This is a genomic window from Chryseobacterium sp. FR054 (assembly GCF_056844565.1).
In genome coordinates this window covers 173,015-230,685 of record NZ_JBXDSA010000004.1, presented here as the reverse complement: position 1 = coordinate 230,685, position 57,671 = coordinate 173,015, and the positions used below count along the sequence as shown (strand labels likewise).

39 protein-coding genes and 1 tRNA gene (2 of these 40 running past the window's edge) are annotated in these 57,671 nt (G+C 38.5%); 22 read left to right on the top strand and 18 right to left on the bottom strand.

Going from position 1 to position 57,671, the window contains the following annotated elements; all coding sequences use genetic code 11:
* From AC106S_RS17200 to AC106S_RS17175, 6 genes are all read right to left on the bottom strand, one after another.
* Window positions 1–1,175: the 5' portion of a phosphatase PAP2 family protein gene (locus AC106S_RS17200; RefSeq protein ID WP_482440921.1), read on the bottom strand. Its footprint begins 112 nt before the window's first position; 1,175 of the gene's 1,287 nt are visible here — the first part of the coding sequence; it begins with the start codon at window positions 1,173–1,175; the stop codon falls past the left edge of the window.
* Window positions 1,172–1,927: an SDR family NAD(P)-dependent oxidoreductase gene (locus tag AC106S_RS17195; RefSeq protein WP_482440920.1), complete on the bottom strand. Its 756-nt coding sequence runs from the start codon at window positions 1,925–1,927 to the stop codon at window positions 1,172–1,174. The genes AC106S_RS17200 and AC106S_RS17195 overlap by 4 nt, the downstream gene beginning before the upstream one ends.
* Before the next feature lie 515 nt (window positions 1,928–2,442).
* A complete protein-coding gene (locus AC106S_RS17190; protein WP_482440919.1) occupies window positions 2,443–3,480 on the bottom strand; it encodes a patatin-like phospholipase family protein in 1,038 nt (345 codons plus the stop codon).
* A 3-nt stretch (window positions 3,481–3,483) separates the two neighbouring features.
* Entirely contained in the window at window positions 3,484–4,287 is an 804-nt protein-coding gene (locus AC106S_RS17185; RefSeq protein ID WP_482440918.1) for a phosphatidate cytidylyltransferase, read from the bottom strand.
* Complete coding sequence (locus AC106S_RS17180) at window positions 4,277–4,879, bottom strand: CDP-alcohol phosphatidyltransferase family protein (protein ID WP_482440917.1); 603 nt, start codon at window positions 4,877–4,879, stop codon at window positions 4,277–4,279. The genes AC106S_RS17185 and AC106S_RS17180 overlap by 11 nt, the downstream gene beginning before the upstream one ends.
* A gap of 37 nt (window positions 4,880–4,916) precedes the next feature.
* Window positions 4,917–7,514 carry an NACHT domain-containing protein gene (locus AC106S_RS17175; protein ID WP_482440916.1) on the bottom strand — a complete coding sequence of 866 codons (2,598 nt, stop codon included), beginning with the start codon at window positions 7,512–7,514 and terminating at the stop codon, window positions 4,917–4,919.
* 89 nt (window positions 7,515–7,603) lie between these two features.
* Here AC106S_RS17175 and AC106S_RS17170 point away from each other — a divergent pair, with 89 nt between their 5' ends.
* Both AC106S_RS17170 and yidC read left to right on the top strand, forming a co-directional pair.
* On the top strand, window positions 7,604–9,211 hold the full coding sequence (locus AC106S_RS17170; RefSeq protein ID WP_482440915.1) for a CTP synthase: 1,608 nt from the start codon (window positions 7,604–7,606) through the stop codon (window positions 9,209–9,211).
* 186 nt (window positions 9,212–9,397) lie between these two features.
* A complete protein-coding gene (gene yidC, locus AC106S_RS17165; RefSeq protein WP_482440914.1) occupies window positions 9,398–11,197 on the top strand; it encodes a membrane protein insertase YidC in 1,800 nt (599 codons plus the stop codon).
* 167 nt (window positions 11,198–11,364) lie between these two features.
* Here the strand turns inward: yidC and AC106S_RS17160 are convergent, their stop codons facing one another.
* Entirely contained in the window at window positions 11,365–11,949 is a 585-nt protein-coding gene (locus tag AC106S_RS17160) for a ribonuclease HII (RefSeq protein WP_482440913.1), read from the bottom strand.
* A gap of 310 nt (window positions 11,950–12,259) precedes the next feature.
* Here AC106S_RS17160 and AC106S_RS17155 point away from each other — a divergent pair, with 310 nt between their 5' ends.
* The 8 genes from AC106S_RS17155 to argS all read left to right on the top strand — a co-directional run bounded on the left by AC106S_RS17155 (window position 12,260) and on the right by argS (window position 29,663).
* Window positions 12,260–15,268 (top strand): SusC/RagA family TonB-linked outer membrane protein, encoded by a 3,009-nt coding sequence (locus AC106S_RS17155; RefSeq protein WP_482440912.1) that lies wholly within the window; start codon window positions 12,260–12,262, stop codon window positions 15,266–15,268.
* Between the two features lie 13 nt (window positions 15,269–15,281).
* Entirely contained in the window at window positions 15,282–16,916 is a 1,635-nt protein-coding gene (locus tag AC106S_RS17150; protein WP_482440911.1) for a SusD/RagB family nutrient-binding outer membrane lipoprotein, read from the top strand.
* Window positions 16,917–17,365: 449 nt separating this feature from the next.
* Entirely contained in the window at window positions 17,366–20,326 is a 2,961-nt protein-coding gene (locus AC106S_RS17145; protein WP_482440910.1) for a SusC/RagA family TonB-linked outer membrane protein, read from the top strand.
* Window positions 20,327–20,335: 9 nt separating this feature from the next.
* Window positions 20,336–21,958: a SusD/RagB family nutrient-binding outer membrane lipoprotein gene (locus AC106S_RS17140; RefSeq protein ID WP_482440909.1), complete on the top strand. Its 1,623-nt coding sequence runs from the start codon at window positions 20,336–20,338 to the stop codon at window positions 21,956–21,958.
* Between the two features lie 415 nt (window positions 21,959–22,373).
* A complete protein-coding gene (locus AC106S_RS17135) occupies window positions 22,374–25,325 on the top strand; it encodes a SusC/RagA family TonB-linked outer membrane protein (RefSeq protein WP_482440908.1) in 2,952 nt (983 codons plus the stop codon).
* Between the two features lie 3 nt (window positions 25,326–25,328).
* Window positions 25,329–26,789, top strand: coding sequence for a SusD/RagB family nutrient-binding outer membrane lipoprotein (locus AC106S_RS17130; RefSeq protein ID WP_482440907.1), 1,461 nt, complete (start codon window positions 25,329–25,331; stop codon window positions 26,787–26,789).
* Between the two features lie 78 nt (window positions 26,790–26,867).
* Complete coding sequence (locus tag AC106S_RS17125) at window positions 26,868–27,320, top strand: lipocalin-like domain-containing protein (protein ID WP_482440906.1); 453 nt, start codon at window positions 26,868–26,870, stop codon at window positions 27,318–27,320.
* A 249-nt stretch (window positions 27,321–27,569) separates the two neighbouring features.
* Window positions 27,570–29,663, top strand: coding sequence for an arginine--tRNA ligase (gene argS, locus AC106S_RS17120; RefSeq protein WP_482440905.1), 2,094 nt, complete (start codon window positions 27,570–27,572; stop codon window positions 29,661–29,663).
* A gap of 91 nt (window positions 29,664–29,754) precedes the next feature.
* Here the strand turns inward: argS and AC106S_RS17115 are convergent, their stop codons facing one another.
* The 5 genes from AC106S_RS17115 to ccoN all read right to left on the bottom strand — a co-directional run bounded on the left by AC106S_RS17115 (window position 29,755) and on the right by ccoN (window position 41,517).
* Window positions 29,755–30,684 (bottom strand): YihY/virulence factor BrkB family protein, encoded by a 930-nt coding sequence (locus tag AC106S_RS17115; RefSeq protein ID WP_482440904.1) that lies wholly within the window; start codon window positions 30,682–30,684, stop codon window positions 29,755–29,757.
* Window position 30,685: 1 nt separating this feature from the next.
* Complete coding sequence (gene tamL, locus AC106S_RS17110) at window positions 30,686–33,013, bottom strand: translocation and assembly module lipoprotein TamL (protein WP_482440903.1); 2,328 nt, start codon at window positions 33,011–33,013, stop codon at window positions 30,686–30,688.
* Window positions 33,013–38,040 carry a translocation/assembly module TamB domain-containing protein gene (locus AC106S_RS17105; protein WP_482440902.1) on the bottom strand — a complete coding sequence of 1,676 codons (5,028 nt, stop codon included), beginning with the start codon at window positions 38,038–38,040 and terminating at the stop codon, window positions 33,013–33,015. Before AC106S_RS17105 ends, tamL begins: the two co-directional genes overlap by 1 nt.
* A gap of 291 nt (window positions 38,041–38,331) precedes the next feature.
* Window positions 38,332–39,219 (bottom strand): cbb3-type cytochrome c oxidase N-terminal domain-containing protein, encoded by an 888-nt coding sequence (locus tag AC106S_RS17100; RefSeq protein ID WP_482440901.1) that lies wholly within the window; start codon window positions 39,217–39,219, stop codon window positions 38,332–38,334.
* 18 nt (window positions 39,220–39,237) lie between these two features.
* Window positions 39,238–41,517, bottom strand: a complete 2,280-nt coding sequence (ccoN, locus tag AC106S_RS17095) for a cytochrome-c oxidase, cbb3-type subunit I (RefSeq protein ID WP_482440900.1) — start codon at window positions 41,515–41,517, stop codon at window positions 39,238–39,240.
* 186 nt (window positions 41,518–41,703) lie between these two features.
* On the opposite strand from ccoN, the gene AC106S_RS17090 reads away from it, so the two are divergent.
* The 7 genes from AC106S_RS17090 to AC106S_RS17060 all read left to right on the top strand — a co-directional run bounded on the left by AC106S_RS17090 (window position 41,704) and on the right by AC106S_RS17060 (window position 48,394).
* Entirely contained in the window at window positions 41,704–41,997 is a 294-nt protein-coding gene (locus AC106S_RS17090) for a helix-turn-helix domain-containing protein (RefSeq protein WP_482440899.1), read from the top strand.
* Between the two features lie 118 nt (window positions 41,998–42,115).
* Window positions 42,116–43,540, top strand: coding sequence for an amino acid permease (locus AC106S_RS17085; RefSeq protein WP_482440898.1), 1,425 nt, complete (start codon window positions 42,116–42,118; stop codon window positions 43,538–43,540).
* A 227-nt stretch (window positions 43,541–43,767) separates the two neighbouring features.
* Window positions 43,768–44,568 (top strand): AraC family transcriptional regulator, encoded by an 801-nt coding sequence (locus tag AC106S_RS17080; protein ID WP_482440897.1) that lies wholly within the window; start codon window positions 43,768–43,770, stop codon window positions 44,566–44,568.
* A gap of 70 nt (window positions 44,569–44,638) precedes the next feature.
* Window positions 44,639–45,736 carry an agmatine deiminase family protein gene (locus AC106S_RS17075; protein ID WP_482440896.1) on the top strand — a complete coding sequence of 366 codons (1,098 nt, stop codon included), beginning with the start codon at window positions 44,639–44,641 and terminating at the stop codon, window positions 45,734–45,736.
* 148 nt (window positions 45,737–45,884) lie between these two features.
* Complete coding sequence (locus tag AC106S_RS17070) at window positions 45,885–46,523, top strand: HdeD family acid-resistance protein (RefSeq protein WP_482440895.1); 639 nt, start codon at window positions 45,885–45,887, stop codon at window positions 46,521–46,523.
* A 175-nt stretch (window positions 46,524–46,698) separates the two neighbouring features.
* Complete coding sequence (locus AC106S_RS17065) at window positions 46,699–47,142, top strand: hypothetical protein (RefSeq protein WP_482440894.1); 444 nt, start codon at window positions 46,699–46,701, stop codon at window positions 47,140–47,142.
* Between the two features lie 19 nt (window positions 47,143–47,161).
* Window positions 47,162–48,394 (top strand): MutS-related protein, encoded by a 1,233-nt coding sequence (locus tag AC106S_RS17060; protein ID WP_482440893.1) that lies wholly within the window; start codon window positions 47,162–47,164, stop codon window positions 48,392–48,394.
* A gap of 510 nt (window positions 48,395–48,904) precedes the next feature.
* Here the strand turns inward: AC106S_RS17060 and AC106S_RS17055 are convergent.
* A tRNA-Gln gene (locus tag AC106S_RS17055) sits at window positions 48,905–48,975 on the bottom strand.
* A gap of 100 nt (window positions 48,976–49,075) precedes the next feature.
* Here AC106S_RS17055 and AC106S_RS17050 point away from each other — a divergent pair.
* The 4 genes from AC106S_RS17050 (at window position 49,076) to AC106S_RS17035 (ending at window position 51,898) form a co-directional block, all read left to right on the top strand.
* Window positions 49,076–50,098: an AMP-binding protein gene (locus tag AC106S_RS17050; RefSeq protein ID WP_482440891.1), complete on the top strand. Its 1,023-nt coding sequence runs from the start codon at window positions 49,076–49,078 to the stop codon at window positions 50,096–50,098.
* A 28-nt stretch (window positions 50,099–50,126) separates the two neighbouring features.
* On the top strand, window positions 50,127–50,519 hold the full coding sequence (gene arfB / locus AC106S_RS17045; RefSeq protein ID WP_482440889.1) for an alternative ribosome rescue aminoacyl-tRNA hydrolase ArfB: 393 nt from the start codon (window positions 50,127–50,129) through the stop codon (window positions 50,517–50,519).
* Between the two features lie 46 nt (window positions 50,520–50,565).
* Window positions 50,566–51,210, top strand: coding sequence for a hypothetical protein (locus tag AC106S_RS17040; RefSeq protein ID WP_482440887.1), 645 nt, complete (start codon window positions 50,566–50,568; stop codon window positions 51,208–51,210).
* Window positions 51,211–51,517: 307 nt separating this feature from the next.
* Window positions 51,518–51,898, top strand: coding sequence for a GreA/GreB family elongation factor (locus AC106S_RS17035; RefSeq protein ID WP_482440885.1), 381 nt, complete (start codon window positions 51,518–51,520; stop codon window positions 51,896–51,898).
* Window positions 51,899–52,077: 179 nt separating this feature from the next.
* On the opposite strand, the gene AC106S_RS17030 is transcribed toward AC106S_RS17035, so the two are convergent.
* The 5 genes from AC106S_RS17030 to htpG all read right to left on the bottom strand — a co-directional run bounded on the left by AC106S_RS17030 (window position 52,078) and on the right by htpG (window position 57,046).
* The gene (locus tag AC106S_RS17030) at window positions 52,078–52,866 is read right to left on the bottom strand and encodes a hypothetical protein (protein WP_482440883.1); all 789 of its coding nucleotides are present in this window, start codon (window positions 52,864–52,866) and stop codon (window positions 52,078–52,080) included.
* 9 nt (window positions 52,867–52,875) lie between these two features.
* On the bottom strand, window positions 52,876–53,232 hold the full coding sequence (locus AC106S_RS17025) for a hypothetical protein (RefSeq protein ID WP_482440881.1): 357 nt from the start codon (window positions 53,230–53,232) through the stop codon (window positions 52,876–52,878).
* Window positions 53,233–53,234: 2 nt separating this feature from the next.
* Entirely contained in the window at window positions 53,235–53,795 is a 561-nt protein-coding gene (locus AC106S_RS17020) for a LemA family protein (protein ID WP_482440879.1), read from the bottom strand.
* A gap of 12 nt (window positions 53,796–53,807) precedes the next feature.
* On the bottom strand, window positions 53,808–54,893 hold the full coding sequence (locus AC106S_RS17015; RefSeq protein WP_482440878.1) for a hypothetical protein: 1,086 nt from the start codon (window positions 54,891–54,893) through the stop codon (window positions 53,808–53,810).
* Window positions 54,894–55,153: 260 nt separating this feature from the next.
* Entirely contained in the window at window positions 55,154–57,046 is a 1,893-nt protein-coding gene (gene htpG / locus AC106S_RS17010; RefSeq protein ID WP_482441248.1) for a molecular chaperone HtpG, read from the bottom strand.
* A gap of 155 nt (window positions 57,047–57,201) precedes the next feature.
* On the opposite strand from htpG, the gene AC106S_RS17005 reads away from it, so the two are divergent.
* Window positions 57,202–57,671, top strand: partial view of an alpha/beta hydrolase family protein gene (locus AC106S_RS17005; protein WP_482440876.1) — the 5' portion only. It continues 2,425 nt past the right edge of the window; only the first 470 of its 2,895 coding nucleotides appear in the window; its start codon is at window positions 57,202–57,204; the stop codon falls past the right edge of the window.

The window sequence follows — 57,671 nt, the reverse complement described above, 5'->3', positions numbered from 1 at the left end:
ACCGGAATTCCTGTGACGGAACTTCTTGTAAATCCCATTGTACAGTGGATGAGGATTTGTCCGTCTTCGGGAAGTTTATTATAACGTTCTGTGATCTCTGCAATTAATATTCTGATCTGTTCAATGTCGGGAGTTCCGATGTCCAGAAAAGGGACAGAATGATAGTCTGTTTTTGTTTTTAGTTCGGATATTTCTTCCATTTCGGCAGACAGATCGTAAATTATGGTAGAACGGTTGAGTTTAAAATATTTCAGATCTGCATGCCCCGGCCTTGATGCAATATAAATATGAGGAGCAATCATCAGCGGTTTTTTATTTTTCCGGAAAAACCTCCATAATAGCCGGTATATTATAAGATACGGAGCGTAAAAAACTTTCTTTCCAAAAGGGATGTTTCCGTTTTTATCCTTTAAGAAGTGAGTGTGATTCTTTTGGTAATGATAGCCAATGAGGATTGCCATGAGAGCTGGCCAGAGCATCAGCAGCCCCGAAGTACCGACGTTTTTATCAAATATAAACGCGGCGAAAGCCATGATCCATCCTGACAGGAAATAAAAATTAGCGACCTGGCAATTCCGGTACCGGAAATCATTTTTACGGTAAGGAAACAGGATAAAACTGATGTAGGCAAGAACAGAACCGGATAACAGATCAATACAATGGTGCTGATAGGTTGTCAGGGTTGAAATTCCGAGGAGCAGGAGCCATAACATGAAAAAGTTCCGGAACCTTTTTAAATTTCTGAAAACCGACCAGAAAATAAACGCGTAGGCAATATGCAGTGAAGGAGCCTGATTAAAAGGAGAATCAAAAACGGTTAAAAACCGGAAGCAATAACTGAATAAAAAATGATCCGTCTCAGGCTTTGCCAATGAGAATTTCAATGGAAAAAGCAGGAAGCAGATGCCTGCTGTAATGGTAACAAAAAGCATTCGGCAGGTCAGAACTTTAAGCTGCTCCTTATTTTTACAGAGAAAGAATACCAGCACGAAAAATAATCCGCTGGTCATGTAAGGAATGATGGTCCACGGCAGGAATGGAATGTATTTTTCAAAATCAAAAACAAATGACGGAACGGCTTCCAGTCCTGAAAGATACCAGGCTGCATAATTGTAAACCGCTGTAAAGACAACTGCACAAAGAATAAAAGCAAAAAATTTCTGCTGTGTTTTCAATCGTTTTTCATCCATCTGGCTTTCCTGAACATAATTAAATTAAGCAATGAAGAAGGAAGGATGGACAGCGATTTCATCATCCATTTCATTTTTGAAGGAAAAATAATGAAGGTTTTCCTGTTTTCTATGGCCTGTGAAATTTCGGAGACGGCAGTGTCAACATCTGTGAGAAAAGGTTTTTTGCTTAAATCATACTGGTTGAGCTGTCTCAATTTTTCGGTATCTACATAGCCGGGAGCAATAGTGGTTACAGAAATTCCAAAAGGCTTCAGGGCTCTCCGGTAGGCATCAGCCATCTGAATTACGGAACGCTTTGTTTTGGTATAAAGACTTGAATTTTCATAGTTCAGTATCCCTGAAACAGAAGCGATCACGGCAATGCTCCCTATATTTTGCCCTTTCATGACTCTTCTCGCTGCTTCAAAGCAGTTCACGGTTCCCAGGATATTGGTCTGCAGCATTTCTTCCGCTTCTTCATAAGAGATTTTTCCGGCAACATCTTCAGCATAGCTTCCGGCACAGTTGATAAAAATATCAAGATCACGTTTATCCGCAAGAAAGAGTTCCAATGCGGATAAAACTGAATTCAGATCACGGACATCTGCCTGAAACGATTTTAATTTCTCAAAATTATTCTCAGGTATTTTAGTAAGATCTCTTCCGCAAACCCCTACATAGTGGCCTTTTGAAAGATAATAGCTGGCGAGTGCGTAGCCTATTCCGGATGTTCCGCCTGCAATAAAAATATTCATACGTCTATTGTGATATTCAATATTACGTAAAAATAAATTTTATCTGCCAAACCAACGAATTTAAATTAATCCTGGAAATATAAAGGTGCAGAAAAACAGTGTTTTTTAATCTTTAGTTATTTTTTTTAAGTATAAATACTTTGAATATAGAGGTTCACTTAAGTTTAAAAATCTATGATTTTTATGTATTTGCCGGTGTAAAATTTATCGGAGATAAAGCCTTTTATGTAGTCCGCAGAATGCATTCAATAGGGCAGATCTTAGTATAACTGTTTAAACCTGCCATTTAATAGGATGTCTGCCTGACACGGCTGATTATTTCTTGTAATCTTTTGTACGGCTGTCTAAACCTAACAGGTCTCCAAGACCTGTTAGGTTTTTATTAAGCACACCTATATATGTTCTGTTATTATATTTGAAAAAAATCTGCATAATCTGCTGGAGATAAAAACAGTTAAATCAATAAAAAATAAACAAAATTTAACAGCCTTAGCCAAAACCTGAAGAAGCTGTCTTTACTTTCTGATGCTCTTCATTGTCTGATCATAACCGTACTGCCACTGTTTTTCCATATCTTCTTTAAACTGCCGATACGTTTGAGGAAAAGAAAATCCGATCTCAAATGTATTCCAGTGGATGTTTTTTTTCAGGTAATGTCCTTTTAGATCTTCTTTTATAGAAACTGTGTCGATCTGAAGATCAGGGAGCAAATTCTGAACTTCAGTAAGCCTTTCATTTCCGCTGAATCCAAGTACGGAACGTACCAAAGCTTCCTCGGCAGGAGAATACATCTGTTTTTTTTCGATGATGACAGTATCAGCAATATGCCTTGCGAGTTCAACCGGGATAAGATCAACGGCTCCACCGGCAAAATATTTTCCCTGAAGAAAAACAGGGGCTACATAAAACATATCGGAAATAGAAATTCTGGTACTTTCAAGAAGAGATAGATCTGTTTTTACGGATGGAAGTTCTGCAATCGCACTGTTTTTTAAATGGGAAGACTGTATGATAATATTTTCAGGAACTATTTTCTCGGCAGTTTCCGGATCGGTGACAATTACTTTACGGTACAGTTTCCTGTCATTCCGTGGATGCCCGGCTTCTTCAGGGGTAAAAAGAATCTCTGAGCCAATGATTAACGTAGGGAATTCTTTAGAAAATGAAACGTTTTTTAAGGCAGGAAAAACTGTGGACAGATCCCGGGGCATTTCTACCAGATACCGGCTGAAAACATCTTCAATATAAGGTGCATTTCTTTTGTCAAGCATCTTTTTCAGAGTAAAAAGCCCGATTTTTGAAAGTTTTTTGTGCTGTGTTAAAACCGTGCTGGATACAAACCGGAAATAATCCTCCGATGTCAGGTAGTCTTTCCGGGAAAGATGGTCCGGGAAAGCATTAATCACTGTTGCTGCAAAAGCTCCTCCGCATGAAGCGATCAGAACATCAGGCTTCATATCCAGTTCTTCCAGGGCTGCGTACATTCCGAGGTAGATCATCATTCTTGTTCCGCCTCCGGATAACAGTAAAGCTCTTTTAAATTTTCCCTCCATATTTTAATTTTTTAAAAGGATGGGCAGGATCCAGAAGAACAGGGGAGCATTGAAGATCAGGCTGTCCATTCTGTCCAGAAGTCCGCCGTGGCCGGGGAGAAGGGTTCCGGTATCTTTTACGGCAGCCTTTCTTTTCAGATAAGACATAAAGACATCCCCAAAGAATCCGGAGATTCCAAGAAGGAGCCCCAGAACGGTATTGGTGAAAAAATCTGTTTTCAGGAGAAAGAATCCGAGGATATTGCTCAGCAGGACCGTAAGGCATACACCTCCCAGAAATCCCTCCAATGTTTTATTGGGGCTGATGTGGGGAGTGATTTTATGTTTTCCGAAGAATTTTCCCATCAGGTACTGAAAAACATCATTCAGCTCTGTAACCACCACCAGAAAGATGACGGCGCTGAGGCCGGAAGTCATTTTCCGGATCAGTAACAAATGAGGAAAAGCAAAAAGGCAGATCAGAAGAGCAATGAATATTCCTGAAATCCGGACAGCGGTCTTTTTTAACAGAATAAAATACAGTACAATGCTAAACGCCAACATCGAACTGTACAGAAAATAGTCGTTGATATTAAAAAAATAAAGCAGGATAAATTGGGAAATTCCCAGAAATACTGCTGTTGGCAGACGCTGTGAATCAATTTTAAAAAGTCTCAGAAATTCAAAAAAACACTGAAAGCCAATCCACGAAACGAAAATTTTCATGGCGACAGGATGAGATATCCCGAGTGCAAAAACAGCGATGATATACCCCCATGTCTTTACTCTCAGAGGAACGTCTGTAAATTTATTCTCTTCAGGCTTCATGCAGTGATTTCTTTAAACGGATATAAGTGCTGATGAGAAGAAGGCCAATAAGCAGTGCGAAAATATAAACAGATATCCCGGAAATGGCAACACCCAAAAACATTAAAAGCCCGTACAGTCCTATAATAAGAGCACGGTCGCTTTTCCCCATCGGGCCGTCATAGCGGCGTTCTTTTCCGGTTACTTTTCCCATCAGTCCTGCAAATTCATTGATGACGCTTAAAACGATAAAAATAACGATTAAATAAAGGCTTTCCGGCTGGAATTTAATCAGCGGAAAAAATATAATAACGTCCGAGACAATATCGCCCACTTCATTCAGAACCTCCCCCAGTTTACTGGTCTGGTTGAATTTTCTGGCCATCATTCCGTCTAATGCATTCAATGCCATTCTTACTAAAAGTCCGATAGGAAGACTCAGGAAAAACCATTTTGAAATGTCTGCATTCCAGAACAGTATTCCGATGATTACAGATAACAGGATGGAGCTGATGGTGATCTGGTTGGCTGTAATCTTGTTTTTATGTAAAAATAAAAGAACCGGAGTGAGCAGCTGCTGGAATTTTGGTTTGAGTTTATATACCGAAATCATGGTTGTTATGGTTTTGAAATTTATTAAGAATGATTTTCTAAAATCGGATATCCTCTATATTATCATAATTATCATTTTTTACTCCTCCAGTTTCAATAAGTTGATATTTTTCAACAAGATCAGAAGTCAAATATTCAATAGGGCCCTTAATCGAATTGAAAACGAAATTTATTATGGGGGAATTTATTAAACCTTTATCTCCTAATGTTTTAATGAAAAATTCGAAATCATTACTAATATGAAGGTACAATAGGATAGGACCATACCACCACTCTGTTTTGATATATTGAAAATAATCTATTTTTCTATTGGAAGCAATTTCTTTAGCTACTAAGTGTTCTTGAAATCTTAAATGACCAAAACCGTAATTTTTATTTCCAGTCATGGGAACAAGAATTTCACAGGGCGAAATTAGTTCTTCAATCCCTTTTTCTATCTCAATTTTAGTGTATTTGTACTTTAATGTTTTTAAAATATTCTTCGTAATATTTTCTAGATCCATTTCTCTTGCATTACAAGAATGTAAATGGAATGCTATTTTTTGAGAAATACTTTCAAGTAAAGAAGGTAAGGAGGATATCCTTGTTGAAATATGTTTTACATTGTCATAATATCCACAGAATAATTTTAATCTTTCTTCATATAATCTTATCTCTGTTGTAGGTAAACTTAGACCATTCTCAGCTAAAACACATAATGTTGTAGTTAACAAAGGATTTCTAATAATTTTATCCATCTCTTCATTTTGATTGATATGATTTAAAACTTTTTTTTGTATTGAAATATTTCCATCCATAAACCATTTATTTATAAATTCTATTCTTTGATTATCAGTAAATGGAAGGAGGGTTACTGAAAAAAAAGGAATTTTATTAATATATTCTCCATAGTATCTAGAGGATATAATAACTTGGATTTTAGTATAAATTTCTGAAAAATGCTTAATTAAATCCGGTAAGTTAGGTTGGAGTTTTATTGCTTCATCAAGTCCATCAAATATAATTATGGTTTTTTTATCTGTTAGATGTTTTTTTAATTCATTTAAGTTTATTAAAATTTCCATCTTCTTTAAATAGAACATAACTAATTTTTCAATGTATTCTGACCCATCAATTTTATCCTTAGAAAAGTTGATTTTGAAGTCCTTTATAATATAACCTAGTGGTAAGAAGAATATTTTCTTTTCTGATTCTTTCTTTTTATGTGCAAAAATTTCAAGACTTGTCGATTTTCCTGCGCCAGCTTCTCCTAGAACTGAAATATTTAAACCGGTTTCAAAAATTTCATTTATTGGAAGTCTAAATCTTATATTGTTAAGATGTTCTCCATAAACATAATTTGACTTTGTTCCTAAGGTTTCTTTAAAATCATGGTTTTGAAATTCAAAAAATTTTGAACACTGATTAATAATTTTATCACATTTACTAATAAAGTTTTTTAATTCTTTTTGATTATATTTTTTATTATTAATCCGTTCTATGCCACTTTCAATATATTTTCTTTTGTTTAATATTTGTTCACATAAATTTTTTCCAATAATTTTTATTCTAACTTTAAAATTATCATTTTTTACTTTTAGTAATTGTTGTTTTTTAGATTGAGTTTGAATAGAATTCTGATTTATTGCTATTTTACTCCTGTGATGCTTTATAATGGAATCAATGTTGTCAATTTCAAGTCGCTCATCCATACTTATGGTTGGATTTGAACTGTTCTTTATATCATTGATTTTTATGACTTCTCGATTAATATTTTCTGTAATTGAATTGTTCTCATTATTTAAGTAATCGATTTGTTTCTGAAGTAGTTGTATTTCAGTTGTATTTTCATTATAGGCTTGATATTTTTTTAAATATTTTTCTTTTATGATATGAATGTCTTGTTCAAGAAAAGATAAATTAAAGTCGTTTTTAATTTCAAAACAGATATTTTGAAACTTTTCCCATTCTTCAAAGTTTAATGTAATAGTTTTGGTTTTAGGTTCGAAACTGTTGTTGAAAAATAATTCAGTTGTTTGTTTTCCGATTGAGAAATCAACATCTGTATAGATCATTTTGATGTCTTTAACTCTATCTTTACCAAGCGCCTTTAGAAGAATATCATTACTGAATTTTGGCGTAAGTTTAGTTTTTATTTCAAAATCAAGTCCTAATAGGTCTTTAATTAGTTCTGGAGTTTTGTTTATAATTAAATCAGCAAGTTTTGCTCCATCTACTATTCTTATTTTATCTTGTTGTATGGTTGGAGAATCGTCATAAAAAGTCAACAGAGTTTTAGAGTCAATTTCATAAGTTGTTATAAGCCAGACTTTGGAAGGTTTGTGTGTAAAACCATCTGAATGAGGTATTCTCTTATTAAAGCATACTGATAACTGATTAGCGACTGTTTGAAAGCTGTTAGAGCTATTAGATGAATTAGTGAATTTGAAATGTTTTACTTGTGCAACATTTAAAAAGGGATCACCCATTGGGTCTTGCTCCCAAAAGATAATATCTTTTCCTTCTTCTGAAGTTCCTCCGAAAAATTCTACCTTATTGTATCCTAGCGTTTCCAGTAATGGTATAATAATATTTTTTGTAAGATTGTTTTCAGGATAATTTTTTATTGCCTCTATTAGTTTTTCTTTATCATACATATCATAGATATAAACATCTAAAATACAAAAAATCATTACAAAATTGCTTTGTATTTCTTTTTCCCCTAACTTTGCACAAACCTAATCTAATGAGTAAAAAGAATACAAAATACATCTTTGTGACAGGAGGTGTAACTTCATCTTTGGGAAAAGGAATCGTGTCTGCTTCTCTGGGACTTCTGCTAAAATCACGCGGTTTTAATGTAACGATCCAGAAACTTGATCCTTATATCAATATCGACCCGGGAACACTGAATCCTTATGAACACGGAGAATGCTATGTAACCGAAGATGGTGCGGAGACGGATCTGGATTTAGGTCACTACGAGCGTTATCTTGATGCTCCTACTTCCCAAAACAACAACGTTACCACAGGAAAAATCTATCAGACTGTAATTGAAAAAGAAAGAAAAGGAGACTTCCTCGGAAAAACAGTTCAGGTAATTCCTCATATTACGAACGAAATCAAACGCAGAATCAAAATCCTTTCAAAACAGAACTACGATATTATCATTACGGAGATCGGAGGAACTGTGGGGGATATTGAGTCTCTTCCTTACATTGAAACCGTCCGCCAGCTGAAATGGGAACTGGGCGAGAGCAATTCTATGGTTATCCACCTGACACTTCTTCCTTACCTGGCTTCAAGCGGCGAACTGAAAACAAAACCTTCACAGCATTCTGTCCGTCAGCTGATGGAAAGCGGAATTATGGCCGATGTACTGGTTTGCAGAACAGAACATAAAATCCCTAAAGATCAGAGATCAAAACTGGCGCAGTTCTGTAACGTTCCGTTGGAGAATGTGATTGAATGTAAAGATATGGAAACCATTTATGAGGTTCCTATGTATCTTCAGAAGCAGAACTTTGATGATGTGGTGCTGAAAGAACTGGATCTGAAAAGTGATAAGGACGCAGATCTTAAAGACTGGAAAAATTTCCTTAAAAAATTCCAGAATCCTAAGAAAACCGTGGAAATTGCCCTGGTAGGAAAATACGTTTCCCTTCAGGATTCCTATATTTCTATCGCTGAAGCATTTAAACATGCCGGCGCAGACCTTGAAACTGAAGTAAAAGTAAGATGGGTGTACAGCGGCGATATTACAGAAGATAATATTAAAGAAACGCTGAAAGGAGTGAATGGTATCCTTGTCGCCCCGGGATTCGGAGACAGAGGAATTGAAGGAAAAGTTCTTACCGCCAAATATGCAAGGGAAAATAAAATCCCGATGCTGGGAATCTGCCTGGGTATGCAGATCATGACCGTTGAATTTGCAAGAAATGTTCTTGGACATACCAAAGCAAACTCCGTGGAATTTGATACCGCAACTCCGGATCCTGTAATTTCATTAATGGAAGAACAGAAAAATGTAATTGATAAAGGAGGAACAATGCGTCTTGGAGCATGGAAATGTGCCCTGAAAAACGGTTCGAAACTGTCTGAAATTTACGGCAGTAAAAATATTTCCGAAAGACACCGTCACCGTTATGAATTCAACAGTGATTATCTTCAGGAATTTGAAAAGAACGGCTTCCTGGCAACAGGGACGAATCCTGAAACCGGACTGGTAGAAGCTCTTGAACTTCCTGACCACCCATTCTATGTAGGCGTGCAGTATCATCCGGAATACAAAAGTACGGTAGCCACACCGCATCCTTTATTCAGAGCTTTCATCAAAGCTTGTGAGAAAAAATAAAGAAATAAGGTAATTTTTTATCATAAACGTCTAAACATAAACTCAGGCTGATTATTCTCAGCTTGAGTTTATTATATAGTAACGTAGTAAAGCATAGAGTTTTGATAAAAAAACAGTATTTTTGTCAGCTCAAAAAAGTAATATCACTATTACTGATTAAAGTTTAAAATTTTTAATAAAAATAAAATGCAACAAAACAACGGAATCGATAAAAGTCAAATGATTAGTTTCGCGGTTTTATGCCTGATTCTTTTCGGTGCGATGTTCTATTTCCAGAATAAGCAATCGAAAGAAGAGCAGTTGAAAGCCCAGCAGCAGAAAACTGAACAGGTGAAAAATGCCGTAAAACAGACTCAGGCCAGCAATATCAATCCAAATGTCACTCCGAATGCAATTCAGACAGCCACCCTGTCCAACAAAGAATTGAACGTTGAATTCTCAAGTCTGGGAGGGCAGGTTTCTAAAGTACAGCTTTCGGAATATAAAGCATACGATCATAAAACAGATAAGGCAGATCTTCCGCTTTATCTGATCAATAAAAACAATTCAAACTACGGCTTCCAGTTTAAAGATAAAACAGGGAAAATTATTAATACTAAAGATTTAGTTTTCTCACCGGCAGTAAACGGAAACGCAGTAACAATGACTGCTAACTATAACGGTGCTGTTATTCAGTTTGTTTACACTTTATTAGATAAATACAGATTGGATTTTAAAGTAAGAACGCAGGGACTTGCCAATGTTACTGCGGACAACAAAGCCGATTTTATCTGGGATTACAGTGTGAGAAATGTGGAAAAGGGTAGAGCCCAGGAACAGTCTCACTCAGAATTCTCCTATGCTTTCAATAATTATAAAGACTATGATTATGACGGGAGAACAACTATGGAGGAAGAAAAAGAAACTCTTAACTGGATTGGAGTAAAACAGCAGTTCTTCTCTTCCGTGATTGAAGCGAGAAACGGTTTTACACACAGTAAAGGAAATCAGGAAAATATTGAAGAAGGAGAATACCTGAAGAAATTAAATTTTGAAGGTTTTGTACAGATGACCGGGAGCGAGCTGAACCAGGATTTTACCTGGTACTTTATGCCGCTTGACCTGAAACTTCTGAAATCTTACGATAAGAATTTCGATGAGATCCTTCCTTTAGGCTGGTCATTTATCGGGGCTATGAACCGTTACTTCTTCATGCCGATGTATAATTTTATAGCAAGCTGGGGATTAACGGCAGGCTGGGTGATTTTCTTAATGACGATCATTGTAAAGCTTATTCTTTCACCAATCATGTATAAGCAGCACAAGCTAAGTGCAATGATGAAAGTGATCCGTCCTGAAATTGATGAGGTAAATGCTAAATTTAAGGATGCAGATCCGATGAAGAAACAGCAGGCTACTATGGAAGTGTACAGGAAAGCAGGAGTGAACCAGATGGCAGGATGTCTTCCGGCGCTGGTGCAGATCCCGATCTTCTATGCTTTATTCCGTTTCTTCCCGAACTTTATTGATCTGAGAGGACAGGGCTTCTGGTTTGCAAAAGACCTTACGGCTTATGATGACCTGATCAAGCTTCCGTTTAAAATTCCATTCCTGGGAGACCATTTAAGTGTTTTCGCCCTGGCTTGTACCGTGGTGATTCTTATCTACACCGTAATGACTTCCGGAAATATGCAGCAGCCTCAGCAGGAAGGAATGCCGAATATGAAGGTATTGATGTACATCTTCCCGATTACATTCCTGTTCTTCCTGAATACATCGGCATCCGGACTTTCATGGTATTATTTTGTATCGAATGCCATTAACATCCTGATCATCCTGGTCATTAAATACTGGATCCTGGATGAAAAGAAAATTCATGCCCAGATTCAGGCAAATAAGGAGAAACCTAAGGCTGAAGGAAAATTCCAGAAGAGAATGCGTGAGATGATGGAGAAGGCGCAGGAACAGCAAAAAACTCAGGAACAGCAGAGAAATAAAAAGAAATAATCTATATAAAAAAGAGAAGCATACCTGACTTCTCTTTTTTTATTTGAAAAAAACGGCTTCCGATCTGATCAGGAGCCGTTTGTATTTTAATAGGTTCAGAAGCTTGAGAAGGACAAAAATAAAATTCCGGTATTTAATCTCCGGTTTTCTTTCGTTTCTCCATCGCATTAATCATATTTCAACCTGAAAGACTGCCTGTGGTATTTCGTCGGTCCGTGCTTGATCAGTGCCTGCTGATGAGCTTTCGTGGCATATCCGAAATTGGTATTCCAGCCGTATTCGGGATGCTCTTCGTGAAGCTCTATCATCAGTTTGTCCCTGTAATTCTTAGCTAAAATGGAAGCGGCTGCAATAGAGAGAACTTTTGAATCTCCTTTAATGATACACTGATGAGGAATATAATTGTAAGGATGAAATTTATTTCCGTCTACAAGAATCAGTTCCGGTGTGATCTCCAGCTGATCTAAGGCGCGGTGCATGGCATGGATGCTTGCGTTAAGGATATTGTGCTCATCGATGAACGAAGGAGGAAGTTCTGCAATGGCATAGCTTTTTACGTTGTCCTTGATATAGCTGTCCAGCTCCATTCTCGTTTTAAATGTAAGCTGTTTAGAATCATTAACGAGCTCGTGCTTAAAAGTATCATCTAAAATAACAGCTGCCGCAACAACAGGCCCGCTAAGGCATCCTCTGCCTACTTCATCACATCCTGCCTCAATATAGAGGTCTGTCCATTTCTGCAGTAATTCCATGAGTAACAATAGTATCTGTATTACGCATGTAAAAGTAGTGAAATTATAAAATTTACAAAAATGCAGTTGGTGCATCCATATATTTACTTTGGTAGATAAAATATTCTGATCTGGCTGTTTAGCTATAATATTGATAAAACATTATGTGTTTTTCTTTTTTAATGATGGTTATTTTTTTTGTGAACAATTTATGGTATTGATCTTTTTTTTGTACAGTATTATTATGTAAAAGGATCTATTACTATGAAATTTATTTCATTTTTTTAGAAAAGCACATGTTTTTAATTCGTAAAAAATAGTCAGATTAGATATGAATAAATTAATTACAAGTGTTTTAGCGGTAGTTCTGTCTTCATCTTTTGTTGTAGCCAATGCACAGAATGGGTCACAGAATGACACTTTAAAAACTAATGAGATCCGGGAAATAGTTGTAACAGGGGCATTAGGCATCAAGAAAAGACAGGATGCCGTTACATCTTCCAATCAGGTAGTAAATGCTGCTGAGATTACCCAGGCAAACAACCCGAATGCGGTTCAGGCATTAACAGGTAAGGTTTCCGGTTTACAGATTAATACAACCAATACTTCTGTAAATTCTACGGCAAGAGTGGTTTTGAGAGGTCCAAGATCAATTTCAGGAAATAATCAGGCTCTCGTGGTAATTGACGGGGTAATTTCCACGATGGGAATCTTTCAGAATCTTCCTCCTGAAATTATTGAAAACATCAATGTGATCAAAGGAATGCAGGGAGCCGCTTTATATGGTGAGAAAGGAAGTAACGGGGTTTTGGTAGTAACGACAAAGAAAGGTTCAAAGTCTGAAAAATTACAGTTTTCACTAACCAATTCTGTTGATTTTTCTTCGGTATACAAACTTCCGTTTTTCCAGAAACTTTACGGGCAGGGCTGGCCGGGCGATTCTTTTAACACCACGGAATATGGAGGGACAACGTGGACTCCTTATGAAAATTCAGCGTGGGGACCGGCCTATAACTCAGTATTGGGAGGACAGGATTTGTATGTAGGGCTCCCCCAGGCCAATAATCAGTTTCTGAGAGAAACTTTTTCACCCAAAAAAAATCATGTTGCCAACTTTTTTAAAACCGGAGTTTTGTTTCAGAACGGAATTTCCGTTTCTGCGGGAGGTTCAGATTCTTATGTGTTCTTTTCCGCCAACAGAACCCAGAATGATTTTGTTGTGGAAAAAGACAATCTCAAGAGAAATAATTTCATTTTCAAAGCAGGAAAAAGATTGGGGAAATTCAGAATTGACGGTAATGTCAATTACCTGGATCTGAGTACTTCCGAAACCTCTTCGGGACTGTACGATCAGCTACTGCAGACACCGGCTAATGTGGATATCAGAAGGTTCAGGTATTCCCTGCCGGATGCAGGACACTCAATGTATATCACCAATCCTTACTGGACTATTGACAATGAAAGATATAATAGTAAAAGCAGAATGTTTACCGGGCTAATCAATCTGGAATACAATTTAAATAAAAATGTTTCTTTTACCTATGCAGGAACATTTGCTTCCGGATCTGCAATTTCCGAAAGTCATCTTAATGCATTTGCGTTTGACAGGGTGTATGAAGGAACCGGCACTTATCTGGACGGGCATTCACCGAGCGATAATGTATTTGCCAGAGAACCTATTGTCTCTAATTATTATAAATCTGTAAACTCTTCTTTCCGGTATTATGGCGATCTGATGGCTAATTTTGATTATGATCTTACGGACCTGATCAATATGAAATTTAACGTGGGACATAATATTCAGGACGCAGGAGGTTCTACGGCACAGGTGGGAGGAACCAACCTTAAAATCGAGGGATGGTACCATATCAATAACGTACTGAATCCGGATCCGTTTTACAGCCTTGATAATACCAAAACCCGCACAAGATCCTATGCCTGGTTTGCCAATTTAGATCTTGCCTATAAAGATTATCTTTTCCTGAATTCCACGTTCAGGTATGAGAAAAGCTCACTTACAAGTGTGAATCCTGTGGATGTTAACGGAAATCCATTACCTTTCAGTAATAAGGCGTATGCTTATTATTCGGTGGGAGGGTCTTTTATTCCTACAAAAGCATTTGAAAACCTGAAAGGGAAAATACTTAATTATGCCAAACTAAGTATTTCATTCAGCAGGGTAGGGAATGTGCAGACTATCCCTGTGTACGGGCTGGACCGCGTAGGATCTTTCCCGACAGGCTATCCTTTCGGAAATTTATCATCATCCCTTCCCACAACTTCGTTTTATGCCCAGGATATAGAACCTGAGTTTTACAATTCCAAGGAAGCCGGTTTACAGCTGGGGTTCTTTAACGACCGAATTACTTTTGAGGGATCTGTATTCAGAAATGACACCAATAATATGATTACTTCAGTTACTACGTCTTCTGCATCCGGAATTACCAGTATTCTTAATAATATAGGAGACAGCCGTAATCAGGGATTTGAACTGGATCTTGGCTTCACACCTGTTAAAACAAAAAATTTCGAATGGAAAATAAGAGGGTCATATTCTACTTACAGAACAAAAATCCTCTCTCTCGCTGATGGATCTGATGAAACACCGCTGAGTGTGATTGGAAGACCGACAGTAGGAATCTATGCTGTGGTAGGAGAAGATTTTCCAATGATTAAGGGAACAAAATACCAGAGAGATCCGGACGGAAATATTATCGTTGACCGGAATGGGAACCCATTAACCACTTCTACGCTGGAGGTTCTTGGAAAAGTAAATCCGGATTATATTTTAGGTTTCAGTACCTCATTTAAATTTAAGGGAATCACCTTGAGTGCTGTGGCTGATTACAGAACAGGAAACAGCTTTGTTCCGCTTTCCAAAGAACTGCTGGCCTATGCCGGTCATCTGGAACAGACCGCTGCTTTTGACCGCAGCCAGGGATATGTAGTACCTAATTCAGTTCAGCTGATCAACGGACAGTATGTTCCCAATACAACACCGGTAGGAGATGATCCTTCTTATTTCGGAACAAATGCCTATTTCACAGAAGGTAATTTCAGGAGAGTGGGTGAGGAACATGTCATTGACGGAACCGCTTTCAAAATAAGAGAAATTGCCCTCAGCTATGATATTCCAAAATCCATGTTGAGAAGCACATTTGTTAATTCGTTGACCGTAGGAGTATATGCCAGAAATCCATGGGCAATTTATGCAAAGAGTAACAGGAACTATGCAGATCCTGAAACCGCTACTACGAGCGGGAATGCTGCGGGACTGGCTTCCACGGGACAGTATCCTACTATAAGAAACTTTGGCTTCAATTTAAACGTAACCTTCTAATTATTGAATAAAAATGAAAAAGAATATACTTTTTACCACCTTAACTCTTGCTGCATTAAGCATAGCTGTATCTTCCTGTTCCAATGATTATCTGGATATCAATGATAATCCCAATGCAATACAGGCAGAAGAGATTACCCCCGATCTGTTACTTCCGGGAGCGATCAGTACAGCTTATAGAACACAGGCAGGAACAATGGTGCAGTTTGGAAATTTAATGATGAACAGCTGGGCCGGGAACTCATATAGCTTTGGAGGGGCATTCTCCAGGGAATTTAACCTGGGATCAATAGACAATACTTTTTATACAGGGATATGGGGGCTGTATCCAAGACTGGCTAATTTTGCTCAGATTGAAATTTATGCTAATGCAGACCATAAGCAGGATAATTATATTGCCATTGCCAAGATTATGAAAGCTTATTATATGCAGTATATTGTGGATCTTTACGGAAATGCCCCTTATTCGGAAGCCTTCAGAGGAAGAGATAATATGACCCCGAAATACGATCAGGACTCAGATATTTATAAAAGGCTGATCACCAGTCTGGAAGAAGCCAATGCTATTATTGCTGCGGAAGAAGAAAATGCTGAAGATCCTTCATCCGTAGATATTGTTTTCCATGGAGACATGCAGAAGTGGAAAAAGTTTTCCAATACCATTAAGCTGAGAATGCTTGTCAGAATGTCTAAAGTTACAGGTGATCTGGCAGCGTACAGAGATGCCAAACTGCAGACTCTGGCCGGTGCGGATTTTATTGATGAAGAAGTATTGGTGAATCCCGGATATACTGCTTCCAATGACGATCAGATGAATCCTTATATGCTTACCTGGGCAAGATATTCCGGGGGAACGCAGGTGCAGAATTATGGACTGATTGTGGCTTCTGAACATATCGCCAATGCTTTGGAAGGAAATATAATACTGAATGATCCTAATTATTCTAAATTCACAGGATTAAAAGATCCCAGAAGAAGCAGACTGTTTACCAATGTTACCTCTGTTGATGCAGGCGGAGCACCTTTTACCGGTTTAAAGGGAATCAGACAGGGGGCTGTTCCTGGCCAGCCGGGTGCGCCTATCAGCAATACGAACACCTCAAAATTAGGAATAGGTAATTTTTCCGGAGCTGCGGCAGTAAGTACCTGGGGGGATGTGATAGAGGTGAATAATGAGCGGGGCGGAGTATTAATGTCAGCCGCTGAAAGCAGTTTTCTTCAGGCAGAAGCAGCACTCAGATGGCCTTCCGTATTTACATTCAGTGCACAGGCGAAATTTGAAGCAGCCATCAGATCTAATGCATCATGGCTGGGAGCAGCTGCAGGGGCAACAAATACATATATAACCGCTGCTAATGCGAGACCGGGACTGGGATGGACGGGTTCTACCCAGCAAAAAATTGAAGCGATCATGACGCAGAAATGGATCGCATTAACCAACATCAATCCTACGGAAATGTTTATTGAATATAACAGAACAGGGTATCCGTGGACACCGATGGCCGTTACGGCTCAGCAGCCGAATAAGCCTTACCGTCTGATTTATCCGTTTTCAGAATACGCAGCCAACGCAGCTAACGTTCCTGCAATGTCCGGAGCAGATGTCTTTGTCAGAAATCAATTTACTCCGTTCTGGAATAAAAACTAATTTTAACAGCAAATTTTACATATTTTTTTAGCCGCCTCCGGGCGGTTTTTTTGTGATATAAGGTCCCGGGTTTCTTTTTTGCTCACAGTCTTGCTTATATTTCATCCGGATAACCCAAATTCGGGCTGAAGAGTGAAAAGTAAAAGCTGAAAGCCCGGAAAATACAGCTTGGTAAATTTATGCACGGACAAGTGATGTTGAAAAATATATCGTTGCATTGTGAAAAAAAGAAAGGCAGGAATTTTTACCTTTCTAAATGTTAAATTTTTAATAAATTTCTTTGTTTTATAAGGGATTGCGGTATGTTTATTTTTAATTGAATGTTTTTAATTAAATGATGTTGATAGGTGTTTAATATTTTTAAAATGAAGTTTTTTAATGTAATATTTTGTGTTTTTAAGAAAGTTTCACATATTTGCACCTCACAAAAAAAATAATCATTGTAAATTATGAAGAAATTAACATCGAGTGTTCTCGTGGTAGTTTTGTCTTCTTCTTTCGCGGTATTTAATGCCCAGAAAAAAGGAAATGATACAATAAAAGAACAGAGTATAGGTGAAGTAGTTATTACCGGAGCCTTAGGTCTTCAGAAGAAAGCAGATGCCCAGACTTCTGCTATGCAGGTGGTAACCGGCGATAAGATTACTGCTGCTGGTAACCCGAGTGCTATCTTCTCTCTTCAGGGTAAAGTTTCAGGGGTTAGTATTACCAACACAAACAGCAGTGTTACCGGAACTCCTAAAATCACGATGAGAGGGATGAGGTCCCTTACAGGGAATAATAACGCCCTGGTTGTTATTGATAACGTAATTTCCTCGGCTGCTGCACTTCAGCAGTTGCCACCGGAGCTGATTGAGTCTATGAATATACTTAAAGGTTCACAGGCAGCGGCTCTTTATGGATCCGACGGGGTAAACGGGGTTGTTTTAGTGACGACTAAAAAAGGCTCTAAAGGAAAAATGAAAGTTACCTACAACGGTACTATTGACATTGAAAGAGTAGCATGGGTTCCTAAAAGACAACGTACTTACGGACAGGGCTGGTATGGCCTTAAAATTAATGTTGAAAATGGAGCATGGGGACCGGCTTTCAATTCTGCTTTAGGCGGACAAACCGTAGGCTACGGTATTCCTTTGTATGATTATGATGGAGACGGACATATTGATCTGAACGCTGATGATGACTTACCAACACCGGATGATCCGGCAATGATCCAGTCTACATACGCACCGTATGGTAAAAATAACGTGAAAGATTTCTTCAAAACCGGAACAATTTATCAAAACGGGATCACAGCCAGCGTAGGAGATGAAAACGGATATCTGATGATGTCCCTTGATCATATGCAAAGGGAATTTATTGTTGAAGATGATAAGCTTAAAAGAACTTCAGCTTTCTTAAAAGCCGGAACAAAGTTCGGAAAATGGAATTTTGATGCCATTGTGAACTATACCCGTCAGACAACAAATACTACGGACCCTGGTCTATATGAAGATCTGTTGTTCTCTTCCGCCGATATTCCTATTACAAAATGGCAGGATATCCGTGACAATGGATATGCATGGAATATGTTCTATCAGAACCCATACTGGAAAATTAAGCACGTAAGAAATAATTCTACAACCAACAGATTGAATTTAATAGGAAGTGTTGGCTACAAGGTTAATAAAAATATTGATATCCTTTACAGATCCAACCTTCAGTATTTAGGAACATCTTCCAACCAATGGAATGATGGCTGGTCCAGTATTTTAGTTACAGATCCGCAGGCTATTACTTCTTCTTACTATCAGTCTAACTCAGACCAGACAAAATATTACGGAGATTTATTGGTGAATTTCAACTATGATCTTACAGATGATCTGAATATGAAACTCAACGTAGGTCACAACTTCCAGAACTTCAGTTTTACCAATACTTCAGCCGGAGGAACAGGTCTTATTATTCCTGGTCTGTATCAGGTTTGGAACCTGTCTAATCCTGCTACACCTTACGGGCTTGATAATACCAGAGGGTCTTATAACTCTCAGGCGGTATTTGCCAACCTGGATCTTGCTTATAAAAACTATTTATTCCTTACCGCTACGGCAAGAAATGAATGGAACTCTGTACTGCCTTCAGGAAACAGAAGCTATTTCTTCCCGTCGGTAGGGGTAAGCTTTGTTCCTACTAAAGCATTTGATTTCGGAGGAGATATCCTGAACTATATGAAAGTTTATGCTTCCATTATGGGAACTGCAAATGCATCTTCTGTTGCTAATTACAGTATCAGAAATTATTATGGGCTTGGAACAGGTTTCCCATTCACGGCTTCAGGAGGGCTGAGCTTCCTGGTACCTACTTCGCAGACCGATCAGAACATCAGACCTGAGAAAGTTACCAAGAAAGAACTGGGACTTTCACTGGCATTCCTTGATAACAGAATTTTATTTAACGGATCTATATATCAGGATGATACAACTGATATGATTACCAATAGAACAACTTCTTCAGCTTCAGGTGTTTCCAGCGTACTAACCAACATCGGTAAACTGCGAAACAGAGGTATTGATGCAGATATTACAGTAACACCAGTCAGAAATGAAAACTTTAAGTGGGATATCGGTGCTAACTTTACTACTTATCAGACAGAAATTCTGGAAGTAGCACCGGATACTGACAGAGTGGCTATCGGAGGAACCAATCTGGTTGGAGTGTATGCGGTAAAAGGAGAGAAAGGCCTTGTCTTAATGGGAACAGATTTCGTTAGAGATGACCAGGGAAGAATTATTGTAAATGCTGATAACGGCAGACCTTCAGTAACTTCTACTCTGCAGAATCTTGGAAGAATTAATCCAAGATATGCTTTTGGTTTCAATACAAGCGTAAATTATAAAGGAATTAAGCTAAGTGCTACCGCAGACTGGAGAGTAGGAGGAAAAATGACTTCCGAAACTATTCAGAACATGGCATATAACGGTTTATTGGAAGAATCCGGAAGCTTTGACAGAAATCTGGGATTCATCATGCCTAACTCTGTTTATTTAAGTGGCGGGCAATATGTGCCGAATACATCAGTAGCCTATCAGTATAACGGTGGAGGAGATCCTCTTTATGACGGTGTTGAATATTACTATCAGCAGCAGTTCGGTACAGTAGGATCTAATCAGGTAGTGTCTGCTTCTTACTTTAAAATCAGAGAGATTGCACTGTCTTACTCATTCTCTTCCGATATGCTTAAAAATTCAGGATTAACAGGATTAACAATCGGGGTACACGCCAGAAATCCTTTCGTTAAGTTTTCTGATTCAAACAGAAATTATGCAGACCCTGAATCGGCATATACTACTGGTAATGCACAGGGATATGCTTCTTCCAACCAATACCCTGCAATTAAATCTTACGGTGTAAGCGTAAACGTTAATTTCTAAAAAAAAAAAATGAAAAAGATATTTTTATATTCATCTATTGCTATTGCAGCTTTTACAACCTCGTGCCGGGAGCTGGATGATAATATTTCACCCAACAATGTGGATCCGTCTGAGATTTCTCCCAGACAAATGATAACAGCAGCAGAAAATGCCGTATTTTCTACACAGGCAGGTACTCTGAACTCTTTATCGAATGTGTGGACGAATACCTGGGCGGGGAACTATTACTATTATGGTAACCCTCTGACAAGAGAATATTCACTGGATATTTCCAATACATTTTCAACGGGAATCTGGAGCAGCAGCTATACTACTGCAAATAACCTTCAGACGATTATCAATAACGGAGGTTCTTTACCATTGCATTCTGCCATCGCCAGAATCCTGAAAGCGTATACAATGCAGTATGTGGTAGATTTCTATGGAGATGCTCCCTATACTGAAGCATTTAAAGGACAGGCCAATTTATCTCCCAAATATGATGATGATGCGGCAATATACAGAAGTCTTGTAATGGAAATTAATAAGGCTATCGAGGATATTGATGCAACAACAGTAGTAAATGCCAGTAATAATGTTACTTCTAACGAAGATGTAATCTTTGGAGGAAATATGGACAACTGGAAGAAATTTGCAAAGAACATCAAGCTGAGAATCTTATTAAGACAGTCCAAAGTAACCGATTCTTCCATTAAATCATTTGTAGACGCACAGCTTCAGACCCTTGCAACTTCCGATCCTAATGATTTCTATTTGACAGATGTGACCATTAATCCTGGATATAGTAATTTAAATGAATCTACAGTAAATCCACTGTTTTCAAATTATGGATCAGTAAATTATCAGGCTACTTCTCTGAATAATGACGGATGGAGACTTTATAAAGTTGCTGAATACTATGCCAATGCTGTTAACGGAACTGCTTTTGGTACCGGAACAGGTGACTTAAGAGGAACTAAACAGTTTGGAAAACGTGGAGCCAATAATAATCTGCCCGCTTCCAGCACAGTGGGAATCAGACAGGGAGGACCAAAACCTGCCGGAAGTTCAGAATGGCAGTATTCATTCTTAGGCTGGAAATTTACAAAATCCAATTCAGATTTTAACAGTTTCCTTTTCTTAGGAGATACTAGTTTTGGTGCTGATATTGCTTCAGAAGGAGGTGGAATGGACGGTTATCTGGCTTTAGATGCTGAAAACAGATTATTGCTGGCTGAAGCAGCTGTTCTTTACCCTGGAATATTTACATTTGATCCATCTTTACTGTATCGTGAAGCTGTTGAAAAGTCGTTTAGTTTTTATGGCTTGACAAGTACACAGGCCACTCAGTATCTTAACAATATAGCTACAACTAATGTAGGCTGGGCAGGCGCGCCGAGTAAAATTGCAGCTATTCAGTATCAGAGACTGGTTTCCCTTGCCAACATAAGACAGGTGGAAACTTATGTAAACTTCCTGAAGACAGGGTATCCGGCTATTCCAAATGCAGACAATGCAATGTATCCTAATAAACCTTACAGATTGATTTACCCACTTTCAGAATATACCGGAAATTCAACTAATGTTCCAAACATTACCCAGGGTCAGGTTTTTGTTAAAAACCAGTTTACCCCATTCTGGAATCAGAATTAATTGAATAAATTTTAATATATTTTTATACCGCCTTCGGGCGGTTTTTTTATGATCTGAAGCCATCTTCTCGCTCTTTTTATGTGAAAAAAAATAATATGCATAACATTGTTTATTTTTCACTTTAATGGGATTTCGTATTTTTTTTGGTTACTAATTTGGTGAATTCCAGCTGGTTATTGAGTCGATTCGTGAATATTGAGTATAGATAATATCAATAAAAAACGTATTGTGGTATTATGAAAAAACATATTACTAAAATGTTTTGTTTTTGTTAAATAAAACGATTTTAACTTAATTTAATAATTTATAAGTTGTAAAAAATGATAAATTTTGAATAATTGATATTTTTTTCACATTTTGCTTTGTGATTTTAATAAAGTTTTACAAATTTGTACAGTTACAAAATAAATTTGATATGAAGAAACTAACAACAAGTCTTCTTGTTTTAGTAGTGTCCTCATCAATTGCTGTTGCTCAGGCTCAGGAAACGAAAGATACTATAAAAGCAAAGGAGATCGAGGGAGTGGTAGTAACTGCTCTCGGGATTAAAAGAGAGAAGAAATCTTTAGGGTACGCTTCAGAAGAAGTAAAAGCTGCAGAATTAACCGGTGGAACCACAAACACAGGTAACGTAGCATCTCTTCTTTCGGGTAAGGTAGCCGGGCTTCAGGTAAATACCAACAACAACTTCGGCGGTTCCGCCAACCTGCTTATCAGAGGATACAAATCATTGTCCGGCGGATCTCCGCTTATCGTTATTGACGGTTCACCGGTAAATAACAGCACTGTTACAGGTTCTATATTCGACTATGGGAACTTCCTGTCAGATATCAATCAGGAAGACATCGAGTCTATTAACGTACTCAAAGGTGCCGCTGCATCTGCTCTGTATGGAGAGAGAGGAAGCGACGGGGTTATTCTGATTGTTACTAAAAGTGGCAGAGGTACTGATGACGGAAGCTGGGGAGTAACTTTAAACTCCGGGATTACGGCTGGCTTTATTGATAAATCCACCTTTCCAAAATACCAGACCAAATATGGTGCAGGTTATGGTGGAAATGCATGGAATGAAGCTCCCGGACCTGGAGGTTACAATTATGCGAACTTCGTAGATGACGCGTCTTACGGACCGGCATTCAACCCTAATATGCTAGTATATCAATGGGATTCTTATGATCCTTCTTCACCTAACTATGGGAAAGCAACGCCGTGGGTAGCTGCGAAAAATGGTCCAATCAAATTTTTTGAAACACCCATCACTTATATTAATTCCATCACCATTGAGAAAGGAAATAAGACTTCTAATCTTTCCTTATCCTATTCCAATATGCTTTCCAATGGTTTGATGCCTAATTCCGATTTGAAAAAAAATACAATCTCTGCTAGATTCAACCATGACTTTACAGATAAATTGCATGCATCGGTTTTTACAACTTTAACACTTCAGGATACCAAAGGACGAAATGAAACCGGATATTCAGATAATATTATTTCAGGTTTCAGACAGTGGTGGCAAACCAATGTTGATGTTTTAGCACTGAGAAGTGCATATGAAAATAATGGAAACTTCTCTTGGAACCGTACTGCTTCCAATGATGGAACACCTCAGTATTGGAACAATCCATATTTCCAGAGATATCAGAACTATCAGTCAGATGACAGAACCAGAATTTTCAGTTATGCTCAGTTGAAATATGATATTTCTAAAAACTTTGGAATTACGGGTAAATTATCCTATGATGACTTACAGATGGTAATTGAAGAAAGATTGATGAATGGTTCACTTCCACAAGCATTTGGAGCGTCTGGCCTGAATGTGACTTCCGGATATTCAAGAAATAATGTGAAGAATACCGAGATGAACTTCGACTTATTTGCCAATTACAAGTTTGATATTACTCCTGATTTGAACGTTAGTGGTATTTTGGGAGGAAATGTTAGGAGAAATTTGACTGATAACGTCTTTATGAGTACAGAGGGAGGTTTGTCAAAACCTGGCTTATTTGCAATTTCCAATTCCGTAAGAACAATATTGCCTCCTGATGAAAACTACGCGAAATGGCTTACTTCAAGTCTTTATGCCACAGCATCTTTCAATTATAAAAATTTCTTGTTCGTAGACGGGACCTATCGTATGGACCAGTCTTCTAACTTACCAAAAGAGAATAATAGCTATGATTATTATTCTGTAACCGGAGCTGTTATATTATCTGAATTTGTAAAGCAGCCATGGCTAAGTTTCTGGAAGATAAGAGGAAACTATGCTGAAGTAGGTTCTTCTACAAATAATTACAGATTGGTTAATACTTTTAAAGCAAGAGGCGAAGGCTTATTTGATCAGCCATTTTTCCTGGCTAATCCAAATTTAAAACCTCAGAGATCTAAGGAAACCGAATTTGGTATGGAAGCTCAATTCTTTAAAAACAGATTAGGATTTGATGTAGCGGTGTACAAAACAAGAACCCTTGATCAGATTATTAATTTACCGGTTTCTTCCGCTACAGGATATAGAACATTCCTTGTTAATGCAGGGCAGATCGATAATAAAGGGGTAGAGGTGCAATTGAACGGAACCCCGTTTAAAACCAGTAATTTTACCTGGGATGTAAATATTAATTGGTCTAAGAATGAAAGTAAAGTAATTGAGTTAAATGGTGATTCTAAAAATTATTTAATAGCGAGTTATCAGGGAGGTGTTTCATTGAATGCACGTGTTGGAGAAGCTTTCGGAGCTTTAGTAGGATCAGATTACGTATACAATGCTAATGGAGATAAAGTAATTGATCCGGCTACAGGAAGATACTTGAGAAATGATAATCAGGTTATAGGAAATATTACACCAGACTGGATTGGAGGTGTGAGAAACAGTTTCCGTTATAAAGATTTCTCATTGAGCTTTCTTATCGATGTGAAGCACGGTGGAGATGTGTACTCTACAGATATGAGCTATGGTCTGGCTACTGGATTGTACGCAGAAACCGGAGATTACAGAGAGAGTGGTCTGGTACATCCCGGAGTTAATCCGAATGGTAATGTAAATACTACTCCTACAATTAATCCAGGCTCTTTTGGAAATGTTGATGGATATAGAAGAATGCCAAATAAAAGATTTGTTTATGATGCTTCTTATGTGAAGTTGAGAGAAGCCAGTATCGGTTATAACCTTCCAAAATCAATTTTAGCCAATACTTCAATCCGGGATGCTAAAATCTCAATCGTGGGAAGAAACCTTTGGATCATTCATAAGAATTTACCTTATGCAGATCCGGAAGCAGGTACCGGAAACGGTTTGGCTGCCAGAGGTAATTCCATCGGAGTTTTACCTACCACTCGTGATATTGGGATAGATATAACTTTAAAATTCTAAAAAATGAAAAAAATATTTTTAATCATAGGTTTCGCTTCATTGGCACTGACTTTTACTTCGTGTGAAAGAGAGATTACCTCTCTCAATGAGGATCCGAAACACCCTACAGAAGTTCCTTCCGGTGTACTTTTTGCAAGTGCAGAACATGCATTGCTGGATCAGATGCTTACGCCGAATGTTAATCGTAATATCAGCCGTTTTTTTACTCAGCAATGGTCTCAGACCACTTATGTTGATGAAAGTAACTATGATATGTCAACAAGACCTATTCCCAGAAACCATTATAATCGTATGATGGCATCTGCTTCTGCCACAATTCCTTCCCCAGGTGTGTTATCAGCGTTAAGGGATGCCAGAAGATTTCTTGATGCAGAAGAAGGAACTCCTGTACAAAAAAATAATAGAATTGCCATGATTGAACTGGTAAATGCATACACGTGGGCAGGGCTGGTAGATACTTATGGAGATATTCCTTACTTTGGAGCTCTGAAAGCAACAGCTGAAAATCCAGGAAATGCAGAAATTCCGTATGATGATGCTAAAGTAATTTACTTAGATTTAATTAAGAGAATTGACGTAGCCCTTGCTTTGATTAATACTTCCGAAATGGGCTATGATAAAGACCTTATTTATAAAGGAGATATGTCTAAATGGAAGAAAATGGGAAATTCTCTGAAATTCAGACTGGCTGTTACGCTTGCCGACGTAGAACCTGCGTTAGCTAAAACTTACGCAGAAGCAGCCTATACTGCAGGCCTATTTGCAGATAAAAGTGATAATTTTGGATTACAGACTTTCCCTTCAGGGTTATTATCTAATCCTGTTTATCAGGATGTGATTCAATCTGGTAGAAATGATTTTGTTCCTTCTGATGTGTTGGTAGATTTTATGAATACTAAAGCAGATCCAAGAAGAGATGCATGGTTTACTACTGTTGGAAGTGCATATGTGGGAGGGGTTTATGGAGATCAAAATGTCTTTAATAACTACTCTCATTTTAAAAGTTCTATTTCAGGAGAGAATGCACAAGGTTTCTTGCTGGATTATACGGAAATTATGTTCTTAAGAACAGAAGCGGCAGCCAGAGGTTATAGTGTTGGAGGTGCTGCACCTGCTCTATATGCTCAGGCTATTCAGGCCTCAATGGATGAATATGGAGTAAGTAATGCTAATGCAGTCGCTTACATCACAGCAAATCCATATAACGCTGCTAACTGGAAAAAATCTGTTGGAGAACAGGCTTGGGTTGCTATGTTTAATAAAGGATTTCAGGCATGGAATTTTACCAGAAGATTGGATTTTCCTGTTTTCCAGAATCCTGCAAATTCAGATGTTGACGATGTTCCTGTAAGAATGCCTTATTCAGATCAGGAGTATTTGCTTAATAATAGTAATGTGACTAAAGCTGCTGCGAAAATAGGAGGAGATAAAGTGACAACCAAAATATTTTGGGATATCAATTAATAAAATTTATAGAATTTAAAATATTCCTGTAACTTTAATACAGGAATATTTTGTTCAAAATCAATAAAAATTTAAAATATGAGATTTTTTATCAGCCTTATTGCTGTATTGTGTTTAGCTTCATGTGGTGATGATGATAGGGATAATAGCACAACAGAGATTACTTCAAGTATTAATGGCGTTTGGAAACCTGTAAAGTATGAGTATAAAGGTAAGAATTATCCGGTAGGCGACTGCGAAAAGAAAGGTCAGATTCTGATCAATACAGATTTTTCAGGTGTTTATGAAAGGTATATTAAAGATGATGTTTCTGGAAACTGTGTAAATCCGGACTCTTTTTCAGGCAAATGGAATTACGATAAACTTTACAATAGTTTGGTATTATCATATACAGAAGCAGGAGTAGCTAAAACTTTAAAAAAAGATATAGAAGGACTTTCTGATATTGAACTCAGAATTGCTGACAGTTCTAAAAATCTGGATGGGCTTCCGGGAAATGATGAGGCAACCTTAGTTTTTGTAAGAGAATAAACATTTTATATTATAACCACCTCCGGGTGGTTTTTTTATGGAATCAAATTTTTTCATTTTTTGACAGTTCAGCTATCTTAGCCCCTGTTCTTAGGAAGTTCAGGAGAGGGTGAAAAATGCTTTACCCCTTAAATCAAAAATTTAAAGACTTCGTAATGAAGTCTTTTTTATTTCACTAAATTTGTATTTCAAAATTTTGAGATCAGATAAGGCGATTCCATATAAGCCTTTGGAAAAATCAATACAGACATGAATATTAAAAATAATATAGAAGAAAAACTTTCGGAAGTCATTTTAAATGTATACCAGCTAAAAGACATCAATCTGGAAGTTCAGGAAAATAAAACAGAATTTGAAGGCGATTTTACCATTGTAACATTTCCACTGGTAAAACAGCTGAAGAAAAATCCTGAAAGTATCGGGGTAGAATTAGGGGAAGCTTTAACGGAACAGACCGACCTTTTTGAAAGCTTCAATGTGGTAAAAGGTTTCCTTAACGTTAAAGTGAATAACCGTTTATTGGTAGATAATTTCAGATCTGTAAACAGAGATATTGATACCATAGAAAAGAAAAATTCTACCGTAATGGTGGAATATTCTTCACCGAATACCAATAAACCGCTTCACCTGGGGCATATCAGAAATAACCTTTTGGGCTTCTCCGTAGCGCAGATTTTAAAAGAAGCCGGATATGATGTGATTAAAACCCAGATCATTAACGACAGGGGGATTCATATCTGTAAATCCATGCTGGCATGGGAAAAATTCGGAAATGGAGAAACTCCGGAAACTACCCATACCAAAGGAGACAAATTTGTCGGGAACTATTATGTAGAATTTGATAGAGAGCTGAAAAGACAGGTCAATATTATTTATAAAGACTTTAGAAAGAATAATTTTGACACTTTTGATACCAACAAAAAAGCAGAAGTTGCCAAATTAAATGATAAAATAGATATCCTTGAGGCAAATAAAAAAGAACTGATTGACAGCCTGGATTACAGTGAAGTTTCCAATCTTCATCCTCAGTTTGAGATTCATTTAAAAGACGCTTTGGAAAATGATCTGCTTCTATCCAAAATACCTGGTTTAGCAGTAAAAGCCGTAAAAGAAGAAGAAAAAGAAGAAATTGAATTGATCAAAAAACAAGGAAATACGTTCCTTGCTATTTTCAAAGATGTTTTAGAAGCTGAAGCTAAACTTGAAGCTGAAAAATCTAATCTTAAAGAGATCTGCAAACCTCTTACAGAAGTAATGAAAGAAGCTCAGAAAATGCTTGTGGATTGGGAAGACGGAGACCAGACGGTAAGAAATCTCTGGAAAGAAATGAATTCCTGGGTATATAAAGGATTCAATGAAACCTATAAGAGATTAGGAGTTGACTTCGACCAGGTGCAGTACGAAAGTAACACTTATATTCTGGGAAAAGATCTTATCCAGGCAGGACTGGATAAAGGAGTTTTATATCAGAAAGAAGACGGCTCGGTTTGGTGCGATCTTACCGATGAAGGTCTTGATCAGAAACTGTTATTACGTTCAGACGGTACTTCAGTTTATATGACACAGGACTTAGGAACAGCCGTAGAGCGTTTTAAAGATAATGATATCCAAAAACTGATCTATACCGTTGGAAACGAACAGGATTACCATTTTCAGGTTTTATTTAAAATCCTGAAAAAATTAGGCTATGAATGGGCAGATCATTTATATCACCTTTCTTATGGGATGGTAGAACTTCCTGAAGGCAAAATGAAGTCCCGTGAAGGTACCGTGGTAGATGCAGATGATCTGATGCAGGAAATGTATGAGACCGCAAAATCAATTACCATAGAACTGGGAAAACTGGAAGGTCTTTCTGATGAAGAAAAAGAAACCTCTTATGAAGTTATCGGATTGGCGGCTCTTAAATATTTCATGCTGAAAGTAGATCCAAAGAAAAAAATGTTATTTAACCCTGACGAAAGTGTAGAATTTTCGGGAAATACAGGGCCGTTTATTCTTTATACCTATGCCCGTATTCAGTCTTTGCTGTCAAAAGCGGAAGGAGATTATACAGAAATTGCAGAAGTAACTTTAAATGAATATGAAAAAGAACTTATCATGCTTCTTGCCAATTACAAAACAGTAGTGACAAAAGCTGCAGAAGCTTTAAGCCCTGCACTGGTAGCCAATTATGTATATGACCTGGTTAAATCTTATAACTCGTTCTATCAAAGTAATATTATTCTGAAGCTTGAAGATGAAGCCCAGAAAAAATTCCGTCTGAATTTATCGGATCTTACCGCGAAGACCATCAAAAAATCGCTGGCCCTTCTCGGAATAGGAACCGTAAACAGAATGTAAATACACAAACCTCCTGATATTCCGGGAGGTTTTTTTATTGATTAAAAGACAATCAAAACGGAGCTTCAGCCCATCTAAAAATATCAAACCCTCAAGTTCCCGGATTTTCATTTTTCATCCTATCCTCATACAGCTTCGCATCACTCCATTTGGCATGTTTTGACGGAACAATGGTATAGCCTTTTTTATAAGCGTAAACTTTAGTAAATTCTGCTCCAAAGAAAACCAGCATACACGAATAATTGATCCACATCATAATTAAGATCACAGTTCCTGCCGTTCCGAAAGCGGAAGTAGGTTTTGCCGTTCCGAAATAAAGACTTAATAAAAATTTTCCCAGAGTGAACAGTACAGCCGTAAGGAAAGCTCCTTTCCATACCGGTTTCCAGCTTACTTTTACATCAGGGAGAACTTTAAACATCAGGGCAAAAAGAAGCATAACAAAACCAAACCCTGCCGCAAAATTCACAGTTTCCACCAGCATATAGGTTTCAAAGCCGAAGTATTGGGTGATTAACTTATTAAACACACTGATGAGCGAAGAAAGGATCATCGTGATCATCAGTAAAAAACCCAGAATAAGGATCATTCCTAATGAATTGGCCCTGTCCAGAAGAAATTTCACGAGAGCTTTTTTAGGCGCAGACTGTATATCCCATAAACTGTTCAGGGAGTGCTGCAGTTGGAAAAACAGAGTTGTGGAACCATAAACGAGTGATCCCACTCCTACGGCTTTCATCACAAAATTCTGTTTGTCGATGAGGGCACCGGCAATCATATTTTCAATACTTTTGGCAACATCTGCACCCATAATACCGCTGATCTGATGGCTGATCTCACCACGAATAGCTTCTTCACCAAAGAAATTCCCCGCAATCCAGATAATAATGATCAGTAATCCCGGGATAGAAAAGATTGCATAATAAGCCAGGCTTGCCGAATCTTTTGATGCGGAAGACTTATTCCATTCGGCGAAGGTCTCCTGAAGAACTTCCCAGAAAAATTTCATATTCCTGACCATATTAAAAAGGATATCCGATGGCTATATTCAGTACAAGATTATCTTTTCTCCAGGCCGGGTCTCCGAAATTGATTTTATCAAACGCCCAGCGGTCTCCCTTTTCATAATAAGGAACCCTCAACGGCATAGCCAGGTCAAGCCTTAAAATTAATATGGAAAAATCAAGTCTCAGACCCACTCCGGCTCCTACGGCAACCTCATTTAAAAAATCTTTTGAAAATTTGGCTCCCGGTCTTTTATCGTCATTGTTGATCAGCCAGATATTTCCGGCATCCACAAACACGGCGGCATTTAAAAATTTATATAGGTTTGCGCGGTATTCGGCATTTAATTCCAGCTTAATATCTCCGGACTGATCAAAATACGTTCCTTCCTCTATCGTTCTCGGATCAAAACTTCCCGGTCCTAAGGTTCTTGCACGGAAAGCTCTTATACTGTTGCTCCCCCCCGAGAAAAACTGCTTGGAGAAAGGAATGAATTCCGAGTTGCCGTAAGGATAGGCAATTCCTCCTATAAAACGGGTGGCAAGTGATGACTTTTCAGTGAATTTATGATAAAACCTGAAGTCGTTTTCAATCTTTACATATTGGCTGAAAGGAATTCCAAAAATCTTTTTTTCCTTATCTTTTTTCACGTCGGCTCCGGTAACCAGTCCGGTAATATTTCCTGCAAGATCAAGGGTTCCTTTATAATAAACCGTATTCTTTTTCGGATACATTGTATTCGTATAGGTATAAGAATAGGTAGGGCCAAAAATCAGCTGTTTCTGTACAATACGCTGCATGGCCGGATTATTTCTTGAAATTGAATCATATTCAGCCGTAACCTTAGCCGGAGATACCAGGGTAATATCAATCACTTTCAGTTCATGTTCTTTTCTCGCATTTTCTTTCCACACATACCCGAATGATCCGGTGAAATTATTAAGCGTATAATATTTTGTCCGGTTCTGGAATTCATATCCTAAAGAAATATTCGTTCTCGGAACAAACTCGCTGGAAGAATGAAAACGGAATGGTGCCACGATTCTCGGAATGGAAAGCTGTACATTCGCCCCTCCACGGAAAATATTATTGGCATTTTCAGGGCCGCCCATCTGGAAATCAAAGGCTCCGTAAATGGCGGCTTTGAACTGTTCAGCTCCGCGGAAGAAATTTCTGTGGGTCCAGTTAAGGTTAAGCTCACTACCGGCGTAGTTGGCAGAATTGGTTCTTCCGAGTGCTTCCAGACGGAGTGACTGAATCTGTCTTGGCGTCAGTAAATAATAAGCATCAAACTTATGATTCAGTGAATCCGAAACAATAAATTCATTTTTTACAAATTTGAAAACACCGAGACTGATTAGCCGGTTTAAAGTAAGATTGTGATTGGAACGGTTGTAAAGATCACCTTTTTTAAAGTACAAAGCCCTGTCGAAGATTTTCGGTTTGAACTTGTGCTGCGGATCAATAACGTAAATGTCATCAAAAGCATATTTGGAAAGAGAATCCTGATCCATCGGAATGGAATACTTTCCGTCTCTTACATCCTGAATATTATAATTGGGAAATACCACCACCCGGTCAATGCTGAACTGTTGCTTGGCCAGATCAGGAGTATTGTCTTTAAGCTTTACATTCAGCTCAACTTTATGATTCTTGCTTACAGTGCTGTCTGCCTGTACAATGATATTGTCAGGATGGAAATAGTAAAAACCTCTCTCTTTTAAACCATTGTCAATTCTTTCACGTTCAGCCTTGATGACATCCAGATCAAAAGGTCTGCCGTTTTTGAGGAAAGTTTTATCCGCTATACCCTGAATTTCCTGATTAACCAGTGTTGAATCTTTCTGGAATTTTACTCCTTCCACTTTATATCTGGCACCCGGTCTTACCTTATAGATGACCTGGGCTTTCTTATTTTTCGAAACGGTATCATAAGTGGCTTTAGCATTGAAATATCCTTTGTTTTCAGAATAATTCTCAATAATATCTTTATTGAATTCACGGTCTACATCCCCTAGCAGTACAGGCTTTTCACCCACTTTATATTTAAGCCAGTAATTAAAGCCCTTATCCTTTTTAGGCTCTTTGGCAATATTATAAAAATACAGCTTGGGACGCATACCCAAAAATGTAGAATTGGGTTTGGGCGTAAGATTGGCTTCCAGGGCAGCCTGAAGTTCTTTCTTTTCCTTTTTGGGAATTGTGTCGTTTTCAATCTTTACTTCAGCGCCTGTGTAGAGCATCTGGCCCTCTTTCAGAAATCTGATATTGCTGCAGGAAATGACCGTTGATGTCAGTCCTGAAATCAACAGATATTTACAATAGGTATGGAAGGTACGATTCATTACTTAAATTCTACAACTTGATTATTCTGATTCTTTTTCGTTTTTTTGTCTCTGGTTTTCTGGAAGATCTCACGGAATTTGTCGTAATCCAGGGTAATGATAAACCCAACTCCGGTTTCTATGATCTGTCCCTGAAGAGCCACCTGATATTCGTCCTTGCGGTAAGCGCGCAGCATATATCTTCCGTCTTTGGAAAGGCTGTAATCTACGGAAACATTGCCGGCAATATTCGTCATATTTTCATTCTGCCGTGCCTGTCCTTCCAGTCCGAAATTACTTCCAACGGTTACTTTCAGCCTGTCATTCAGTAGTTTTTTACTGATATCTACATTCAGGTCGGTTCTCGTATTCTTTTGTCCGGTAGAATAATCCTCCGAAGAATCCAGTCCGAAGTTTAAATCCACCCCTTTGATCAGCCCGGCTGCAAGATTGTTCAGCTGCTGGGAGAGGATCTTGCTCACACTCTGTCTTGCCATTGTTTCTGCCGACATCCCGGCACCGCTTTCAAATGGATTTTCACCAATGAAACGGTTCAGAAGAAGCAATGCGAAAACCTGTTTATTCAGTTCGGATTCCTGAGTTCTGAGCTGGATAAGCTTCTGGTCGATAACATCTTTTACATTGGATGAAATCGCGTTGTTTTTTTCGTCCGTGGTAATGTCAAAGCTCAGTTGTGGTTTCAGAAGTTCCCCTTTCATCTTTAATAAAGTATTGAACGGAATTCTCTGTTTGTACTGATTCATCGTAGAGGCGGCTTCACCACTGATCTGCTGCTCCACAAGATCAATCGGAGGAGCTTCTGTTTTATAGACGGCGGTAATATCCATCTGAGCCATCGTAGGTTCTCCGGTCCAGGTAATGGTACTGCCTTTCTGGATATCAAACTTACGCTTAAGGAAACTTACAGAAAGATCATAGCTTCCTTTTTCCACTTCATACACTCCTACAAGGGTTGTTTTTCCCGAAGGATCAATGCCTCCGGTTAGTTCGGCTTCCCCCTGAAGCTGTACAAAATCTCCGTTGGCTTTGTCAATAATGATTGACAGTTTGGCCTCCTTGCTCACTTCAATATTTACACTCACGTCCATTCCTTTAATACGGCTCTGTGCATTAAGAGAATCAGCCTTGATGGTTTTGTTGAGAACCACCTGGTCCTGATCGATGAATTCAACGATTCCGTCTCTTTCCTGAAGTGAAGGGCTCGACTGCGGAAGAACAAAAGTAAAATCGGTATTATCTGCCACACTTAATCTTCCGTCTACTTTCGGCAGATCAAGATTTCCACGGATGTGAAGTCCTGCATCAATAGCAAGAACACCATACATGATTGCATCATTGGATTTCTCGGAATTTACAACTTTAAAGTCTTTGGCGTTCACATCAAGGTTAAAGGCAAAATCCCTGTAAGTCTGGGTAAGAACCTGGCCGTTAACCACTAAAGAATTACCGTCTTTATCATTGATTTTAAACCGGTTGAACTCAATGCCGCGACTGGTAAAGTTTATTTCGTCATTCAGCTTCCTGAAATCACTGCCTGTTTTGGCAATTTCAAGCCCGGCATCATTGAATTTTACTTTACCTGAAATATTCGGTTTATCGGCGGTTCCGGTGATCTTTAAATTCCCGGAAAGATAACCTTCCGTATTTGTGATGGCATTCATGGAGAAGCCCTGAATACTCTTCATCTGGATGCGGTTGATGGCCATGTTCAGGTCAAATGTGCTGGCAGAAGTATTATAGTCGCCCAGGATTTTTACATCATTGTCATTTCCGGAAAGGGCAATATCGGCATTTAAAATATTCGGTGAAGTATTGTTCACTTTTACCGCAAGATTTCCTACCGGGCTTCCGTAAACGATAAGATCAGATACATTAAGATCCGAAGTGAAGGTCATATTTTTGGTCAGATTGCGAAGCTGGGCCGTTCCGTTGATGGTACCACGGGCCAGAACCGTATCTTTTTTAATCAGTTCCGTTATCGTTTCAATTTTAAAATCTTTGAGGGCGACATTCAGCGGACTTTCCGGGTTTTGTGTCTCCGATTGAAGGGCAATCTCGCTGGCGCCATTGGACAGAATAAAATGATCTGCTAAAATTCCTTTGCTGCTGATCTGGATTTTATTGTTCTCGGCTACATTCCAGTCTGCATAATTTAATTTTAAACCGTCCGGCTTCAATGAAATTTCTGTGATGTCATTCAGTGATTTTGCATTTCCGGCAATAAGGAACTGCGTGGCATCTCTGGCATCTTTGGTCGTAATGTTGTAATTGATAATATTATCAGCCACATCACCGTTTATACTGATTTTATTCAGCGTAAAACTTGAGCTTTTTAAAGCCGCAACATTAAAGCCGTATTGAAGGGCCTGATTTTCATTGGTTACCTTTAAAGTAGCATTTTCAATGGTATTCTCGCCATACAGAAGCTGTGGAATAGCTCCGTCAATCTCTATTTTCTGAGAATCTGCATCGTAGTTTCCGGTTAAATTAATGGTCTCAAAACTTTTCAGCTCCGGTACAAATTTCCGGATCAGATCATCATTTTTGATTTTGGCACTGAAGGTGAAAAATTGCCCAGGATCCACTTTCTCCGTTTTTCCAGGTTTCTGAAATTGATAATACTGATTAATGGTCTGCGTTAAAGAACCGAAAATCTGGGTAAGCTTATATTTTCCTTTTAAAGAAACATCCGCAATCTGTGAATTGAAAATAATCCGGGTTGAATCCTGTGTAGAAGACGCTTTTACATTCACTTCCTGTACCGGGTAGACTTCTTTGGTATCTGAAAAGGCGAAATCTTTAAGGTTAAGATATCCGTTCAGGTTGTTGGGATCAAGATTGGTGAAATCCCCATCGATTTTTCCTGCAATGATCATCGGTTTTTCGTAGAAACCAAGTTTATTCACATCCAGTTTGATGACTTCTCCATTTACTTTTACCGTTGGGTTCTTATCATCATAGATCCCCGAAGCAGTTAAATTCAGATTCGCATTCGGATCTTTTGAATTGAGAATAATATGATAAACACCTTTTTTAATGGTACCTGTCAGGTCCATATTCTGATATCGGTAGCCTTTGTACACTGCTGAAGCGACATGGCCTTTCAGATCGGCATTCGCGTTTTTAAAATCAAAACTTTCTCCTTTGGCTGAGATCTGTGCAGTAACAGGACCGATATCTTTATTCTGAATGATCTTTCCGATCTGTACAGCCTGAAGATTGGCCTTTACATTATACCTTTCGTAATTTTTCCGGCTCATATCCACATCTGCAGCCACTGCGGCATTTCCCAGGGTAGAGTAGAGGTTGAGGTCTGTTTTGATCACTTTGGTTGTTCCTTTTGCATTTCCTTTGATGCTGAAATGTGACGGCAGGGAAATTGTGGAAGGAATGGTATTTTTCGGAACCAGATTGAATACGGTTTTAGCCTCTGCGGAAAATTCCCCGATTCTCAGGTCGTAATACAGCTGATCGGGATTCATGGCATTCCTGATTCTTCCGGAGGCAGCCACTCTTAGCTGGTCCAGTCCTGAAACTTTTAAATTCCGGATCAGAAGGTCATTTACACTGCCTTTTACATTGGCATTGACATTCAGCACCGCATTGGGATATTTATTAAAAGGAACTGTACTTCGTAAAGTGGGAACAATATTCAGAATGTCGGAAAACCCGATTTTTGAATCTTTGATGTTGGCGGCAATTTTCACGGCACCCGGGTTGGAGGTAAGCTGTTCAAGAGAATCATAATTTAAAATAACCTCATCACGGAGAATGGTTTTCGGGGTCTGAAGATAAAGATCTTTCAGGTAAGCTTCTTTTTCCGCATATACAAAATCCGTATTGAACTTCTGAATGTTCAGTCCGCGTGATTCCTGGATTTCCGCTGAATTAACCGTTCCTGCAAAAGTATTGTTCTCCATTTTGAAGCTTCTTACTTCCACATTCATTGTAGAAAAATTCAAGTGGTTGAAATCCATTCCTGATTTTGTAGGAGCAATGGCGGTATTGTTGTAAACCGCTTTTACATCATTAAGAACCAGTTTTCCGAGAATGATTTTCATCGCCTTATCCTTGTCGGAAACTTTTGAAATTTCCGGTTCCTTCGTGTTTTTTGGATTTGCATTCTGAGCCGGAAGATAAAGATTCGCATGAATATCTGCTCCTGAGAGCACAACATCGGAAATATGATAGGCATTATTTTCCAGATCCAGTTTGTTGACTTTAGTGCTTAATTCTTTAAATAGAACTTTAGCAAAAGTTTTGGAATTGTCATCCCCGTAATCAATATCAAAATTGGTGAGTTTAATCCCTCTCAAACCAATATTCATCGGTTTTTTGTCGTTCAGCGAGTCTACTTTTTTCTCAACTTTTTTAGAAACCTCTTCTATGAGGTCCTGTTTTAATTTTAATTTCAGACCGTCAAGATTAATATCATTAACAGCGTAGGTGTTTTTATTGAGATCGAAAGTTTTTACCCTCGTATCAAAGGATTTGAAATAAACTTTGATGTCATTCCTCGACTGCCGGTCGTTGAAGGTAACGCCAATATCTTTTAAATTGATTTTATCCAGGGAAATAATGAAAGGTTTGGAAGGACTTTCCTCTTTATCGCTGGTGGCAAATGCATTGATGATATAATCGAAATTGAAACTGCCGTCCGGCTTCCGTACCACATTGGCGCGGGCTCCTTCCAGGTCTACTGAGGTAATATCTGCTGTGGAATTGATCAGCTTCAGCATATTTAATCCTACATCCAGCTTTCTGACAGCGAGAAGGGTATCTACATCCTGGCCTTTCAGATAAAGGTTCTGCATGACAAGGCTGTTGGGAAATCCTATGTAGACTTTTTCAAGGCTTACTTTGGTCTTGATCTTTTTTTCAAGATATACAACCAGTTTGTCTTTGATGAAATTCTGAACAGCGGGAAGCCTGAGGCTGAGTATCAGCAGCGTAAGCAAAACCAATATTGAAATAAAGGTTATTACAATACGCTTTAAGATTTTTCTGGTGTTGATTTTCAGTTTCAAATGCGATGAGGTTTGTAACAAAGATAATAATACTAATTAATTAGTTCTTTGTTGTGGTACCCTTTTGCACATACAAAAATCCTGCCTTGGCTGTCCTATTATGGAATTTAGTTTAGTAGTCGTCAAGTGAATTAGTTGATAAAGACGAGCCAAGACGCGGATTTTATTTTTTAAAAGCCCCCTTTTTATCATTTTTTTAATGTTGAAAAGGTTAGCAAAAATGAAATTCAAATGTTAGTGTAATTTCAAAGGGGGCGTGGCATGGTTGATATATTTGAGGTAATAAATTTTCTATTCGTTTCCGTTTTCCCACTTCACTTCTTCACCCTGAGCGGCAGCTCCGCCCTGAGCTTCTGTGATTGGGGCTGTTTCCTGATTGATATGGTAAACGTAAGCAGCGATTTTTTCAGCATCTCTTCCTGTAATGGTTCCGTCTTTGATGAAAGGTCTCATGGTAGGATTGTTCGGAGAACCGTTTTCAAGCATCCAGAATACGTTTTTAAATAAGCTTTTCTCTTTGATGTTGATCCAGTGAGTGTCGGTAAGGTTCGGGCCGATTCCTCCTTTTCCGCCGTCACTGTGGCAGGTTACACAGTTGGTTTTAAACAGTTCCTGGCCTTCTGCAATATTATCTGCACTGTATTTCGCGGTTTCCAGATTGATCTGAGGTGCGGTTTTTTCATACTCCTGAATGGAGGCCAGCATGGTTTTCGCTTCCTTGTCATATTCAGCTTCAGGGTGGGCGTAATCTGTGAAAGCAAAAGCCGTCATATACACCACACAGAAGATACATCCGAACCAGAAAAGGCCGATCCACCATTTCGGAAGTGAGTTATCAAGCTCTGTAATCCCGTCAAAACCGTGGTCTATAAGAATATCTTTTTCTTCCGTAGCCGATTGTTTTTTAAAGGCCGAGTTCCAGAGTTTCTGGTAATACGGAACATTTTTTTCCGCCAGATACTGTTTTTTCTCATCTTCGGATAACCTGTTGAACGTTTCATTTTCAACCAGATCCCCGATGGAATTCATAATCATCAGAAGAATAACGGCAATTAACAGCAGCGCCCAGAAAAAAGGAGACGATAAATATCCTGAATCTCCGGCGAACATTTCAAACGCCATGATCGTTAAGCCTATTGTTGCCGCGATATATACTGAAATGGGAGTTCTCGTTTTCATTGCTTTACATTTTTATAATTACTCAGCACTTGCCGTCTGGATCTGCGTTGTTTTGATATCGGTACCCAATCTCTGAAGATAGGCGATCATTGCAATAATCTCTCTCTGCTCAAGCGGTACAAAGCCTGCACCTTTGGCTGCTCTTTCTTTTTCCATCTGGCTTTTTACGTCCGTTGCTTCAGCATAAATTCTTTTTACGATCGCTTTAGACTGATTATCCGCCCATTGTCCTGCAGAATCTATCTCTGCTTTGGTATACGGTACATCGAAAGAATTTTTCATCAGTTTTAATTTGTCTGCCATCTGCGTACGGTCCAGTTTATTGGTAATCAGCCAGGGGAAACGCGGCATAATGGAACCGGCAGATGTAATTCTTGGATTGTACATATGTTTGAAGTGCCATGAATCAGGGTTTCTGCCTCCTTCTCTGTGAAGATCCGGTCCGGTTCTCTTAGATCCCCATAAGAACGGTCTGTCGTAAACAAATTCTCCCGCTTTGGAATACTGTCCGTTTTTACCTTCAAATCTCACAACCTCATCACGGAATGGTCTGATCATCTGGGAATGGCAGGAGTTACAGCCTTCGCGGATATAAAGATCTCTTCCTTCCAGTTCCAGAGGTGTATAAGGTTTTACCGCAGTGATTGTCGGTACACTCTGTTTAAGGGAAAGGGTAGGAATAATTTCCACCAGCCCTCCGATAGCTACGGTGATAAAAGCAAGAACAGAAAGCAGAGCCGGGGTTCTTTCCAGCCAAAGGTGTATGCCTTCGCCCTGTTTTCTTGCGCTGCCGATGTCCGCCAGTGCAGGAGCTTCTGCAGGAACTTCTTTCTGGAATGATCCTTTTCTTACGGTTTTTACTACATTCACCACCATCAGGATTGCTCCGGTAAGATAAAGAACACCTCCCAGGAATCTCATTTTAAAGTAAGGAATGATTGCGGTGACCGTATCCAGCCAGTTTTTCCATAATAAGGTTCCATCCGGGTTGAACTGCTTCCACATTAATCCCTGAGTGAATCCTGAGATATACATCGGAACGGCATAGAAAATAATTCCCAGTGTTCCCAGCCAGAAATGCCAGTTGGCTAATTTTTTAGACCAGAGCGGAGTTCTCCACATGATCGGTACCAGATAATACACCACTCCGAATGCCATGAAACCATTCCATCCAAGAGCGCCTAAGTGTACGTGCCCGATTACCCAGTCGGTATAGTGTCCGATTTTATTTAAAGATTTTGTAGCTAAAAGAGGTCCTTCAAAAGTGGCCATACCATAACAGGTAACGGCTACCACGAAGAATTTAAGGATCGGATTCTCTCGTACCTTATCCCAGGCTCCTCTTAAGGTAAGAAGACCGTTCAGCATTCCACCCCATGACGGCGCAATAAGCATAATAGAGAACCCTGTACCTACGGCCTGTGCCCATGCCGGAAGTGCTGTATACTGAAGATGGTGAGGGCCTGCCCATAAGTAGACAAAAATCAGCGACCAGAAGTGAATAATAGATAATTTGTATGAAAAGACCGGTCGCTGAGCCGCTTTCGGCATGAAATAATACATCAGACCCAGTACAGGAGTGGTCAGTACGAATGCTACTGCATTATGGCCATACCACCACTGCACGAGTGCATCTTTTACTCCTGAATATACAGAATAGGATTTCCAGCTTGTGAAAGATAACGGGATTTCAAGGTTGTTGAAGATGTGAAGCATGGCTACGGCCAGCCAGGTGGCCAGATAGAACCATATCGCTACATACAGGTGTCTTACCCTTCTTTTGGCAACGGTTCCGAACATATTGATCCCGAAGATTACCCATGAGAAAGTAATCAGAATGTCAATCGGCCATTCATGTTCAGCATATTCTTTAGACGTATTGATTCCCATTAAGAACGTGATTACTACTGTAACAATCATGAACTGCCATGACCAGAAGTGGATCCAGGATAAAGTATCACTGTACATTCTTGTTTTCAGCAGCCTCTGCATACTGTAATAAGCACCGCAGAAAAACGAGTTACACACGAAAGCAAAGATAACAGCACTGGTATGAAGCATTCTGATCCTTCCGAAGCCCATAGCTCCCTGGGTATTGATCAGCCCCTGGATATTACCGCTTCTCAAACTCTGAATAGTAGTATCATCTGTTCCGAATAAAAATTCAGGAAGTTCAGGATAGAAAAGCATCAGTGCAGCTGTAAGCCCCAGCAGGAAACCTACCAGCCCGAATACGATTGTAGCATAGAGGAATGCTCTGACAATATTATTGTCATAATTAAATTTTTGCGTCTCCATAATTCCAAGTGTGTTGTACTGAAGTGATATTTATTCTATAAAACCGGGTTTTTGCAGCATTGATTTATATAAAAAAATAAATATCATGTAACGTGTATAATGTTTTGCCAAAGGTATTTATTAACTTTGTTAGAGGCTAGTGGATAATCTTCTAAACTATACCAAAAACTACTAAAAACAAAAAGGATGAAAGTATGTGGCCAAAACATCAGGAAAATAAGACGCAGTAAGGACCTTACGCAGGAATATATGGCTTTTGAAATGGGAATTTCCCAGAAGGCTTATTCCGATATTGAAAATTCCAAAGTGAAGATCAATCTGGAAATTCTGACCAAGATCTCCGATATTCTGGAAATCAGGCCTTCCGATATCTGCAGTATTTCGCACAAATGCGGAACCGATGGGTATGAGGACCGCTATCAGGGACTTTTGGAGTATATGAAAAAGAATAATATTGCAGTTCCTAAGGAATTTTTATAAGGAAATCCGGCTCTTTTTTCTTTTTAATTGTTTAATACTGAATATTTTGTGTGTTCAGCAAGCATCATAGAATGTGAGTTTCTGTAAAGTTTTATATATTTAAGGCATAATTCATTCTATGAGCAGCGAAAATAAAACCGGGCACAATGATGGTACTCTGGTAAGAGGATTAACGAACAGACACATTCAATTAATTGCCCTCGGAGGTGCCATTGGTACCGGATTATTTCTCGGAATAGGTCCGGCAGCCGTACTGGCCGGCCCTTCCGTAATTCTGGGATATGCCCTTGCCGGGATCATTGCCTTTTTTATCATGCGCCAGTTGGGCGAAATGGTAGTTCATGAGCCGGTTTCGGGAAGTTTCAGTTATTTTGCCTATAAATATTGGGGGAACTTTCCCGGATTTGCTTCAGGATGGAATTACTGGATCCTTTACATTCTGGTAAGTATGGCCGAGCTTACGGCGATTGGCCATTATGTTCATTTCTGGTGGCCGGAAATACCGCTCTGGGTTTCCAGCTTATTCTTTTTTATCGTCATCAATGCGCTTAATCTGGCTTCAGTAAAGGTATATGGGGAAACCGAGTTCTGGTTTTCCATTATAAAAGTGGTGGCTATTGTAGCGATGATCATTTTCGGAATCTATCTTTTGGTAAGCGGTACCGGGGGAGATAAAGCCAGTATCCAGAATTTGTGGAATGACGGAGGTTTCTTTCCGAAAGGACTCTTCAATAAAACCACAGAAGGGTTTTCAGGACTTTTTGCGGCTATGGCAATGATCATGTTTTCATTCGGAGGACTGGAACTGATCGGAATTACGGCGGCAGAAGCGAAAAATCCTGAAAAAACAATTCCCCAGGCTACCAATCAGGTAATATACAGAATCCTGATCTTCTATGTGGGAGCACTGGTTATTCTATTCTCATTAACCCCCTGGAAAGAAATTACAGCAGGAACAAGCCCTTTTGTGATGGTTTTCCAGAACCTTAACGGACTTGAATTCAGTCTTTTTGGGAAAGTAATCCAGTTCAATACACTGATTGCCAATGTGCTTAACCTGATTGTGCTTACAGCCGCTTTATCGGTTTACAACAGCAGTGTGTACAGTAACAGCCGTATGCTTTTCGGGCTTGCACAACAGGGAAATGCTCCGAAATTTCTTCAGAAACTGAATAAAAACTCAGTTCCTATCAATGCCATTCTGGTTTCTTCGTGCTTTGCAGGAATCTGTATCGTCATTAATAAACTGGTACCGGAAAAGGCATTCCAGTATTTAATGGCTTTGGTGGTGTCTACATTAATTATCAACTGGCTGATGATCTGCTATACTCATCTGAAATTCAAGAAAAGTATTATCAGCTCAGGAAGTCCGTCGAAATTTCCGTCGATTTTCTATCCGGTATCCAATTATATCTGTATCCTTTTTCTGCTGCTGATTCTGGCTCTTATGTGTTTCACAGGAATGGAAATCCAGGTAATTCTGATCCCGATATGGATTGCGTTTTTATTTGTGATGTACAGGATATACAAACCCACAAAATAAAATTATTTAAATCATATAGTAAAGGATGGACTTTGTCTGTCCTTTTTTGTTGTACTCATCTGGTAATCCCACTAAAAACCTTTGTATTTCAAAAATAAGCGGAGCGGTTTTGTGATTAATAAAAAATATTCATTCCGACTTTTGCAATTGATCCTAAATCAGTTGGGTCTGTTCCCTTTTGTGAAAACCATTTTTTTGAATACCTTTAATAGACAAAAGAAAAAGCAGTGCCGGTAAACTTCAGTGAAATCCAGAAGATTGTAGATCATATCGAAGAAAACTTCGATCAGGAGATTACGGCATATGAAATAGAACAGCTGTCTCACTATTCTTACCGTAATTTTCAGAGAATATTTTTTAAGATATTTAATGAAACGGTTTCGGGATTCCAGAAACGGCTCCGGCTGGAAAGAGCTTATAAAAAACTGATTTATACTGAAGAGAAGATTTCAGATATTGCTCTTCAGGTGGGGTATTTCAATATTCAGTCTTTCTCCAAAGCTTTTAAAAAACAGTTTCATATTTCACCGGCAGAAGCCAGAAAGAAGAAGCAGGCAGTCTTTAAAGAATTTATCAATACCGGCGATATTGATTTACAATATGAAGTCAGGTACAAGGATGCAATTTCCGTCTACTGTAAGTTCATTAAAACCAGAGATTATAATAATCAGGAAATCAATAATTTTTGGGATGAAATTGAAAAACAGAATGGCATTACCCCGTTTTCTTACGGAATCATCTGTGACCAGCCGCTTATCACCAGCCGCTCTCATTGCAGATATGGTGGTGCTGTAAAAGAGGTTACAGACAGAACAGAATTTCAGAAAAGAAAAATTTTTGGAGGAAAATATATTAAGTTTACTCATTCCGGGACGTATGAAAATATTCTGGAAACCTACCGTGCTTTTTACCGGCTCTGGCTTTCTACGCCGTCTCTGATGCTGGATAATTCAGAGGTTATCGAAGAGTATCTGCTGTCCGAAACCGGAGAAAGCACAACGTATATCTATTTTCCGCTGCATTCATAAGGATGTCCTTTTGGGACAAGTTTTGATTTTTGGAAGGTCTAATTTTGCTGAGAATTAAAAAAATCACTCAATGAAAAAGAAGATATTTCTTTCCGTTTTATTATTCAACAGTATTCTGAGTATGGCACAGACCTATCATTTTCCGGAGGAATCCTCACCACACGAAGGAACCTGGCTTCAGTGGCCCCATCATTATCAGCATGGAATGACTTATAGAAAAAGAGTGGAGCAGACATGGGTGGATATGGCCAAAGCATTGCAGACCGGCGAAAAAGTACACATCATTGCCTATAACGATACGGAAAAGAAAAGAATTATCAGCCTTCTGGAACAGAGTAAAGTTCCGTTAAACAACATTGATTTTAAGATTTATCCTACTGATGACGTATGGGTAAGAGACAATGGACCTGTTTTCGTAAAGGACAGTAATGGCAGACTGCTGATTGCTGACTGGGGATTTAATGGATGGGGAGAAAAATACGATTTTGAAAACTGCGATCAGATTCCTCAGCGAATAGGAAAAGACCTGGGAATAAAAGTACTCGATCTGAATGAAGAAATGGTGAATGAAGGCGGTTCTGTGGAAACGGACGGAAATGGTGTTCTGATGGCGTGTAAAAGCTCAGTGATCAGTCAGGTAAAAGGTTCCGTCAGAAATAAAGGGATTACACAGAAAAAAGCAGAAGAAATGTTTGAAACCTATTATGGAGCATCCAAAGTTATCTGGCTGGACGGCGTTACCGGGCTGGATGTAACGGATATGCATATTGACGGTTTTATGAAATTCATCAATTCCGATACCATGATCACCATGAATGAAAACGATCTTTCTGAAATGGGACTTTCCGATAAAGATATTAAAACCCTTTACACCGCTTCCAATGTCAAAGGAAAAGAATATAAAAAAGTATATCTGCCGGCGACTGAAAATAAGGTGAAAACGGCCTACGGAAAACAGCTGGACGAAAAAGGTTCTTATGTTAATTACTATGTAGCCAATAAAGTGGTGATGGTTCCCAATTACGGTGATCCGAATGACAGCATAGCCAATACAATAATCCAGCAGCAGTATCCGGACAGAAAGGTGATTGGCATAGACGTAAGAAACCTCTATGAAAACGGGGGAATGGTACACTGTGTTACCCAACAGCAGCCGTCGGGAAGATGAAAACCATGTTTTCAGCTTTTAAATAAAAGATTTTCCGTAAATTGGTTACAGGATATATTTCAAGGTGATGTGAAAACATGATCCGTTTGAAATTCCTGCGGACAAGCCGAACACCGTGGTACAAAGTAGGCAGCCTAAAACACAGCTTATGTCAAACTTTTTTCAGACTCTTACCAATTCTGTGAAACACTGGTATATTCCGTTGATCTTCGGGATTATTTTTCTTATCTGTGGTTTCTATGTATTCAGCGTGCCTTTGGCAACGTATGTAACGCTTTCTGTTATTTTCAGTGTATCTTTTCTGGTCTCCGGAATTACGGAAGTTTTCTTTTCCATACAGAACAGCAAATCCCTGCAGGGTTGGGGGTGGTTTCTGGTAAGTGGGCTGCTTACTACTGCTATTGGTTTGTACCTTGTATCGAATCCGCAGATTTCCATGTCGGTTCTTCCGTTTGTGATAGGATTTACATTGTTGTTCCGTTCCTTTCAGCTTTTGGGATTTGCTTTTGATCTGAGAAGTCAGAAAATATTAAGCTGGGGAAATGTAGCATTAGCAAGTGCCGGAGGGATTATTTTTTCTCTACTGCTGATATTCAATCCTGTGTTTACCGGAATGTCTCTGGTTACCCTTACGGCAGTTTCCTTTATTTTTATCGGAATTGCATCTGTTATGCTGGCTTTGGATCTCAGAAAGCTTAAAAAATTCCCGGAAAGAATAAGCGAAGAGCTGAAAGACAGGATGAGGTCTGTTCAGGAAGAAATCGATGAACTGAAAAAGCGAAAATAGAACGGTTTTCTGTCAATTATATAAAAGGCTTCTCCGGAAGTCTTTTTTGTTGCTTTATTCTGATGGCGGGACAGAAAAAAGATATGTTAAATTTCAGATTATGCTGCACAACCACTGAAATTATGCTTATTTTTCAAGTCTGTTAAATAAAACATATAAATCCAATACAATATCCATGAAAAAAATTATACTTATCAGCCTGATGGGGTTGTCTGCAATAGTTTTTGCACAGAAAGCGAAAGGTGATGCTAAAATTGCCAGCCGGTATGAATCAGGACAGCCGCAGGATCCATCTGTTCCGCCACCCCCTGTTAATAATTTTCCTGCCCAGTTTCCGGGAGGCAACAAAGCTTTTGTGAAAAAAGTGGAACAGCTCCTGAACAGGGATGCTGTGAAATCTTTAGGGAAAAGCCTGAATACCGAGATCATTATAAAGGTGGATGATGACGGCAAGGTATTGAATGTATCTGTTTATGGGAAAAATGAGGCCTTTAATAATGAAGTGAAAGCCGCTGCCGTAAAAGCAACAGATAAAGTGGTATGGACAGCGGGTAAAAATAACCGTGGAGAAAAAGTAATTGATCTTGTGAAGTTGCCGTTTCATTACAAAAATCAATAAGCGACGGCAAATGTAAATTATGAAAAATATTTCGGAGGTATTAATTCATTTTGATCATACCCAGACGAGAAGGGCCAAACAGTATCTGATCTCTTTTTTCAATCGGAAAAACCATAAAATAGAACAGGCTCTTGAAGTTCAGAATACACTGAAACTGTTTTTGGGGAACCTTTCATTAATACAGACCTATAAAATTAATGATCAGACCGTATCTTCCGTTCATCAGTTCCTGGATGAAACTGAGAGCCGCCATTATACTCATTTAACAAGTCTGACCTACCGTGAGTTTTATAAAGAAGTCAATTTTAATATCTCTTTATTTATAGACTTCTTCTACCGGTTTGGACTTTTACTGGGAAATTTAAACCTTAAGAATATCGATGCAGAATATGTCCGGGAGATCGAAAAAATGATCCTTTTCATCAATTCACTTTCTGTAAATGAATATTACGGAAAAGAACTGAATTTTAAACAGAGAAAATCCATTCTGGTAAAAATTGAATCTGAAAAGGAAAATGGAAATTTTCTTTCTTTCTGGGATTTTTTTTACAGGTTTGACATGTATTCCGGTATCGCAAAAGGGATCATGAAATTTAATCTGGTATTTCCCCATTTCAATTCCGAAAATACATTTACGGTTAATGAATTTTATCACCTGAATCTCACAGATTCCGTAAAAAATTCAATAAAGATTACCGGAAATAATACCGTTATTTTTACAGGGGCCAATATGTCCGGAAAATCAACAGCGATGAAATCCATCAGTATTGTTGTTCTGCTTGCTCATCTGGGGCTTGCCGTGCCCTCAGCGTATTGTGATATTCCGTTTTATGACAGTATATTTTTATTTTTCTCCGTAGATGACGATCTTGAAAAAGGATACAGCTATTTTGCGCAGGAGATTATTAATTTAAAAGATGTACTTCTGGAACTGAAATCAAAGAACTGTTTTGCGGTATTTGATGAAATATTTAAAGGAACCAATATCAATGATGCAGCGCAGATCACCATAAGCACGGTTAAGGGACTGTCCCGGTACAAAAGCTCAATGTTCATTCTGTCCACTCATTTAAATGTCATTGAAAAAGACCTGGCCGGTAATGAAAATATTCTGGTACTGAATTTAGAATCTTTTGTGAAAGACGATCAGCTGCTGTTCACCTATAAATTAAAAGAAGGCTGGTCTACCATTGAAATAGGGAGGATTTTATTTGATAAATATGGTTTGAGCACCCTATTACAGGATAATTAAATAAGACCAGATTCAAAATTTGAGGAGTAAATATAAAAACAGGATAAATATATAAGTTGAAAAATTATTCTTATTTCTATTATACTTTTTCTTGAAATTGAAGATTCAACGTAGTCAAAAAAAGTATACAAAATTCAAGACTGGAATCATCCGCTAAAAACTGAGATTGAATTCTAAAATTTCCAAATTCGCATGTATCAAACAGTTCTTCTTTGCTTCAAAATGCCAGCCATGCTCAGACAGTGGAGATTTTTTAACGGATTCAAACTCAATTTTTTTAAGTCTTCTGCTTCCTGGGTCAATTCAGAAGACTTATTAAACTATTTTATCTTTAACCAGATTATCAATGGTTTAATCACTCTTTAAAGATTCAAATTGAAACAGAACAGTTTTCCTCTTCAGATTAACCAAACTTTTTGCTTAGTCCACAACTTTTGCGCTTGATCCTCCATTTCTTATTTAAGGGAAAGGGTATAAAAAACAAAAACCATCCTCAAAAAGGATGGTTTGTAGACCCACAGGGATTCGAACCCCAGATGACTGAACCAAAATCAGTAGTGTTACCGCTACACCATGGGTCTTTGTTTATTTCAGTGGTGCAAATTTACAGCTTTTTTCTTTAGATACAAGAACTTTTTAAACTTTTTTTTAAATTTACTGTTCTGTTTATTCAATGAAAATATGCTGATAGACTTCAATAATCTCAATATTAATAATTTATCCCCGGAAACGGAATTTGAACAAAAAGTCAAAAAATTTCTGGAAGAATGGTTTTCGGATGGGGAGACTGTCAATGTACAGACTTCCGGCTCTACGGGGCAACCTAAAATTTTCGGAATAGAAAAAAAGAGAATGCTCAGTTCTGCCGTGATGACCTGTAATTTCTTAGGATTAAAAAATGGGGATAAAGCTTTACTCTGCCTTCCTGTGGAATATATTTCCGGAAAAATGATGCTGGTACGTTCTTTAGAGAGAAAACTGAAACTGCTGACAGCAGCTCCGTCTTTAAATCCGGCTGAAAACTTAGCGCAGGAAATAGATTTCTGCGCCATGACTCCGCTCCAGGTGGAAAACTCTCTGGATAAGCTGCATCTGATCAAAAACCTGATCATAGGAGGGGCCGCTGTTTCGGAATCGCTGAAGAAGAAGATCCGTGAAAAAGCTGATACAGGGAGGATATTTGAAACCTATGGAATGTCTGAAACCCTTTCTCATATTGCTTTGAAACAGATTGTACCGGTTTCGGAAGATTATTTTACAGTTTTTGAAAAGGTATCAATATCAAAAGACGAAAGAGGATGCCTGAAGATCTCTGCTCCTGAACTGACTCCGGAGATTCTTCAGACCAATGATCTGGTAGACATTAAAAATGAAAAACAGTTTAAGTTTTTAGGAAGAATAGATTATGTCATCAATTCAGGAGGAGCAAAAATATTCCCGGAAACACTGGAGGCTTTAGTGAAAAAAGAAATTCCGAATGAATGTGTCTTTTTAGGGTTGAAAGATGAAAGTCTGGGACAGAAGCTGACCCTGGTGATAGAAGGTGAAGAATCGGAAGAACTGATCAGGAAAATTTCAGAAATTCCTTTTGAGAAAAATTTTCACAGACCCAAAGAAATTATTTTTATCAGGCAGATTCCCAGAACCCCGAATGGTAAGGTTAACAGGATTGAACTTCTGCAAATAACGGAGCAAAACAGTTAGTCTCTTTTAAAATCATGATCTCAGAAAAATGAAAGACTTTTCAAAAGAACTCAGTTTCAGAACCTCGCGCAGCAGCGGAGCCGGAGGGCAGAATGTAAATAAAGTGGAAACCGCGGTTACCGTTCTGTGGAACGTTGCAGATTCGGATCTTTTTAATGATGACCAGAAAGAAATGATTCAGCAAAAGCTCAGGAACAGGATCAATGCAGACGGTTTATTATTTCTTACGGTTTCTGAAAGCAGGACCCAGCTGATGAACAAAAATAAAGCGATCGGGAAAATAACAGATCTGGTAAATAAAGCCCTGATCGTTCCTAAAAAAAGAACGGCGACAAAGCCTTCCAGAGCTCAGAAGCAGAAAAGACTGGATACCAAGAAAAAGCTTTCGGATAAAAAAGAGAACAGACGCTTTAAATTTTAATTGCACCTGTGCCCGAAAGTATTATTTTTGTTGAAAACTTTTAATCATGATAAAAAAAATCATCCTGTCAGGAGTTATTTTGAGCTCTTTAATGTCTTTTGCCCAGGAAAAAATAACCATAATGCCTGCTCTGGGATTCGGATGGAGAGTGGCTGAAACGGCTTCCGGTCTTTCAAGAGAAGAAAAAGATTACATAAAAGGATTGAAAAGCGGAATGAATTTTGAAATTGCCGCCTATTATAATGCAAAAAATATCGGAATCGGGGCCAAATTTTCCAATTACAGTGCAACCAGCAATGGCATACTCCGCGGAAATAATATCAACGGGCAGCCCGTTTATGTATCGGTCAATACAAAAGATAATATCACATTCTTCGGTCCTTCCGTTATGTTTTCCAATCATACTAAACCTACAAAGCACAAAATTGCTGCCGATGTATCACTCGGGGTAATCAGTTACACTACAAAAACAGGTTCTGTAAAAGGTACAGGTTCTACTTTTGGGATGGAAGTAGGGGCAGGATATCAGTATGCTCTTACCAAAAACGTGATGATAGGACCTAAACTCAGTGCTACGGCAGGCACACTGAATAAAATGAGCTATAACGGGCAGACCGTTAAATTTGCAGATGACCAGAAAGAAGGGCTTGCCAGAGTTTCTCTAAGTGCGGTAGCCGTATTCCGATTTTAAGTCCTATATTTGTAAGGAAAGGATATTAAAACAATTATATAATGACAGCAACAGTCTTTTTATCTGCGATACGCCGGCAATCAGGATTGTTGCTGTCATTACTTTATCTGCATACCGATTCTTTTCTGAAAAGTTCCAAGGACTTTATCAGTTAGGCCCTGTCAGGATCCAGGACAGGGAAATATTTCAGAATTCAGTTTATTTACCATTTATTTTTGCGGTTTTCTACGGGAAAGGCTTTCGGGTCTGTATTCCTGCATTGGATCATAAAGAATAGCTGCATCATCTCATTTAAAAAAAGAATAAAATGTCTGATCATATTACAGTGACCACCGGAATATACGATGCTATTAAAGATACCCTGAGAAGAAAGAAAGTAACAGCGGAAGAAGAAAAGAGGCTTTCAGGAGAATTAAGGAAAGCCAGGCAGGTTCTCAGAAGAGATCTGCCGGAAGATGTTGTGACCGTAGAAAGAAAAGTAACACTGAAAGACCATACCCTGGATTTTGAGCATGAATATATTTTCGTTTCTTCAGCTAAGGCAAAACCTGGAAAAAATAAGTATTCCATACTTTCGGATATTGCCCTTGCCGTAGTGGGGTATAAAGTAGGAGATATCATCAGCTGGCCTTTCAGAGACGGTGAACGGAAAATAGAAATCCTGAAAGTAGAGCCCTGGAACGGATAAACTTTCTGTTGATTAATGCTAAAGATGAATATTGGCAGAAGTGCAGCTCATTTCGGGCTGCACTTTTTATTTCTGTGGCTTCCGACTGTCTTTTACTTCAGGATCAACGTAAAATTCAGATTAAAAATCTATATCATTACCGGATTGAAAAGTTTTCACCGGTCAGAAAATATCATCCTTTATTTTGAAATCCGTTTTTTGAAATCATAAAACCTGGCTGATGATTTGATTTTTCTTTCCCTCGTAAAAAGCATTTTCATATATCCTAAGAAAGACGGAATTAGGAGGGTGACAAAAAGACTGCAGATTCCCAATACCCAGATCGGAAGGTCATCTCTTTTTCCCTGAAAATACTCCCAGATTACCCAGGACAGAATACCTATGAAAAAAAGCATACCTCCCGGAAAAACTAAATAAACTACAAACCCAATTCCTGTACGGAGAACAAGGGAAGTATCCCATCCTAAGGAATATAGGGTGATCCAGGCCATTGCCAGACCGAGAATAAACAGAAAGAGTGCCACAATAAAGACAATAAGTTTTTGGGTTCCGAAACTTAGGTTAGTTACATTGTGATCCCCGTTTTTATAGCTGATGGTAATGGTTTCCCCAATTTTTACAGGATGACTGCTTCCATAGTTCAGAGGTTTTCTGATCAGTTGATTCCGGTCATTTTTAAACTCAACCACCGCGGTATAAGTATTATCCCCGTCACTGGAATCCATGATTTCATGGGCTATTACTTTAGCTTCATATTTCGGTCCGGAGAAAAAACGGATAACAGGTGAAACGGCAATTGATACCAACCCGAAAAACAGGGTAGAGACAACATACACTACAATCGCAGGATAAATAAAAGAAACAGCGGATACCGGTGTTCCTCCGTTTTGCGACCTCCTTTTTCTGTAATTGGCGAGAAGGATAAAAGCTGTAAAAATAAGGGGTGCCCACAGTATAAATTTTCCCATAGTCTTATTTTAATAATTTTGTCTGTCTTTTAATTGAGAAGCCTCTTTGATAAAATTAATGGTATCTTCTGTGTTGAATAAAGTAAAAACAGTTACACACATCAGAATCGCCAGATAAATCAATGCTAACTTCAGTTTTTCAAAATCTGCAAAAGCCGAGAAAAAGACAAAAGGAATCAGCAGAATTATGGAAAGCCCGAAAGTGAGAATGATAAACCTCAGGATTTTTCTGATGAATGTAATCTTTTTAAAAATACCGTAGAGTACAAACAGTCCTATTGTAAATACCGGAAAGCCGATCGCCAGGCTTCCGAAAAATTTCCGGGAGTTGATAAAATCTCCAAAAATTCCTAAGTCGATTTCCATAATTATAGTTTTGTAACGTTATTCTGTTTCTCCTCATCTGAAAATTCAAGCATTTCTTTTTTCCGGTAATTCATGATTTTCGCGAAAATAATGTCAGGAAAAGTTTCAATTCCGGTATTGTAAAGATTTACCGATTCATTGAAATAAACCCTCCGGTGTGCAATAATCTCCTCCAGATCGGTGAGCCTTTTCTGAAGCTCAAGATAAGACCGGTTTGACTTTATTTCAGGATAATTTTCAACAGTAAGCATCAATGATTTCAGTTTTCCGTCCATACGCTCTGCGGTCTTTATTTTTTCATGGGTCTGATGGGTTCCGAGATATTGGGAACGGAGGCTGACAAGCTCTTTAAGAACTGTATTTTCATGCAGAGCTGTTGCTTTTACAACACGAACCAGATTGGGAATTTCATCTGCACGCTGCTTCAGGATCACCTCTATATTGGCAAAAGCTTTTTGTGAATTGTTGTTCAGGATAACCAGCCGGTTGTAGGTATTGATTAAAAAAGTAACCAGGCCCACAACGATAATAATGCTGATAAAAAGAGGGATAAGCGCAATCATAGCCAGTCTGTTTTAAGGATTGAATATGTCTTTAAAAGGATTGGCCTGAAAAGCTTCTTTCCGGTTTTTCTTCTCGAAAATGATTTTACTTCCGCTTGTTCTGACGGGAGTAAAAATAATAATGGCCGCAAGAACGGCAATGCATGCCAGTGTGGTAAGTGCTCTTAGCTTTAAAGGTCTCCATTTATTAGCGAAATTAACCATATCCAAAGGAGCAATTCCGAAAACCTTTCTCCCTTCATCAAAACGGAAAATAGTATGGGAGTCTTCATAAAAAGCCTGCCCGATCAGAAGAAAATCCGTTTTTTCATCAATGATGAACTCCTGATACCGCCTGTTTCCCGCTTCCCGGGAATGAGCAGGTAAAAAGCTGATCCACTCCAACCGGTCGGGAACCACTTCTATTTTACCTGTTTTATCTTCAATATAAAATCTTTTGATCCTGGTTTCCCTTGAAATTTCGTGATATGAAGTGGAGGTCCTGCCATCGTCATCCCGTGTCGTACGGATTTCGTCAACGGTATAAATATAACCTACACATGAAGTATCTGTATCCGGAGAAATGACCGGCTCCATAGCTTTTGCTTTTCCCGAAATCTCAGCAAGTCCCATTGCAACACTTTTTACAGTGGAAGTCGGAAGAGTTCTCTGGTAAAAATAAAACCGGTTCTTGGTGTTGGGCAGAATGGAACTTAAAATAATCAGGAAAAAGATAAAGAACACAAAATAAACCCCGAAATAAAAGAAAGCAAGATAAGACAGGAGAATCAGAAATCCACCGCCCACGATCTTCCACACCGGTTTATTCTTTTTTCTCTGCTCCCTGAAAGATTCAATTCCGGACTGTACACCGTTCTTAATCATTCCGATGATACCCAGAACGAAAACGGAAAGAAATAACCCGATGAAAATAATTCCGGATTCTTTCCGGAAAAACAGAAATGCGGCGCCTAAAATAACGGGATCTATGATAAACATGATCCAGCCCGGCCTTAATTTCAGATTAAAAATTCCCGATAAGATAAAAGTATGAAATAATGCAATCCCTAAACTGAACAGCAGCAAAAAGGGAAATATTTCAGCAGGTATTTCAAACATGATCTGATGTTTTTATCCAAATATAATAAACTCTTTTAAATCACAGAAAAACCGAAAAGTAAAAGATGGAAAAGTTTCAGGATCTGTTTAAATTTTTTGTCACGGATACACGAATGCTTTTACTCATATATCCGTGGCAAGATTTTAAAAAAATATCGGAGATAGAGTTCTATGGAACATGCATTTGTACAACCGGGTTCTCCAATATCATAATAACCCACAAAAAAAAGACTGCTTCATATGAAACAGTCTCTTGTGTATTATTTTTCAAGTTGCTTATAGCTCCTCTGTATAAAATCTGTCAGGTCTTTTCCTTTCAGCAGGTTTTGTGAAAGTTTAGCGAGATCAAGGGCATATCTGATCAGGGTTTCCTTTTCTTCAGCGTTTTCGGTCTTTAAGATCTGGCTGGAAAGTTCACTGTTGGAGTTCACCACCAGGTTATACATTTCCGGGAAACCGCCCATTCCGAACATGCCGCCACCGCCTGTTGCCTGCATATCTTTCATTCTTCTCATGAATTCCGGCTGGGTAATGGTAAACGGAGCATCAGTACTGTCAAGGTCTTCAAGCTGAACCGTGAATTTCGCATCTTTTACAGCCTCTTCAATATTGGTCTTTAAAGTTTCTTTTTCAGTTTCGTTCAGTTTTGATATAACAGGTTCGTCTTTTTTGATGAGGTTGTTGATATGGTCTGCATCTACTCTGGCAAAAGAAATCTTCTCTTTCGAGGTTTCCAGTTTCTGGATTACGTGAGGAATAATCGGGGAATCCAGAAGGAGAACTTCATAGCCTTTATCTCTTGCAGACTGGATATAGCTGTGCTGTTCATCCGCATTGGTTGCATAAAGAATAACCAGTTTATCGTCCTTATCAGTCTGTGAAGGTTTAATTTTTTCAACCAGTTCGTCCCACAGGAAGTATTTTCCGTCTGTTGTAGGATATAATGTGAATTTATCTGCTTTTTCGGAGAATTTTTCTTCTGTAATGATCCCGTACTCAATCACGATTTTAATGTCGTTCCATTTTTTCTCATAATCTTCGCGGTTTTCGTTAATCAGGGAAGCCATTTTATCGGCTACTTTTTTGGTAATGTAAGAAGAGATTTTCTTTACGGCACCATCTGCCTGAAGGTAAGAACGGGAAACATTCAGCGGGATATCCGGAGAATCGATAACTCCTCTCAGAAGCATCAGGAAGTCAGGAACAATACCTTTTACTTCGTCTGTTACAAATACCTGGTTCTGGTAAAGCTGGATCTTATCCTTTTCAATATTTAAATTGTTGCTCAGTTTCGGGAAAAACAGAACTCCGGTAAGGTTGAACGGATAATCTACATTCAGGTGAATATGAAATAATGGTTCTTCAAACTGCATAGGATACAGCTCGTGGTAGAACTTCATATAGTCCTCGTTGGTGAGTTCACTAGGAGCAATCGTCCAAGCCGGCGTAGGATTGTTGATGATATTATCTACCTCTTCTGTTTCTGCAACCGCATCTTCAGGAGCGTCTTCAGGTAACGGAAGGGTATGGGTTTTCGTTCCGAATTTGATAGGGACAGGCATGAATTTATTATACTTCAGCAGCAGTTCACGGATTTTTCCCTCTTCCAGAAACTCTACGGAATCTTCTGCAATGTGAAGAATGATTTCCGTTCCCCTGTCTGTTTTATCAGCCGTTTCTTCAAGAGTAAACTCAGGGCTTCCGTCACAGATCCATCTTACGGCAGGTTCATCTTTGTAGGATTTGGTAAGGATTTCTACTTTTTCAGCTACCATAAACGCAGAATAGAATCCAAGCCCGAAGTGTCCGATGATCCCTGAATCTTTTGCAGTGTCTTTATATTTTTCCAGAAACTCCTCTGCCCCGGAAAAAGCCACCTGATTGATGTATTTTTCAACCTCTTCTCCGGTCATCCCGATTCCCTGATCGATAATGTGTAATGTTTTCCGGTCTTTATCGATCTTTACTTCAATCTTCGGACTTCCGTATTCTACTTTAGCTTCCCCGATACCTGTCAGGTGCTTTAATTTCAGCGTTGCATCCGTTGCATTGGAGATCAGTTCTCTTAAGAATATTTCGTGGTCACTGTAAAGAAATTTTTTGATAAGCGGGAAAATGTTTTCCACAGATACATTGATATTTCCTTTAGTCATCATATTTTTTGATTTTGATTTTTCAAATCTTTCTCAAAAAAAATACCATGCAGAATAATGTGACAGAATGACATTTTTCAATACCGGATGAAACAGGTGAAACATGCAGATTTGTCAAAGAAATACCTTACTTTTAGCCCTTAAAATTATTAGAAATGAAGTTGAAATGTACAGTTTTTATTCTGTTCATCATGACCTGTTGGGTATATGGACAGAAAAAGCCTTTAGACCATTCTGTCTATGACAGCTGGCAAAATATGGGGGCGAGAAAAATTTCAAATGACGGAAAATGGATTTCCTATTCCGTGGATGTTCAGGAAGGAAACTCCAGTCTTTTTTTATATTCCGTTAAAAATAAAGTCTCAAAGCAGTTTGCAAGAGCTTCAAAAGCCGATTTTACGAATGATTCCAGGTTTGCGGTTTTTCAGATCCGTCCGTTTTATAAAGATATAAAAGCAGTAAAAGATAAAAAGCTTAAAAAAAATAAATTAACGAAAGACAGCCTTGCCATTGTTGACCTTTTAAGGGGCCGGACGGAAAAAATTCCTGATGTAAAAACATTTAAAATTCCCGAAAAAGCTGGCTCTTATATTGCCTATCTTCTGGAAAATACAAAAGATAAATC

Coding starts and splice junctions, on each gene's coding strand:
- AC106S_RS17195 (WP_482440920.1), bottom strand. CDS start 1,927: ATGAATATTTTTATTGCAGGCGGAACATCCGGAATAGGCTACGCACTC.
- AC106S_RS17190 (WP_482440919.1), bottom strand. CDS start 3,480: ATGGAGGGAAAATTTAAAAGAGCTTTACTGTTATCCGGAGGCGGAACA.
- AC106S_RS17185 (WP_482440918.1), bottom strand. CDS start 4,287: ATGAAGCCTGAAGAGAATAAATTTACAGACGTTCCTCTGAGAGTAAAG.
- AC106S_RS17180 (WP_482440917.1), bottom strand. CDS start 4,879: ATGATTTCGGTATATAAACTCAAACCAAAATTCCAGCAGCTGCTCACT.
- AC106S_RS17175 (WP_482440916.1), bottom strand. CDS start 7,514: ATGTATGATAAAGAAAAACTAATAGAGGCAATAAAAAATTATCCTGAA.
- AC106S_RS17170 (WP_482440915.1), top strand. CDS start 7,604: ATGAGTAAAAAGAATACAAAATACATCTTTGTGACAGGAGGTGTAACT.
- yidC (WP_482440914.1), top strand. CDS start 9,398: ATGCAACAAAACAACGGAATCGATAAAAGTCAAATGATTAGTTTCGCG.
- AC106S_RS17160 (WP_482440913.1), bottom strand. CDS start 11,949: ATGGAATTACTGCAGAAATGGACAGACCTCTATATTGAGGCAGGATGT.
- AC106S_RS17155 (WP_482440912.1), top strand. CDS start 12,260: ATGAATAAATTAATTACAAGTGTTTTAGCGGTAGTTCTGTCTTCATCT.
- AC106S_RS17150 (WP_482440911.1), top strand. CDS start 15,282: ATGAAAAAGAATATACTTTTTACCACCTTAACTCTTGCTGCATTAAGC.
- AC106S_RS17145 (WP_482440910.1), top strand. CDS start 17,366: ATGAAGAAATTAACATCGAGTGTTCTCGTGGTAGTTTTGTCTTCTTCT.
- AC106S_RS17140 (WP_482440909.1), top strand. CDS start 20,336: ATGAAAAAGATATTTTTATATTCATCTATTGCTATTGCAGCTTTTACA.
- AC106S_RS17135 (WP_482440908.1), top strand. CDS start 22,374: ATGAAGAAACTAACAACAAGTCTTCTTGTTTTAGTAGTGTCCTCATCA.
- AC106S_RS17130 (WP_482440907.1), top strand. CDS start 25,329: ATGAAAAAAATATTTTTAATCATAGGTTTCGCTTCATTGGCACTGACT.
- AC106S_RS17125 (WP_482440906.1), top strand. CDS start 26,868: ATGAGATTTTTTATCAGCCTTATTGCTGTATTGTGTTTAGCTTCATGT.
- argS (WP_482440905.1), top strand. CDS start 27,570: ATGAATATTAAAAATAATATAGAAGAAAAACTTTCGGAAGTCATTTTA.
- AC106S_RS17115 (WP_482440904.1), bottom strand. CDS start 30,684: ATGGTCAGGAATATGAAATTTTTCTGGGAAGTTCTTCAGGAGACCTTC.
- tamL (WP_482440903.1), bottom strand. CDS start 33,013: ATGAATCGTACCTTCCATACCTATTGTAAATATCTGTTGATTTCAGGA.
- AC106S_RS17100 (WP_482440901.1), bottom strand. CDS start 39,219: ATGAAAACGAGAACTCCCATTTCAGTATATATCGCGGCAACAATAGGC.
- ccoN (WP_482440900.1), bottom strand. CDS start 41,517: ATGGAGACGCAAAAATTTAATTATGACAATAATATTGTCAGAGCATTC.
- AC106S_RS17090 (WP_482440899.1), top strand. CDS start 41,704: ATGAAAGTATGTGGCCAAAACATCAGGAAAATAAGACGCAGTAAGGAC.
- AC106S_RS17085 (WP_482440898.1), top strand. CDS start 42,116: ATGAGCAGCGAAAATAAAACCGGGCACAATGATGGTACTCTGGTAAGA.
- AC106S_RS17075 (WP_482440896.1), top strand. CDS start 44,639: ATGAAAAAGAAGATATTTCTTTCCGTTTTATTATTCAACAGTATTCTG.
- AC106S_RS17070 (WP_482440895.1), top strand. CDS start 45,885: ATGTCAAACTTTTTTCAGACTCTTACCAATTCTGTGAAACACTGGTAT.
- AC106S_RS17065 (WP_482440894.1), top strand. CDS start 46,699: ATGAAAAAAATTATACTTATCAGCCTGATGGGGTTGTCTGCAATAGTT.
- AC106S_RS17060 (WP_482440893.1), top strand. CDS start 47,162: ATGAAAAATATTTCGGAGGTATTAATTCATTTTGATCATACCCAGACG.
- AC106S_RS17050 (WP_482440891.1), top strand. CDS start 49,076: ATGCTGATAGACTTCAATAATCTCAATATTAATAATTTATCCCCGGAA.
- arfB (WP_482440889.1), top strand. CDS start 50,127: ATGAAAGACTTTTCAAAAGAACTCAGTTTCAGAACCTCGCGCAGCAGC.
- AC106S_RS17040 (WP_482440887.1), top strand. CDS start 50,566: ATGATAAAAAAAATCATCCTGTCAGGAGTTATTTTGAGCTCTTTAATG.
- AC106S_RS17035 (WP_482440885.1), top strand. CDS start 51,518: ATGTCTGATCATATTACAGTGACCACCGGAATATACGATGCTATTAAA.
- AC106S_RS17030 (WP_482440883.1), bottom strand. CDS start 52,866: ATGGGAAAATTTATACTGTGGGCACCCCTTATTTTTACAGCTTTTATC.
- AC106S_RS17025 (WP_482440881.1), bottom strand. CDS start 53,232: ATGGAAATCGACTTAGGAATTTTTGGAGATTTTATCAACTCCCGGAAA.
- AC106S_RS17020 (WP_482440879.1), bottom strand. CDS start 53,795: ATGATTGCGCTTATCCCTCTTTTTATCAGCATTATTATCGTTGTGGGC.
- AC106S_RS17015 (WP_482440878.1), bottom strand. CDS start 54,893: ATGTTTGAAATACCTGCTGAAATATTTCCCTTTTTGCTGCTGTTCAGT.
- htpG (WP_482441248.1), bottom strand. CDS start 57,046: ATGACTAAAGGAAATATCAATGTATCTGTGGAAAACATTTTCCCGCTT.